Below are 57,671 nucleotides of genomic sequence, written 5' to 3' on the forward strand. Positions count from 1 at the left end.
ACCAGACGATCGGCAGAAAGATTTGTTAAAAGACTTACTGAAGGAGGCTGTCTAACCAGAGTTGGAGAGGAACATCCATATGGGCAAGGAAGACCCCGCAATTTATATGTACCTGAGGAAAAATTCAAGAAAATTACTGAAAATTAAAATTTTCAGACTTTACAGAAAAAGGAGGTTGGTATATATTATTTTTATTAACGACATATAGCGACAATGGAAGGGGAGGTTAATTTTGTTTATTGAACGTATCGAAATTCATGCCGTTCATTTGCCATTAAAAGAGCCATTTGTCATTTCCTATGAAACATACAAGCATATGCCATCTATTATCGTAAAATTAATAGCAGATAACGGGCTGGTGGGGTATGGTGAGGCAGTGCCTGATGAACATGTAACCGGGGAAACGTTTTTTGCGACATTCGAAGTACTAAAGCATGTCCTTTTACCTGCAGTAAAGCAGGAAAACCCATTTAATTTAGAAAAGATTCACGATATCATGAATTCCGCCATCATTGGAAACCCCTCAGCAAAAGCGGCTATTGATATAGCTTGCCATGACCTGATGGGGAAAAGCGCCAAATTACCGATTTATGATTTATTGGGCGGGAAATTCCATGAATCCCTCTCTTTCGCCAAGGTATTAAGTATAGACGAACCGGGGATCATGGCTGAAAAAGCGCAGGAAGCTCTCAAGCTAGGATATAGTTCTTTAAAACTTAAAGTTGGCTGGGATATTGAGTCAGATATAGAACGGATTGCTGCTGTCCGACAAAAGGTCGGGAAGAAGGTTCCAATTCGGGTCGACGCAAATCAAGGGTGGGGGACATTTGCCAACGCACTTCCGGCAGTGGAGGCTCTGGAACCATTAAACCTTTCATGGTTGGAACAGCCGATTAGAATGGGGGATATAGACGGTCTTGCTGAACTTAAGGGAAAAACGACCATTCCACTTATGGCTGATGAAAGCATCCATAACGGAACCCATCTACTCGAAATCATTAAAAAGAATGCAGTGGATAAAATCAATATTAAACTAATGAAATGCGGCGGAATCTATCAGGCTATTCAATTGGCAAAGACAGCAGAGGCTGCAGGAATCAGCTGCCAAATCGGTTCCATGGTGGAGTCTTCCATCGGATCTGCAGCTGGGTACCATACGGCCATTTCACGAAAGAATATTACCAGTACTGAATTGACGGGCCCGCTTCTATTCAGTCTCGATATTGGGAATCTTGATTACGAAATTCCATATGTCCATCTTACAAAAGAACCTGGGCTTGGAATCGTAATTAACGAGGAAGTTCTTGAGCAATTAACGATAAAAAAAGAGCTGGTTTAACCATAAGCCGTACAGGATGGGGTGAACGGATGGAAACGGAAAAAAATAGTGTGACGGTCAAGAAAAAGGCAAGGTTGAAAGTACCGCATACATACACACTTATCTTTATCATAATCATTTTGGCAGGACTTGCTTCATATGTGATTCCAGCCGGCGAATTCGACAGGGTTGAAGATAAAGAATCAGGAAGAATGCTTGTAGTCGACGGAAGCTATCATTCTATTGAACAAGACCCAGTGAGCTTCTTTGACCTTTTCACCTCCATTCCATTGGGATTGGAAAAAGGAGCCCAAATCATTTTTTATATCTTTCTTGTAAGTGGTGTATTCGGGATAATACGCACTACCGGGGCCATTGAAGCAGGAGTCTACAAAGGGGTCCGATCACTTGAGGGCCGGGAAAAGCTTTTGATTCCATTGAGTATGCTGCTTTTTTCGATTGGCGGTTTTAGCATGGGGATGGCAGAAGAGACCATCATCTTTGTACCGATTGGTATCGCTATAGCTAGGGCGATGGGCTTTGACGCAGTTACTGGAACGGCCATGATTACACTGGGTGCAGCGAGCGGATTTTTTGGGGGCATGCTCAATCCCTTTACGGTAGGGGTGGCGCAATCACTTGCTGAAGTACCTTTATTCTCAGGAATCGGTTTTCGCTTTGTGATTTATATTTTTGTACTAGCATTTGCCATTTGGTATGTTAGCCGTTATGCGAATAAGGTAAAGCGGAATCCTGAAAATAGTGTAATCTATGATATTGAACAAAAAGAAAAACGAACGGTTGGTCTAGTCGACTTTCCTGAACTGACGGGGCGTCACAAGCTAGTCTTCATCGCGATGATTTTGGGTCTGGCTTTTAACATTTATGGTGTGTTTAAATGGGGTTGGTTTTTAACCGAGCTTACCGCTTCATTTTTGATTATGGGTATTGTAAGCGGGATTGTAGGCGGTTTACAGCTTGGGAGAATTTTCGATTCATTTATCGATGGGGCCAAAGCGGTAACATTTGGCGCCTTGATCGTCGGCTTTGCAAGAGCAATAACAGTAGTGTTGGAAGAAGGGAAAATCATAGATTCTTTGGTCTTCATGGCGGCGTCCGGGATCGGCCACCTACCGCAGGCATTGAATGTCGTAGGCATGTTCTTCACCCAAGCAATCCTGAATTTATTCATCTCTTCGGGTAGCGGGCAGGCTGCGGCAACAATGCCGATCATGGTTCCCATTACGGATATATTGGGTTTGGAAAGGCAGCTTGCCGTTCTTGCCTTCCAATATGGAGATTCGGTTACGAATTCCATCATTCCAACGTCATCAGCGTTAATGGGATATCTGGCCATCGCTGGGATTCCCTATGAGAGATGGGTGAAGTTCATTTGGAAATTAATTCTCGGGTGGGCTTTGATTGCTTGCATTGCATTAATGGCTGCAGTGGCCCTCGGTATCTCCTAAGAAAATAAGGAGGGGTTTAGATGAAGGAATTATTGAATGAAATTAAACCTCAAATACTGGAGATTTTCCACCATCTTCATGAGAATCCTGAAGTGAGCTGGAAAGAATATCAGACTACGTCTTATATTTCAAAGATCCTCCATCAAAATGATATTGAGGTGACCAGTTTCGAGGATATGCCTGGGATTGTGGGGAATTGGCATCCAGATGAATGGCGAAAAAACTTAACGGTCGGATTGCGTGCCGATATGGATGCTCTCCTTCAGGAGGTGGATGGGACAATCCGTGCCAACCACTCCTGTGGGCATGATGCTCATATGACGATTGTTTTGGGCGTCTTGCTGGTATTAAAAAAAATGAAGATCAATCTTCCAGGTACGTTAAAATTTATCTTTCAGCCTGCCGAAGAAGTTGGTGAAGGTGCTTTAAAGATGATTGAAAAACAGGTATTGGAAGATGTTGATTTTCTATATGGTCTTCATTTGCGCCCCATTCAGGAAATGAAACTTGGACAAGCCTCCTCAGGCATCATTCACGGGTCAGCCGATACAGTGTATGGGGAAATTCACGGATTTGACGGACATGGTGCCAGACCCCATTTGACTTTAAATGCCATTGAAGTGATCACATCCATTGTTGACCAGCTTAAAGGGATACGGCTAAACCCGCAAATATCATATTCAGTCAAAATGACACAGGTTTCTGCAGGAGGGGAAAATGCGAATATTATACCTGGGTCCTCCAGGTTCAGTCTTGACTTACGCGCCCAGACGAATGAAGCGATGGATGAATTGATCGAAAAGGTGGAGGGTGTCTTGAAGAAAATGTCCGTCTTCCATCAATGCGAAATTAGCTTTCAGCATAAAGAAAGAGTATATGCCGCATCCATTGATCAAGAAGCGGAACGATTTATGGAGAAGGCAATTGAAAAAACCTTAGGGGCCAAAGGGGTAGTCAGGCCCATCATCACTCCTGGAGGTGAGGATTTTCATTTCTATACAAAAGAAAGACCTGCTATCAAGGCAACGATGTTGGGGCTGGGCTGCGATTTAGAGCCAGGTTTACACCATCCCAATATGGTGTTTAATCATGATGCCATTTTCACGGGTATTGAAATACTAACCAGGGCAGTCATTGAAACTTTTTCTAAAGATGACAAGTAAAAAAGGCACCATTTAATTTCTATAGTGCTAAGTTCTCCGAAAATGATTAAATTGCTAGGAATTAGACTTATTTTCATTATTCAAGTTAATGGTAAACAAGCGAGGCCACTAATTATTTAGTGGCCTTTGCTAATTAAAGATTGGCCTTGGCAGGGAATTTTTTTTATTTTCCCAAAAAAATCTTCATTCCAACAATGAAGCCTGGAGTCGAACAGCGGGACATATGTCCTTTCCGGAATCTTTAATCCGTTATTTAATAATGGAAGGCTCTTTTCGTAAAGATTGTTGTTTTTAGAACGAAACAATTTAAGGTTGATTGGAGCGCAAGTGCGAGACTCCTGCGGGAGCAGCGGGACAGGTGAGACCCCACAGGCGTTTACGCCGAGGAGGCTCACCGCCCGCCCCGCGGAAAGCGAGCATCTGGAGGGGAAATCAACCACACCGCTTTATTTGGAAAATAGCAACAAAGTAACGAAAACAGCCTAATGGAAACAAAGAAGGGGAGGAGACACAGTGAAAGGGATTTTCTTTTCGTTTTTTGGAGGAGCCTTTCTAACGTTGCAAGGTGTAGCCAATTTTCAGATTAGCCGGGACCTTAGCACGTGGCAGGTCGCAACGATCACACAGTTCACTGGTTTCATCATCGCCGGGATGATATTAATGATGATACGTAAAGGGGATTCTCTTGAATTAAAAAAAGTAAAACCAATGTATTTGTCAGGTGGCGCATTTGCTGCGGTGATAATTTTCAGTAATATTACGGCATATAAACAAATCGGAGTGACGTTTTCGGTATCAGCTCTATTGCTTGCTCAGCTAAGTCTTAGCTTTGTCATCGATAGCAAAGGGTGGTTTGGGGTAACGAAACAGAAGATGCAATTACCACAGTTCATTGGGCTTGGCTTGATGATGGCAGGAATCATTTTATTAGCGGTATAATTGTAAGGATATAAGTAATAGGCAGGAAGTGAATCTTAATCAGATGAAAGAAATAATGGATTTGGAAAAAATCAATCACTATTTGAAGGTCCATCAGTTGGAAAACATTTTTAATGGAGCCTTGATGCCCTATTTATCTCTCTACCATGTTGAGTCAGGTGAATGTGTTTGCTCCCAAGGCGATCGAGTGAATTATTTGTACGTGCTGGTTAAGGGAAAAGTTAAAGTGTATACGACATCAGTTGAAGGCAAGAATCTGATTCTGTCATTCAAGACCCCTCTTGAAGTAATTGGGGATATTGAATACATACAGGGAATCGATATCATCAATACTGTTGAAGCGGTATCGGATGTCTATGTTATCGGCATCCATCATCAATGGTTAAAAAAGTATGCCGAAGGTCAAACGGCCTTCCTCCAATTTTTACTAAGGGTCATCACCCAGAAGTTTTATGTTAAATCCAAGTCACTTAGTTTCAATTTAATGCATCCAGTTGAAGTAAGGCTTGCAAGTTACCTCCTATCTGTTTCGTTCGATGAAACAAATGCCCAAATCACTGGACGGTTGAATACTGAGAGCCTGAAGGATACCGCAAACTTTATTGGGACAAGTTACAGGCACCTTAATCGGGTCATCCTGCAGCTTTGCAGGGATGGTTTGATTGATCGGTCCGATGGATTCATCCAAGTTAAAGATTGGGAAGGTGTAAAGGCACTGTCAGGCCACAATATTTATGAGTAGTTTATATGATTTGGAGGAGGCGTTACGATGTTACTTGGATTAAGTTGGGCAATCCTCGCGGGTTCAATGGTCAGTTTACAAAACGTTTTCAATAGTAAAGTAAATGAACATGTCAATCCATGGTCAACGGCTACACTTGTATTAGGGTTGGGCTTTCTTGCCTCGTTTTTATGTGGGTTCGCATTTGAGGGAATGGAGTTTTTTCAACTGCATAATATGAAGCCCTGGTATTGGCTCAGCGGGTTGGTTGGCATAGGCGTGGTCATTTGTGTGACACAGGGAGTTAAGCTTCTAGGACCAACCTTCGCCATTTCAATCGTGATGGCGGCACAGCTTTCATTTGCTCTCGCTTGGGATTCTACAGGTTTGTTGGGACTGGAGAAGGTTCCCTTTACCTACAATCAGTTGGCGAGTATCCTGATTATTATTGCTGGGATGATACTATTCAAAATAGGAGGGAAAAGGAAAACGGTCTCTTGAAATGACATAGAAAGACCATTGTATGGTCACGAGTTATTCAAAGTATGATGAAACATTGAATGGAGCGATACACTTGAACAGATACAAAGCTTTATTTTTTGATATAGATGATACACTTTTAGACTTTCGGAAGGCTGAAAGTGATGCACTGCGCTTACTTCTCAAGGAGCAACGAATTTTGTATACACCGCAAGCGGAGGCGCATTATAAAACAATCAACCAAAACCTGTGGAAGTCATTTGAAATGGGGGAAATATCGCGGGATGAGGTAATCAATACACGATTTTTAATTTTTTTTAAAGAATATGGCCGGACAGTGGACGGGGTTGCACTGGAGAAAACCTATCGTGGTCACTTGGAACAAGGGCACAAAGAAGTTAATGGGGCACAAGAATTGGTAGCGAATTTAGAACTGCACCATGATTTATATATTGTGTCAAATGGGGTCTCCAGGACCCAAGATAAACGCTTGCGGGATTCAGGCTTGCATGCATATTTTAAACGAATTTTCATTTCAGAGTATACTGGATATCAAAAGCCGATGAAAGAGTTTTTTGATTACGTATTTGCCTGTATTCCTGATTTAAAACCGGAACAAGGATTGATAATCGGGGATTCATTAAGTGCGGACATAAGAGGAGGACAAATTGCCGGCATGGATACCTGCTGGTTTAATCCTGAACAGAAGCAGAATGAAGCGGGGATAGAGCCAACCTACGAAATCAAGCAGCTTAGTGATCTATATTCCATAATCAACAAAGCATGACTTGAGTAGCAAAAGCTAGTTGCAATATCATTGTATTTGCGATCAGTACATGGACGATAAAGAATGGCTAAATAAGCAAGTATAACCTGAAGAAAAGAAGTGAATTGAATGGCTGAACCCTTAAAGGATTTATATAATGAAATGTTCATTCGTGAATTCGGCGAAAAAGTAAAGGGTGTCCATCCGTCCTTCTCTACTGAATTGTTTGTAGAGGAAGTGATTGATGAACATTGGGACGAGAGGAAGTTAAAAGAACGAATTAGACATATTTCCATTACTCTTGGAAAGCACCTTCCAAGTGATTATCAAGAGGCTTTGAATATTTTGTATCGACTTGATAAGGATTGTGAAGGTTTTAGATATTTATTTTTCCCGGATTTTGTAGAGGTACATGGATTGAATAAGAAAGATTGGCCGTTATCGCTTGATGCCTTGGAGCGGTTTACTTCAAAGTCATCTTCCGAATTTGCAGTGCGTGCTTTTATCTTACTTGACCCCGTTCAAATGATCGAAAAAATGAAGAACTGGACAAAACATGCGGATGAGCATGTCCGCAGGCTGGCAAGTGAGGGATGCAGGCCCAGGTTACCTTGGGGGCAATCTTTACCGATGTTCAAATCCGATCCGGCACCTGTCTTGGAATTACTTGAGAACCTGAAAAACGATTCATCCCTATATGTTCGCAAAAGTGTGGCCAATAATTTGAATGATATTGCCAAAGATCATCCTAAAACCGTAATAGAAACTGCAAAGTGCTGGTATGAAAGCGGAGAGCCCAACACGATTTGGATTGTCCGACGGGGATGCAGGACCCTAGTTCGTCAAGGAGATCCAGAAGTCCTTTCATTATTTGGATACACGGATGTATTGAATGATCCGAATATCATTACAAAGGCATTTATAAGAAATGAACCTGACTCGATTTATATTGGGGAAACCAATGAACTTCATTTCGGCTTTCAGGTGCATGCGGAGAAAACAGCGAAACTTCGCATTGAGTATGCCATCGATTTCGTAAAAGCCAATCAGAAAACGTCCCGTAAAATTTTCCTTTTGGCGGATAGGGATTTCTCTGATGGTGAAAGAGTTGAAAGAGTGAGGATTCACAGTTGGAAAGACCTGACGACCCGTCGACATTATATGGGAATCCATCGAATAACACTCCTTGTGAACGGAGTGGAGGTTGCAGAAACGCATATCAAACTAAACGCTGAAGGATAACTTGAAAAGTATGGGAGTTCTTGATTAATTAACAGGATTACCGGCACTTATAACTGACAAACGAGGAGCTAAAAGTTCCTCGTCATTAATTATTTAATGATAGTGAAAGAATTGCAATAACACATTAAAAAGCAATCAAATCCAAAAAGTTGGATAACTCCGATTGCTGCGCAAATTATTAATGAGCAATGCCAGTAGAACGATTATCACAGCACCAGTTAAAACAGGCGTAAATAAATAACTCCAGCTATACTGGCCAAGCATGACTACAAGCGGATCTGCCCCAGCTGGCGGGTGCGTCGTTTTTGTCAACATCATCACCGCAATTGCTAATCCGACAGCCAGGCCGATCGCCCAAGGCTCATCGCCAAAAAAATGGTAGGAAGCTAAACCTATGAATGTTGAAATGAAATGGCCGCCAATTATATTCCTTGGCTGTGATAACGGCGCGTTCCACAGACCGAACGCCAGTACACAGCTGGCACCAAAAGGAGCCATTAACCACGCTGCTGAAGTTATTTTTGTTAAAAGAATTAAAGCGAATATTGTTAAAAATCCTCCAATCAGTCCCGTTATTGCGTCCTTTACATTTATCTGTAAAGGGCTTCTTCCTTTTCCCTTCATCTTCGAAAAATAACGAAGATGAAAAAAGTGTTTTTCTTTAGGCCTCGCTATTGATATACGGTCCAATATTACCCCTCCCTTCTTATATAATTAGACATTACTCGAAATAAACTAACCTGTCAAAAACAATTTTATAGGTTAGTTTAAAAATTCATAAAAAAACCAACTTTTATAATTAAGTTGGCTCTTCATTGATCATCAGATTTCCGGTGTTGAAATCGGGCAACCTTTTTCCTATTCCCGCATATTTTCATTGAACACCACTTGCGTCTTCCGCTTTCATCGATAAATAACAGTACACAATCATCATTCGAGCACCGCTTTAGTGATGACAGCTTATTTTCTTCGATTAATGTCAATGTGTCAAAAGCAATATAAGATAGGAGGATATCTTCGGCTTCTCCAACTGGTATGGGAACAAGTTTTTGAGTCATTAATTTATAAGTGAAAGGTGATTTTTCGATTTTATTTTCTAAAAAAGCGATAAACTCATCGGAAACCATATTTCCAGCTGCTATTGACTCAAATTGTTTTCTTAAAATAGTACGCATTTCCAGTATGTCTACAAATACCTGTTGATTTCTCTCTTTAATTTTCAAGGATAGCTGATTATCCCAATATGCGTTTTTCCCTTTTATTACAGCAAGCCATTCCAGCACATCCGATTCTGAGAGTAATAAGTCTTGCCGCTGACCACGACTGACTAGTTCCGTGTTCACTAAATCCAGAGAAAGATTACCTGATATTAATGGAAATTTATTAGTTTCGGACATAGATTCATCTCCCATTTTTCAACGAAATTCTAACCATTAAAATGCTAATAAAGAGGTTATGTTATCATTATACCCTATTTCGGAATCTTTCAGCTACTCGTCTTTCTTGAGAAATGACGGCGATAACATGAAGCGTAATATCAAAAATGATATTGTCAATTAACAGTATAGTAAATGAAATCACATGATTATCAATCCTATTAAAGTGAGGGAAAAAGTTCTTGACAGAACCTGTACGTACAGGATAATATGAAAGCGTATACAGAACCTATACGTACAGGTTATAAAAACAACTATATTTTGCTTTCTAGGGAAAGGAAGTAGTGAAATGGGTAAATACACAGAACCAGCAACGGATTTGCTTCAACATGTCGGAGGGAAAGAAAATATTGCAACGGTTACGCATTGTGCGACAAGAATGCGATTTGCTTTGAAGGACCCCTCCAAGGCGGATGTGACGAATATCGAATCAATTAAGCTTGTGAAAGGAACGTTTACACAAGCGGGCCAGTTCCAGGTCATAATCGGGAACGAAGTATCATCGTTTTATAATGAATTCGTTTCCATAGCTGGACTTCAGGAAGCGTCAAAAGAAGATGTGAAAAATGCTGCTAAACAGAATATGAGCTGGCTGCAGCGTATGATTGCCCATCTTGCGGATATTTTCACCCCGCTGATTCCTGCCATTGTCGTTGGCGGACTCATTCTTGGATTCCGCAATATCATTGGCGATATTAAAATGTTCGATGATAGCACAAAAACCCTTGTGGATATTTCCCAATTTTGGGCAGGGGTCCATGCTTTCCTTTGGTTGATAGGTGAAGCTATTTTTCATTTTCTTCCTGTTGGGATTACATGGTCGATCTCGAAGAAAATGGGCACGACTCAAATTCTCGGCATCGTCCTTGGTTTGACCCTGGTTTCCCCACAACTTCTTAATGCATATGCAGTGGCAAACACAAAGGCAAGCGACATACCTTTTTGGGATTTCGGTTTTGCCCAGGTCGATATGATCGGCTACCAGGCTCAAGTCATCCCAGCTATACTTGCAGGGTTCGTCTTGGCGTATTTAGAACGGTTCTTGAGAGATAAAGTGCACAATTCCATTTCCATGATCGTCGTTCCATTTTTCGCTTTACTTCCAACTGTAATCATTGCCCATACCATTCTGGGGCCTTTAGGCTGGAAAATCGGTTCTGTCATCTCTACAGTTGTATATTCGGGATTGACTTCATCAGTTGGCTGGTTATTTGCTGCCGTTTTCGGCTTTGCCTATGCACCGCTTGTCATCACGGGACTGCATCACATGACAAATGCAATCGATCTTCAGCTTATGAGTGAACTTGGCGGTACGAACCTATGGCCGATGATCGCATTATCCAATATTGCACAAGGAACGGCCGTGCTTGCGATGATTTACATCAACAGAAAGGACCAGGAGGAAAGGCAAGTTTCCATACCCGCTACGATTTCATGTTATCTCGGGGTAACCGAGCCAGCCATGTTCGGGATTAACCTGAAATACGGCTTTCCGTTCTTAGCCGGTATGATCGGTTCACTTTTCGCAGGGATCGTTTCAGTCGGATCTGGAGTAATGGCAAATTCCATCGGTGTTGGAGGGATCCCAGGTATCCTATCCATCCAGCCACAGCACATGGGAATGTTTGCGCTTGCGATGTTGGTAGCTTTCGTTGTGCCATTCATTTTGACTATTGCATTCTCCAAACGTCCTAAAATGAATTTGAAAACAAGAACGAAAACAACGAAATTAAATGCTTAATAACGCGGAGGGAGAGCATTCTCCCTCTTTTTTTACCATACTGGCAATAGATACATCAGGGATAGCAGAGGAGGATCACAATGAAGGATTTTAAAAAAAGCACCATCTATCAAATTTATCCGAAGTCATTTATGGATTCGAACGGTGACGGCATCGGGGACATAAATGGTGTTATTGAAAAACTTGATTATCTGAATGAACTGGGAGTGGATTATATTTGGCTGACCCCTTTTTATCGTTCACCTCAGAATGATAATGGTTATGATGTAGCGGATTATACATCCATTGATCCTGTTTTCGGGACGATGGATGATTTCGAAAGATTGGTGAAGGAAGCCAATTCGCGAGATATCCAAATCATGCTGGATATGGTATTCAACCATACATCAACAGAGCATGAATGGTTCCAAAAAGCATTGGCTGGAGATAAAGAATATAAGGACTATTATATTTTCAAGAAATCGAAAAATGGAGAGCCCCCTACCAATTGGATTTCGAAATTCGGAGGCCCTGCATGGGAATATGTAGCGGAACATGATGAATACTACCTTCACTTGTTCGATCGGACCCAAGCTGATCTTAACTGGGAAAATCCCAGAGTAAGGCAGGAAATCTTCAATGTAGTAAACTTCTGGATGGATAAAGGTGTCAAAGGATTCCGTTTGGATGTGATCAATCTTATTTCGAAACCTGACTCCTATGAAAATGACGATGATGGAGATGGACGCTGCTTTTATACAGATGGTCCCAAAATTCATCAATTCCTTAAAGAGATGAATGAAGAAACATTTGGGAAGGATGTAGAGGTGATGACTGTAGGGGAAATGTCATCGACGACCATTGACCATTGCATCAAATATTCATCTCCAGTTGAAAAGGAGCTGTCCATGGTATTCAGTTTCCATCATCTAAAGGTGGATTATAAAGAGGGGGAAAAGTGGTCACTTGCAGATTTTGACTTCAGGCAGTTAAAGGAGATCCTAAGCAGCTGGCAGTATGGGATGCAAGAAGGAAATGGATGGAATGCCCTGTTCTGGTGCAACCATGACCAGCCGAGGATCGTGTCCAGGTTTGGGAATGATCAAGAGTATCATAAGGAATCTGCCAAGATGCTGGCAACAGCCATTCATATGCTTAGGGGAACCCCTTATATTTATCAAGGGGAGGAAATAGGAATGACCAACCCGAAATTCAATGATATTGGACAATATCGGGATGTGGAATCGATTAATTATTATAATATTTTAAAAGAGGCAGGCAAGGATGAAAACGAAATAATCGAAATTCTTCAGGCTAAATCCCGTGATAATTCTCGAACTCCCATGCAGTGGGAAGATACGGAGCACGCAGGCTTTACAAAAGTGACGCCATGGATTTCAGTGCCTGATAATGCTAAGGTAATCAACGCTGAACACGCACTGAAGGATCGGGATTCCATTTTTCATCATTACCAAAAACTTATATTCTTACGCAAGAAACATGATATCATTGCATATGGGGACTACCAGGAAATTCTTGGCGACCACGACCAATTGTTCGCATATGTTCGTAGTCATAAAGATGAGAAACTTTTGGTCATCAATAACTTTTATGCAAAAGAAGCGTCCTTCAAGATTCCAAATGATATGGACCTATTCGGATACAACTCAGAGCTCTTGCTCTCAAACTATATCGATTCGAAAGAACTTTCAGGTGATTTTATCCTTCGTCCCTATGAATCGGTTGCCTATTTGTTGAAAAAGGACAAGTAGCAGACAAGAAAAATATATTGTGGTGATGAAATGAACAGCAAATATCTATCGCTATATGGTGATATCGTTTCAAAAATTGAAGAAGGAACCTTTCCGACAAATTCAAAGCTTCCTTCCGAAAGCAGCTTCATGGAAGAGTATGACATATCCAGGGATACTGTGAGAAAGTCCTTACAGTTGCTTGAACAAAATGGATATATCCATAAAATCAAAGGCAAGGGTTCATTTGTCTTGGATTTCAGCAAATTTAATTTTCCTGTAGCAGGATTGATTTCCTATAAAGAAATGGTGGAAAAGTTGAATTTGCATTCCAAAACGATCATCCATAAGTTGGAGCTTGAGACCCCCGACGCAAATATGTCCAAGCTTTTAGACTTAACTGATGATGGTGAGGTATGGAAAGTGTTCCGGGTACGGCAAATCAATGGCAAGAAAATCATACTGGACAAAGACTATTTCAAAAGCGAGTTCGTAACTAACTTGACGAAGGAAATTTGTGAGGATTCGATTTATGGATATATCGAAAAGGAACTCGGGCTCCAGATCGGTTTTTCCAATAAGGAAATTACCGTGGAACCATGCAGTGAAGAAGATAAACAATTATTGGACATTGAAGACTTCGATATGGTGGCAGTCGTGAAAAGTACGGTCCATTTAATCGATGGAAGCTTGTTTCAGTATAGCGAATCCAGGCATAGACCCGATAAATTCAAGTTCACGGACTTTGCACGCAGGACTTGGTGAAGGCTATAGGTATTTGATGACTGGCAGTCTACGGATGAAATGTAAAAACAATTAGCTTGCCAAGGAAATGCTGTAGAATCAGGGATGGACTGATTCATGAAAGTTCAGTTCCATTCAAAAGGGGAAGGTCGCCGTGGCGGCCTTTTTTAATGCTGTTCAATGTATCGTGTTATTCTTATAGACATCGAATTGGACTCTTTTTATTTTTAAACGACCGGGGGGAGAGGAGGAGAGTCGTCAAATCATTAGTTTGACGATCCCTCTGCTTGTTTTGGAGAATGGGAAGCATTTAGTAAAACCACTCCACCAATGATTAATACTAAGCCACCAAATGTAGTGATACTAAATGGCTCACTCCATAATAGTACGCCAATTAATGCCGTTAAGGCTGTGCCTATTCCTGACCAAATGGCATATGCTAAGCTTAACGGAATTGTTTTAAGACATATAGATAAGCTATAAAATGCAATTCCAAATCCTATTATAACTCCAAATGATGCGAATAAATGTGAGAATCCTTCAGACAACTTAAGCATGGTTGTACCAAATACTTCGCTTATGATGGATATCCCTAAAGCTATGTATCCTTTCATACTATTACCTCCGATTACTTATGTTAATTGCCCCCGCTTGAGAGCTTCAAAACCACCACTCCTCCAATGATCAGGACTAAACCTAAAAATTTCTTCAGGCTAAAGCTTTCTTTATAAACGATAACTCCCACTAAAGCAGTTAAAGCTGTGCCTATTCCCGACCAAATGGCATAAGCGGTTCCAAGCGGAATGGTTATTAGTGATAATGACAGGCAATAAAAAGCCAAACCCATTCCAATTACCACGCCAATGGAAGGGAATAACTTTTTAAACCCGTTTGATACTTTTAACATCGAGCTGCCAAACACTTCACTTAGGATGGCTATTGCCAAAAACGCATAAGGATTCAAGATGAACTCCTCCTAAATATTCATTCTAATTTCGTCACTTCCCCAAGAATCTTATCATCTAAAGGACTCATATTAAACTAATACCACCTATAGTTAGTTTCATTTTTTTGTCATTGCTGTTCACGCTCAATATTAGGCTGAAAGTGATGCAATAAGCGCTTCTTCGAACCTGATAGCAACATATAAGAAGGATGAACTGATTTAAACAAAGAATGCTTCAATAAGGCGATTACAGATGTCAGCCATGCCGTTTCCATAAAAACATCTATACCCATTTTATCAGGAAAAAAGATAGTGGCTAATGACGTTTGCTTAACCCTTCTTGGCAGTAATTCCGATATTGTCATTATTTTGGCTTGCTTGAGCACTGGCGGAAGAATCTCTTCAAAGAGGTTTATTTTAAGATAAACCTCGATAGAATATGTGGTATGAATATGACCCGACAATAGCTAAATACTCACGATTCGTTTTTCAGTAGGATTTATTCCCCTGTCCAGTGAGGAACGCGCCAAGTACAATACCGGAGCATTTAAGCCAATGGGTCTTTACAGAAGGTTCATTTTATAACATGGAAACATAAAAAGATGGGGATATGCAGCAAATCCATACTAGCCTTTGGAATAAAATAAGAAAGGGGGAGAAAAAGTCAACCATATGACCTGTTCTCCTTTTTGTTCTTAGGAATCCGCCACTTCAATCAGACAGTTAGGGCGAAACTGCTAAAACTACATACTTTAATATAACCTAATTGTTCATTCTTTCCTTTTTCTCACCTCTGATAATCCTTTATTACAGGCATATAGGCAATTAACATAGTAATTTTAAACTTACTATTACATCTTAAAATCAAACTATTAAACTATTACACTTTTATATTTCTTTCATATACTACTATATCTTTTAATAGAAAGGGGGAAGAAAGAGTGCAATCTCCTTGTATCTTAGAAGTTGATGGTCAATTCTTTTTAGTCACTGAAATTGATGATGTAGCTACACTTAGAATCCGTATTTCATCTCTATTAGCATCAACTTTGATTGGATTAGGATTTCCAGTCTGCGGAGAATAGATCACGTTCCCAATAATTTAGGTATTCCATTTTAGTGCATACACTTCAAAACTAGTTAATATAATCAGATGTTATCGGCATGTAAAAAGGGATCTTCCAATTGAAAATCCCTTTTTACTACTTCTTCTACTAACGACCAGTAAATCATAAGCTAAACAAAAAGTCTTTGGTAATACTGGCACGATTGTTACTAATATCCAAATGATATTTTCCACTTATTTATTAGTATGTTGCAACTGTTGAGTCGCGTCTTTTTTTTACTCAGAATGAAAAAAGAACTTTGCCTGTGTCTTTAGGAATGGGATTCTTTTTTACGGCTATTGACTGGCTTTATAAATGATTGTACTTTTGAATGAAGACATTGCTGGTATATGGAAATTCAAAGGATATGATAGGGGGATAATCATGTATGTTTGTCAAACCAGGGATCATGAAGTAATTGCAAAACTAAATCGAAATGTTCACAATTTGCATGCAAAACTATATCCTAAGTATTTTAAGGAATATGATTATAGTGCCATGAAAGAAACTTTCAAAAATCTGGTTGAAAATAACAGTTTTGTTTTTCTCGTTTTAAAAGAACTAGAAGAACCGATCGGTTACGCATGGATTGAAATTAAAACCTATCCAGAAAGCGCTTTTAAAAATGAGTATAAATCAGTATATGTACATCAGCTTAGTATCAATGAAAATCAAACCCAAAAAGGTTACGGTAAAAAACTAATGAATGAGGTCTATGAAATTGCCAAAAAGAATGATATAGATTTAATTGAACTGGATTATTGGTTTGAAAACATAGCGGCAAAAGAGTTTTATAAGAAACAAAACTTTAAAAAGTATAGGGAGTTCGCGTTTAGACAGTTGTAATCCTTTGAATGTCCATTTTCAAAGGTTGAAGGAATGAATAAAAACCCCTAATTGGGGTTTTTTAATTAATATCTTAACATTCTCCTCGAATAACTGGGGGGTTGAGGAACTCCACAAACAAAGCTTTGGCTATAACACTCTTTTACAATACTTCGGGTATGGGGTATAAATGTGTTGAAGTGTTTATTCACGGTAGTTGTATGTGTCGGGTGAAAAACTGGAATCACAGTGTTAATGACATTAGTTTTAACATTTTGCTTTGTTGGGGAGATTTGAGGTGGATTATACTGAGTAGGCATTCTGTGATGCGGGCAATATTGTGGTGGACATTGACCGCCTTTCCTATGCCTCCAGGGCTTATTATACATTTAAACACCTCCTGGATTTTTTTGAGAGTCATTGTTAGTTTATGAAAAAAATTGATAAAGGGACTGGTATAAATGCCTTTATCAAAAGTTCATGGGCATATCAGATCTTTCACTCATTTTTAAAAAATTGAATGATCATTAATTTAAACGAATTTGGTTAATTGCTTGACGAACAAATGACTTGTGTCTTTTCCTCCAGCTATTTTCCTTGCGTTTTTCCAAACCCCATTCAGGAAATGTAGATAACCGTAACGCGGCAAATAATTGCCAGAAGGGTAAGTTTGTAAAATTCACCTCCGGCATCATGGATTTATATTGATTTGTGAAGTGATCCATCGCTTGCATTCCAAAATGATATGAAATTTCGAGTTGACTATTGGCGAGGTCAGCCAAAGGGTCCCCTAAGCCTGAGTCTTCCCAATCAATTATTGAAACTAGTTTATCGTCTTTCCATAATATATTTCCTGGCCAATAATCACCATGAAGGATCACTTCTCTATTCATGGAGGGTAATGGCAAGGAAGATTTTAACAAATCTCTAATCAAGCTCAGATTTAATGTTTCATCCAGGATTACCTTATTTTTATTATTTAACATCTCTACATATGTATTTTCTAGTTTAGGAAGGAATGATAAAGAAAAATTTGCACAATCAACACGATGGATTTTTGCCAGATTGATTGCCAATTGTAAGATATGATCATTAAGATTTGAAGGGGTGAATTCCGACTTACCCCCAATAAACTCGATAAGTATGCTTGGCTTGGAAAATATCTCGCAGGATTGCTCGAAGTAATAAGGCATCGGTACAGGCAAACCGGCAGCTTTCAATATCCCTAAGAGCTTGTGTTCATCTGCTGCAATATTTGGATTCCGTTTCAAGTCATTATCACCATGCTGACGAACGATCATTTTTATGATTCGCCCTGACGGTTGCAATATTTCAAGTCCTGTCACCTGTGCAGAAATTCCGCCTTTTAATTTCCATGCACGAATTAGCTTGTTTCCTTGATCTAACTTTTGAACCAATCGTTCAAACTTATCATATTCGTTCATCATATGACATCTCCTTAATCCCGTTCAATTTAAGGAATTTAACTTCACATTTTCCTATAACATTCATGAAAAATTCAAAAGCCCCATATTTGACTGCAATCTCAATAAATGAAACCAATAACTTGTTACACACGTAAAGTAATTTAAACAAGTGAGGTGTGCTGGCATTGAAAATTGAAAAATATAAAGTGGATACACCAAAAGGGACGTTACAATATAATATTAGTGGAAACGGCAAACCAAATATAGTTTTAATTAACGGTGGCTCTGGGCCGATAGAGGGTTGGATGAAAATCCTGCCGGCTATTTCGGAAACTTCATCAGTATTTTCCTATAATCGTTTTGGTGTTGCTGGCAGCGATAAACCGAAGGAAATCCAAGACGGGATAAATATTGTTAACACTTTACGAGAAGCATTAACAATCGTGGGATTTGAACCTCCATATTTATTGGTGGGACATTCCCTAGGCGGCTTATATGCTAATTTATATTCCCGACTTTACCCAAAAGAAGTAGCGGGAATTGTTTTTTTAGAATCCAGTACCACGAAAGATATTAGCCTTAATGAATATCAAGGCAAGGCAGTAAAAACCATTAATAAGATGTTCAAGATGTTTGATTCCTTGTCTTCACATAAACGATTCAATGAAGTTGATTTTGTGGAAAAAACTGTAAATAAAATCCAACAAACTGATACATTTCCCGAAATACCTGTATTTGTAATTACCGGTGGACAAGAAAATCGAATGATGCCAGAGGAAGTTCGAAAAAAAAGACTTGAGAACCAATTGGAATTACTATCACTGTCAAGAAACAGCAAACACATTGTCGCTGAAGAAAGTGGGCATTTTCCACAATTATCAGAACCCACCATAGTGATTGACTCAATCAAAGATTGTGCAGAAGCAATTAATAAAATAAACCATCACCAATAAATGCTAAGCTTTTTTTTATAGCATTAATGTTAATGTTGACTTTTTTAAAATCTCTCTATCTCCTTCCATCACTTTGTTTATAGAGGGCTTATTCTCCAATGATTCCTGATACCAAAGTGAAAAAATAGAAGAAAGCTTTTTCAAAAAATTCTCGTCGTTGGGCGAATGTCATAATATAATATGCCATAAACACCTTTTGGGGTGTATTTTTTTTGGAACGGCAGCAGAGATGAAGAATTCTATATTATTTTGAAATTTCTTTAATCCGATAGTTATGTGTACAAGCATTTGTTAATACATAGCATAAGATTAATAGAGGTGATAGAAATGGTAAAAGTATTTATTGATCCCGGCCATGGAGGTACGGATCCAGGCTCGGTGGGGAATGGATTGATAGAAAAGGATTTAACTTTATCCATTGCAACTCGAATCAAAGACATCTTATTACTAGAATATAAAAACGTTTATGTGAAAATGAGCAGGACCCAAGATTCGTACCCCTCCTTAAACGATCGTACGAATGCAGCGAACGCGTGGGGAGCTGACTTTTATCTCTCCATCCACATTAATGCCGGCGGCGGAACTGGGTACGAGGATTACATCTATACGTCCACTAACCAGATCACGAAAACGTATCAAGATTATATTCATTCAGAAATCATGAAGCTTATCAACATCCAGGACAGAGGACAAAAAACAGGAGATTTACATGTACTCCGTGAAACGGACATGCCTGCACTCCTCACTGAAAATGGATTTATCGATAATGTCAATGACGCAGCCAAATTGAAAACGGCATCCTTTATCGAATCACTGGCTCGCGGACATGTTAACGGATTAGTTAAATGCTTCAATCTTACAAAGAAAAGTACAGCTGTATACCACACTGTCGTTAGTGGGGATACCGTATACTCCTTAAGCATCGCTTATGGCAGTACGGTTCAGCAAATTAAAGATTGGAACGGTCTTGACAGTCAGTACACAATTACAGTAAACCAGAAGTTGCGGGTGAAATGAATAATTAATAATTGACTGGTTAAATTATTATTAACTTCCAGAAGCACTCCACGCAGGAAGCCCTTCTCAAAAAGAGAGGGGCTTTTCCTGATTCAGGAAGTTGCATGCGGTGGCTACAATGTTTTCCGGCGCTCTTCCCTTCTAGAGCTACAGAGTCAAATGCTAATTCTCCAATTATAAGATTCTTACATGAGGTTGTGAATCGAATAATAAAAATTCGGCCTGCGACGCATATATTTTCCTAATAAAATTAAGCAATGAAATAAATAATCTAGGTAAAACGGATATGATTTTAAATCGCTGATTGATAAGTGCAGGTGATTCAATATTACGATAGTTTTCGTTTTTTTAATTCATCAGTAAATGGTCTAAAAAACTGGTTCTGCGGGAGTTGTATAAGCTGGTTATTCCACTTCTTAACTAAAGTAAGTTATGCTTTTTCATAAAAGCTGGCACAAATTTAAATGGATTCTTTTTAATGGCATATAAAAAGAACAAAAGCTAAAAAGCACAAACCATAATGGCTTGTACCTGAAATGTATCATCAAATAACTGAATTGAAACTATGTATTGTTGCTCATTACTCATTTATTTTCTTTTCTGTAAAGAAACCCTCGAGTTGGATATTAATCGTATATTTTAATGGCTTGAACCACTTTTCCTAAAATACGGACTCTATCATTTTTGATGTTATAGGTTTTTTCTTCATAAAAAGGATCCGTGCTGCAGGGAGTGAGTGTGATGTTCCCTTCATTGATATTCACTTTTTTGACTGTAGCATCCTGACCATTTACTAAAACCACACCAATCTTTCCGTTTTCGACGTAGGTTGTTTTTTCAACGAGAATCAGTGATCCGTCTCTGAATTCTTTGTTCATGCTATTGCCATTCACTCTAAGGAAAAAATATTCTTTATTCGATTTTAGCATCGAATTTAATGTCGGCATATAGGCTTCAATATATTCATTGGTGAAATTAGGATCTCCAGCAGGGATATTTCCGTAAATACCAATTAATCTTACATTCTTTTCATTTAGGAATTCCATTCCAGGATTATTGCTGACGACAGGTGCTCCTTCAATGAGGTGGGATAGCGGTATTTCAAAGCATGTGGACATCATGCTCAATTTATCCATTAAAGGTTTATTCCGCCCGGATTCCCAGGCCGATACTGCCGTTGGGGCCACTTTTAATATATTTGCCAAATCTTCTTGTGTCATTTTTCTTTCTTTTCTTAACATTTTAATCCGTTCACCAATGTGCATATTTCTTCACCTCTTACTTGAATATACACTATGAGTGAAAGTGAGTAAACTTAAAGTGCGTGAATTTTGCGAAAAATTGTTGAAAACTATACTTCAAGTGTGATATTATTTTTTTAGACAGGTGGTGACAAGATATGACAAACGTTAAGTTCACTCTTAAACAAGCGAGGAAGTATAAAGGATTAACTCAAGATGAAATGGCTAAAGTGCTGAAGATGGCCAAGAGGACTTACATTGACTATGAGAAATATAAGATTCCTTTGCGAATCGATAAGGCTTATTTATTTGCTGAATGTGTAGGATTCTCAATCGACGAGATCATTTTTTTTGATCCTCACCTACACTTCAAATGTAGTTGAAAGTCCAAGTGTACCAGCGTTTATTCAACAGAGTGGCCATTCGGTATGTAAAGTCTAATCAAGGCAATCCTAACTTCCATGGGACAAGATTCAAGGAATGATGGAAAGAAGGTGAACAAAGTGGAAATGGAAATTGATTCTTTAGAAGTTGCAGTAGGAGCGGCTGCGGTTAGCACATTCGTGGAGAGGAGGAAAAGGAGGAATTACTTAAAGGAGTAAAAATCCAAACTTCTTGGGTGTTCCTTAATAAAAGGGCTGTATGCTGATATATTATATAAAATGGACGATTGATACTGAGATCACAATGAATGACAGCCAATTGTTGTGAAACATTTTTATTTAATTAATGTATAGAACGGATTTTCAAACACCATGAATAGGAGCAATTGGACAATGGCAAATTCGAAGGAAAAGTTAATATGGATGAACAAGCCCTTATCCTTTGCAGGATAAGGGCTTGTTCTCATTTTTGTGAACTTGAAGCAATCCGATTTCCTCCGTAATTACGACTCCATGAAATGAAAAAGACTGCATACCTAAATGACTGAAAACGAATCTTCATACTTTATCTCCATTTTTAATGAACTTCTTCTAGTTTTTTTCTCCCATCTTTATGAACATGGCAGGTAATGGTATGCAAAAGTACAATTATATAATAATGAAGGCTATGGAAGTCCTGGGAAGGGGGCATTGATAATAGGATGAGTTCGAAAAAATACCACAGGATATTGGAGGAGATAACATTTGAAAAGAAATGTATTCAATTATGTCGTTTTTCTTGTCCTCATTCTAACCATATTAATTATGGCTAAGCCGGATATTTCCTCAGCAGGGAAATTGAAGCCGCCCTCCGAAACTTTCAGCCCAGGGGATTGGTTTCTTGGAAGCATTCCCCCCAATCTTGATAAAGAGAAACCACCGATCGTGTTTGTTCAAGGGAGAAACAGCAGTTCGACCAGCTGGTACGGTGAAACGGAATATCATGGGATCAATGATATGTATACCAAAGCGTATGAAGCAGGCTACCAAACGGTTTTTGTTCAGCTTCATGATTCAGCTGGAAATGGATCTGTGAGCCAATATGCTAATGGAAGGCTTTTAGCCCAAATGCTTTCAGAAATCAGTAACCATTTCGGGGGCGCAAAAGTAAATATTATAGCTCACAGCAAAGGGGGGGCAGACACTCAAGCGGCTCTAGTACACTATGGAGCCCACCAATATGTTGGAAGGGTCATCACTTTAGCTTCCCCTCATCATGGTTCTTACCTTGCTGATTTGGCTTATAGCTGGTATGCGGGCTGGCTTGGTTCCCTATTAGGTCAAAAAGATGATGGAACTTATTCTTTACAAGTTGGTAAAATGGCGGAATTTCGTTCTGTCACCGATAACCATGTTAATTCTCGTAAAAACATGTATTTCACAGTGGCGGGTATGAACAGAGGCCCGGTTCTTTCTGCTTTATCAATGGGTGGACAATATTTATCTTCCTATGGCGAAAATGATGGTCTAGTAAATGTATGGAGTACAAAAATACCGTACGCAACACATTTATTTACGGATCCCAACTTTGACCACGACAATATTCGAATCGGTTCAGCTGTATTTTCAAGAATTGAACCCTATTTAAGGAGTACTTCCACCACTGGTATTCCAGGATTAAATGTCAGCTATAAAGAACGAGTTGAAGATGATGTCATTACAACCGCACTCGCTCAAACCGTTCTGGGTGATGTCCTGAAACAAAATGTTTGGACTGAACAAAGTTTTCATGTAAATGAAACAGCCCCGGGTAATATTACCATATATACAGCCTCGGATGATGTCGAGGTTGAATTGATCTCTCCATCCAATAAAAAGTATTCACCTTCCTTAAAGGTTGATTCAGCCAAAAATGAAACTTCCTTTTTTAATGGTGCGACCATCCAATCATTCAATAGGAACAAGCTCGAAATCGGTGACTGGATAGTACGAATGAAGACTAAATCACCAAAAGACGCTTACCTGTTCACAGCACAATTTAACGAAAAGAATCCCATTACATTAAGCATGGCCGGAAAAGTTAAGCAAAAAGATGCAAAATTTTTAATAAAGAATCCAATGAATGGTAAAAAAACGCCCATCAGCACAACATTTTTGGTTCATTTAGTAGATGAAACCGGTAATGAAATTAATGGGAAAAGCTCAATTAAGGTACTGGAGACCGAAAATTATACTGGTACCCTTCCAGAAGTACCTAAGTCAGGTGTTTATAATGTAACAATTGATGTCAAGGAAAAAAATGTGGATGGCACTGAAAGAACCCGGACGCTGATACGTTCGGTCTATATCGAGAAATAGTGAAATGCCTTCTCTTGTTGAGCAGGTATCAAATTCAAAGAAAAGTCAGTTTGACTATAGTTTTTTCTGAAGGCTCTTTTCATAAAGATTGTTGTTTTTAAAACGAAACGATTTAAGGTTGATTGGAGAGGAAGTGCGAGACTCCTGCGGGAGAAGCGGGACAGGTGAGACCCCACAGGCGTTCACGCCGAGGAGGCTCACCGCCCGCCCCGTGGAAAGCGAGCATCTGGAGGGGAAATCAACCACACCGCATTATTTGGTAAATAGCAACAAAGTATGCGAAAACAGCCTTTCTAACAAAGCATTCAGTTTGAAAAATCGCCTCCATTTTCACTGACTTTCTGCCAAGCCTCATCAAAGCATGCATCTAATGGATCTCGGTTAGTCAGTCTTTCGGCAAGAACGTCGTAAATCTCTTAAATCAGGTGAGGGTTTCATCCATATAAACAAATAAAAAAATGAAGCATAACCTAGTTTTCTTTTAAAAATCATGGTTCGGGATAAGGGCATTCCGAACCTCCTTTTTCACCAAATTGATCCTTATCTTTTGAAAGGTATTTTGTGGGTAATGTTTAATAATATCGTTAACATGGTAGTTGGTGATATAGACAAAGGAAACATTCAGGTAGTAATTGTTAATATAGATATTAATTTAACGGATGTTCCATGGGGATAGAAGCAAGCCGTGCTCCTGGCAATACAAGATGAATGGCAACGAGAGACAAGGGGTTTATTCTGTTTTTTGATCAGTTTCTCTATAAGACAAAATACCCGTTTTAAGTGCAGCATAATTGCCAATGCTTGCATATCCATAAAACCAGCCCATGAAAATCCCTGCAACCAAATGATGACGATGACTGATGAAAATGGAAATGAATAAGCCAAGACCCAAAGCGATCGAAGGGATGAATTTTGGATGAATATGAAACATGATCTTAATAAGTTGAGTAAGAATCATGATGATAGGAATGGCTATTACTGCATCCCAAAAGTTTGTATGGATGGTTGGGAAGTCCATGATTTCACCACCTTAAATTATAGTTTTCAAAATTAATTTTCACTTTTTATCAAGGCTTTATACAATAATAAATAAATTCATATTTAAAACTAATAAATAAAAGGTCATGCAACCTGGTTTTGAAGATTTTCAAAGTTCGGTTTAAAGCCGTCAATCCATATAATTATATGGTTTGACGGCTTTTTCCGGTTGGGAGAGGGAATGGTTTAATAAAACTCGGAAAAAATAATATACGAAATATCGGAATCATTTTTGTTGGACAAGCTGTAACTTTTTTCATGGTTAAGAATACGATATGAATGAAGATAAACAGTAAAAAATAAGATAATACCTACTAATGGGAGGTTCTAATGAGCAAGGAAACATTTATTAAGGAAATTGCTCCTTATGCCCAGAAAATTCAAAAGGAATTTAATATTTTACCTTCTGTTGTCATTGCACAAGCTTGCTTATACGCAAAGGGGACCTCATGGAATAGAAGTCTATATACAGCTGTCATTGGAGAAAAAGATTATAAAAAAGCACTCAAAGCAATATTCGATGCAGGGTATGCCTCGGATCCGAAATATACCGAAAAACTGGTGAACCTTATCGAAGCAAGCGCTTTAACTAAATATGATGCAAGCAACGAGGAGGTTTATCATATTGTCAAAAAAGGGGACTCCGTCTCTGCGCTTGCAAAAGCATATGGTTCAACACAAGTGCAGATTCAACAGTGGAATGGCTTGGTCGATCCTAACCTTATTAAAGTGAACCAAAGATTAAGAGTGAAATGAATTTTAACTGGGAGCGGTATTTTAACGCTCTCATTTTTATTTGAATGAGCTTCTTCCAAAGTATTTATATCAAGAGGGATAGTGACCAATAGGTCCGAGATAAAAGATGTAATATTCCCATGAAAATAAATTCTATTAAAAAAATACCAAAATCTACTCTACCATATGCATATTGAGAGAATTAGGGACATAAATTAAACAAACAAAAAAAGCGCGGTTAGCGCTTTTAGTGTATTTGTCTATATAAGCCTATTACTTTTCCAAGTATCGAAACATCTCGTAAAATAATCGGTTCCATATTTGAGTTCTCAGGCTGAAGCCTTATGTAATCCGGTTCCTTAAAGAATCGTTTTACAGTGGCTTCATCATCTTCCGTCATGGCCACGACGATATCCCCATTATTGGCATTGCTTTGTTGTTTCACGATGACATAGTCTCCATCATGAATTCCAGCTTCGATCATACTTTCACCCATGATTTCCAGCATGAATACATGGTCATCATGCGGAACCATGCTTTCGGGAAGCGGAAAGTATTCTTCTATGTTCTCGATTGCCGTTATGGGCATGCCCGCTGTTACTTTTCCAAGTAACGGCACGTTCACGACACTGGCTTTGGGAATATTGCTCGCTTCCTCCGAATTCATTATTTCAATGGCCCTTGGCTTGGTTGGGTCACGTCTAATCAGGCCTTTACTTTCCAGGCGGGATAAATGTCCGTGAACTGTTGAACTTGATGCAAGTCCCACTGCTTCGCCAATTTCCCGTACGGAAGGTGGATACCCTTTTTGGCGAACCTCTTCTTTAATGAAATCAAGAATATCTTGCTGCCGTTTTGATAGTTTAGTCATTTGTGCACCTCTTCCCCAATGTTCTTTGCTATATTATAGCATGGCCCCCAACTCTATACAAACATAAGTTCGAATTTTGTTGTTGACTGAAACAAACGTTCGTATTATAATTTGATTATAACATACGAACGAACATTCGCTTTGGAGGGATATTTATGAAAAAATTATACAAAAATTATATTTATACGATTCTATTAGCGGGATCAGTATTCATCTTTTCAATTTTATTCTCTTGTACATTGAACAATGATCAAAAAAATGATTTCCTTTCTATAGAAGTAAGTGAAGGTGACACCCTATGGGGAATTGCCGAAGAATATGAAGAAGCAAATTTGACAAAAAAAGAATTCATTGGTTGGATAGAAGAGCATAATGGAGTAAGGGCGGATTCGATTAAACCTGGTCAAGTCATCGTCATACCGGTTAAAGGGGAAGAACTTGTCCAGAATTTGGCCAGTGAGCAGTAAGCAGTGAAGGTAGGGTATTATGAAAGCGGTAATCTATTGTAGGGTCAGCACAGAAAAAGAGTCACAGGAAACATCATTGGCAAGGCAGGAAGATGAATTAGTCAAATTGGCAGAAAAGATGGATGTCGAAGTCATTTCCATAATAAAAGAACAGGCAAGTGGTTATGAGTTGAATAGGGATGGCATTTTTGACATGCTCGAATTATTTAAAACCAAGGAAGCTGAAGCACTATTAATCCAGGACGAAACAAGATTGGGAAGAGGAAATGCCAAAATAGCCCTTTTCCATGTCATCCTTAAAGAAGATGTGAAAATTTATACACTCTCACACGATGGGGAACTTGAGCTATCGGATTCGGATGCGATGGTCATCCAGATAGTCGGAATTGTAGAAGAATATCAAAGGAAACTACATAATCTTAAAATAAAACGCGGGATGATAAGGGCCGTTGAAAAAGGGTATCGTCCTCAAGAAAATCTTCAGAATCAAAGGAATTCCACTGGAAGGGACCGTAAGGAGATTCCTATAGAAGAAATTATTAAACTCCGGGCCAATGGATTGACATTTGCAGAGATCGCAGCAACTTTAAGGGGCTTTGGATACAATGTATCTAAGGCTACTGTGAACAGGCGTTTTCTCGAACATCAACTGAATACACTGGAAAGTCAATCATAGAACTTGTAATTTCGCTATTTTTTTAATACCATGACAATATCCGCAGATTAAGAAGGAGCGAAATTATGTTATCAAAAGAAAAATTAGCCCGTATTAATGAACTTTCTAAAAAGGCAAAGGCTGAAGGTTTGACGGAAGTTGAGGCGAAAGAGCAAACCCAATTGAGAAGTGAGTATTTGGAAACATTCAGAAAGTCCATGACCAATACGTTGGAGCATGTGAAAGTCGTGGATCCAGAAGGTAATGACGTCACTCCTCAAAAGATTAAAAATATAAAAGAAAAAAGAAACTTACATTAATAATGCTTGGATTCTTATGATGGAACATGCCATTTGAGGATTCTATTAGCGTTTAGGAGTAAAAAGAGAGTGCATTCATGTATGTATTCTCCTATTTAGTTTAATCTAAATAGGGGACTTCTCTTATTTCTGGAAAATTACAATATTGGTGTAGTAAATAGTGATTTTAGTTGTGATATTAGCCTTGTCACTATAATATAAAGAGGTACATTACAGGAAGGGATGTTTTTACGATATGTTAGATAAATTAGATGCACTTTCTATTAATACGATTCGTACATTATCGATTGATGCAATTGAAAAGGCTAATTCTGGCCATCCAGGTATGCCGATGGGTGCAGCGCCTATGGCGTATAAACTATGGACCGAATATATGAACCATAACCCGAAAAATCCAGATTGGTTTAATAGAGACCGCTTTGTTCTTTCAGCTGGTCATGGGTCTATGCTGTTATACAGCCTTCTTCATTTATCGGGCTATGGCTTATCTATCGATGATTTGAAAAGCTTCCGCCAATGGGGCAGTAAAACTCCAGGACATCCTGAATTCGGTCATACGGCTGGTGTAGATGCTACTACTGGGCCGCTTGGACAAGGGATCGCAATGGCAGTAGGAATGGCAATGGCAGAACGCCACTTGGCAGAAAGCTATAACCGCGATTCTTATAATGTTGTCGATCATTATACATATAGCATTTGTGGAGATGGGGATTTAATGGAGGGTGTTTCTGCAGAAGCCGCTTCATTAGCTGGACATCTACAACTAGGAAGACTTGTTGTTTTATATGATTCTAATGATATTTCCCTTGATGGAGACTTAAGTCAATCATTTAGTGAAAGCGTGGCAGACCGGTTCAAATCTTATGGATGGCAATATATCCGCGTTGAGGATGGGAACGATCTTCAGGAAATTGCTAAAGCGATTGAAGAAGCGAAAACCGACGATGCACGCCCAACATTAATCGAAGTGAAGACGGTTATTGGTTACGGTTCACCAAACCGTTCAGGTAAATCCGCTGTTCACGGCGCTCCGCTTGGTGCAGATGAGCTGAAATTGACAAAAGAAGCATATAAATGGACATTCGAAGAGGACTTCCATGTTCCGGAAGAAGTGTATTCACATTTCAATGAAGCTGTTGTTGATGCAGGCTCTCAAAAAGAAGAAGCTTGGAATGAATTGTTTAAAAATTACAAAGAAGCACATCCTGAGTTAGCAGAGCAATTGGAGCTTGCCATCAAAGGTGAACTGCCTGCTGAATGGGATCAGGAAATTCCAGTCTATGAAGAAGGTAAGACATTAGCTTCCCGTGCTTCAAGTGGGGAAGTACTAAATGCGATTGCCAAAAAGGTACCTAGCTTCATCGGGGGTTCTGCGGATTTAGCCGGATCTAATAATACCGCCATCAAAGGTGAGACAGATCTATTACCTGGTAATTACAGTGGCCGTAATATATGGTTCGGTGTACGTGAATTCGCTATGGGTGCGGCTTTAAATGGAATGGCGCTTCATGGTGGATTAAAAGTATACGGAGGAACATTCTTTGTATTCTCTGATTATCTACGTCCTGCGATAAGAATGGCAGCACTAATGGGACTGCCTGTAAACTATGTCTTCACTCATGACAGCATTGCTGTAGGGGAAGACGGACCGACTCATGAGCCAATCGAACAATTAGCATCATTGCGCGCAATGCCTAACCTAGGGGTAATTCGTCCAGCTGATGGCAATGAAACGGCAGCAGCCTGGAAAGTGGCAATGGAGTCTACAAATAAACCAACTGCTCTTGTACTGACTCGTCAAGGATTGCCAACAATAAAAGACACTTCCGAAACTGCGTATGAAGGTGTTTCAAAAGGTGCTTACATCATCTCTGCTTCTAAGAAAGAAGTAGCCGATGCATTACTTCTTGCGACAGGATCCGAAGTGAACTTGGCTGTGGAAGCACAGAAAGCTTTAGCGAACGAAGGAATTGATGTTTCGGTAATCAGCATGCCATCATGGGATCGTTTTGAAACTCAATCTAAAGAATATAAACAAAGCGTAATCAATCCGGCAGTGAAAAAACGTCTAGCTATCGAAGTGGCTTCACCATTTGGCTGGGATCGTTATGCAGGTGATGAGGGTGAAATATTGGCCATCAATCATTTTGGAGCTTCTGCACCAGGCGGTAAAATCATGAAGGAATTCGGTTTCACTGTAGAAAATGTAGTTGCTCGAGTTAAGGATATGCTTAAATAATAGTAATGGGGAACTGACACCAACTGGATTGGTGTCAGTTTTTTTACCAAAAACAATCTTATTTTATATTGAATGTATTCCTATTCGAAAGGAAAACTTCCATTCGACAAAAAAAGAAGAAAATTTCTCCAGCAAACAACATATCTTTTTAGTTTGTCAATATATAATGAGAATAAATAAATTTCGTTTAAATGTGTCAGTTAAAGGGGAAAGTCATCAATAGTGGAAAATAGTGGAGAGGGTCCTGGTGGTTAGATGTTTTGTGACCAAAATAGGAGAGCTAGGAGGCATTGGCTGATGAGAACCTATCAAATTTATTTAATCGAAGATGAATTTGCCCATCATTATTATGGAAGAGAAAAGCTATTTTTCAATTTGTTTTTGGAGTATATTCAAGCAAGGGGCAGACTGAAGAGTATTTTGCAAAAACAAATCGAATACGTCACCAAAACAGTCCCGATTAATCAGTTGCAGGTAGCTATTGAACAACGTTTGCAAAAAAAGATGAATTATTGGACTCAAAATGGAAAATACTATTTAGAAAAAACAAACGGAACAAGTAAAGCCGTATTAATCATTCAAAATGAGTCCATTACGCTTAAAGCTGAAGGAGATTATGAAGCGGAGACCGCTTTCTTTGAAAGTATTCGAAAATATGAAGCGAGTTTCCTGGCCATTGATTTTGAACATGAAAAATACGGTTGGTTAAAACCGATAAAAGAAAGAAAATTTGTCTAAATGGGGGACTTTTCGGCAGCGGGTATTGTATAATAACCTTTGGTCTAGTACACTGATGTTAGACAACATGAAGGAGGAAATAGTATGTGGGTTTACATTCTAGTTGGCGTACTGGCATTGATTGCTGGAGTAGTGCTGGGATTTTTCATCGCTCGTAAATACATGATGGATTACTTAAAGAAAAATCCGCCAATTAACGAACAGATGTTGAAAATGATGATGATGCAAATGGGTATGAAACCATCCCAAAAGAAAATTAATCAAATGTTGAGCGCCATGAATAAACAACAAACAAAATAAGATAGCAACCTTGATATATCAATGTTCTTGGAAGATTGGATGCAAAATTTTATATAATATCGAAATGGTTGATTCTTTTAGATTGAATTCTTCCACCGATTTTATATAAAATTTTGGTTTATCTTTCATTTTTGTTTCTTAAGCCACTTTTTCTGAATGAATGATTCAGTAATGGTGGTTTTTGTTTTGGAATTGTAAGGTAAGTCCTCGTTCTATGGGAGGGCTTTCTTATTTTGAAAAATAAACACGCAAACTAAAAAAATACTTGTCCACACCTTCTATCAAAAGATGCATATAAAGTATTAAGGAGGGTGTTAGAATGATAAATGATTTTGTGAAAAAATGCTTTGAGGATACTTGTAAAGTGTGGTTTCCTATATGTGAACATAAATTTGAACACAAAAGTAAATTTAAAGACAACAAATGGGAATCTAAATTCAAATGGAAATCTAAATGTAAATGTAAAAAATAATCTCTTTTCTATTAATCTTTTTATTTAAGCACTAACCAATAAAGAGTTGTTAATATATAAAATTGATTAGAGGTAAACAACAAAGTAATAGGTGTTTTCGATTTGAATGAACTTTATAAATAGAAAAGCAATTAACCTGAATTTGGTCGGGTGCTTATTTTTTATATAGGATTTTTTACACCACAGCCCCCATTGGCTTGTGGCAAATAACATAATCCGTTGGTTTATTTGGAAACTTTGATGAAACAAGCTCAAATCGCTGAAGTTGTAACTTTTACGATCATATCATCTGAAATGTTGGTATAAGGTTATTTAACTTCTTTTGGGTTATATGGTTTCAAAAGGTTATTATCATCCTCATAAAAGTGAGCCATATAGGTTAATCTAATATCGGCATATACAGCATGGAATTTTACTCAAACAATGAGATATCCCTCTGAAAATCATTCCTTCTATCCTGTGTGTAGGGGGATTTCATTACAATAATAAATTAATCAACACAGTTGTGGAAGCTGTTGAGTTTTTGGCTTGACTTCATCAACTGTAAATATTATTATTACAGTAATCTTCTTGAGGAGGATGCGAAAGTGAATAGTGATTTTACCATAGCTGTGCATAGTTTGGTCTATTTAGCTTATCTACCAGATCATATGGCAAGCAGTGAGTCTATCGCAGAAAATGTTTGTACAAATTCGGCAAGGATTCGGAAAATGATGAGCTGCTTAAGAAAAAAAGGATTTGTTAAAACTAAAGAAGGTGTTGGCGGAGGCTATATTCTAGACTGTAACCCCGAAGAGGTAAGTTTGGCAGATATTTATATAACCGTTTCACATGGGACCTTGAAACCGAAGTGGTGTACAGGTGATCCGGAGAAAAAATGTGTCATATCTTCCAATACCCAGATAGTCATGAATCAAATATTCGATGAAGCTGAATTATATTTTGAAAAATATTTAGAAGATATAACTCTCAGCACTTTTTTGGAAAAAATTAAACAATGTCCGTGATATTGATTTAGTTTTTTCTTTGCACTAAATGTATATTTTATTATTACAGTTAATAACTATAGTTTAAATATCAAATGAACATAAAAGGGGTGTAAAGGAAATGGTCGAAAACATTCAGTTCAAAAATGGGGATTGGGTACAGGGAAAATCAAGAGATGGGGAACTTATCCATGGTTTCATTGAAACGGTAAGTGATAATCGAGAAATCGTTAAAGTGAATGTGGTGGAAAGTGACAATGAAAAAGCGGTTGGGAAATCGATTTGGATTCCGAGTAAATGGACTGAAAAACTGCCGGATCTAGAAATCAGTAACGAAAATCATCTTTTGGCCTTAATTGATTTAGCGTTACTTTCTAAAGATGAAACATGGTTTATGGAGTTATCCGGTAAATTGGAATCCATCAAAATCCATCCGAAAATAAATTCGAGGAAATCAGAGTTTCTTATCCCGGGAAATAGAATCGCTAAACATGATTTAAATAGATGATGAGTAAAGACCATAAATATTTCGGATAATACAAGGAGGAAATGATCATGACGATAAAACATGTAACAGATGAAAATTTTGCTAGTGAAATCAAGGAAGGTTTAGTATTGGTTGATTTTTGGGCACCGTGGTGCGGTCCGTGTAAAATGATTGCTCCAGTGCTTAATGAAATTGCTATGGAAATGGGTGATCGGGTTAAGATCGTAAAACTTAATGTGGACGAAAATTCAGATACGACAAGCGAATATGGAGTGATGGGAATTCCAGCTCTAATTCTATTCAAAGATGGAGAAAAGGTAGATCAAGCTATTGGCTTCCAGCCAAAAGAAGCCATTTCGGCATTGATCACAAAACATGCATGATCATAATGATTATCATAATATGCGGATGTGTATTGTGAATTAAGGACTTATACCAACCAACATGGCAGTAACTAAATGGAGGATTACTAAATGAATTCTATATATACACCATTATTTGAATCGTTCAATTTAGGAAAGAAATTAGAAGTGAAAAATCGATTGGTGATGGCGCCAATGACAAATTTCTCTTCTAATCCTGATGGGACTGTAACCGACGCCGAAGTTAACTATTATGAACGTAGGTCAAGCGGGGTCGGCATGGTTATAACGGCATGTACTTACGTGACGGCTAATGGGAAAGGTTTTCATGGGGAATTTGGCGGGGATCAGGATGAATTGATACCAAGTCTAAGTCGTTTGGCATCAGCGATTAAAGCGAAAGGTGCAAAGGCAATTCTTCAGATTTTTCATGGCGGACGTGAGGTACCACCGGAATTAGTAAATGGTGATGTTGTCAGTGCAAGCAATATCCCATCGGAAGGCGAAGGGAAAGCAGTTCCGCGTCCACTATCTGAAAAGGAAATTGAGTCGATCATTCTCGACTTTGGTGAAACCACCCGACGTGCCATTGAAGCGGGATTTGACGGTGTCGAGATTCACGGTGCAAATGGTTACTTGCTACAGCAATTCTTTTCGCCTCATTCAAACCGGCGTGAAGACAAGTGGGGCGGTTCCCTTGAAAAGCGTCTGACTTTTCCATTAGCAGTTGTAGATGAAGTGAAAAAGGCTGTTGCTGAACATGCCAAGGATCCGTTCATCGTTGGATATCGTTTTTCACCGGAGGAGCCTGAAACACCAGGAATCACCATGGATGATACCCTTACATTAATTGATGGACTTGTAACAAAGAATCTTGATTATCTTCATGTTTCATTAATGGATTTCTGGTCGAAAGCAAGAAGGGGAGCCGAGGTTGACAGACCTCGGATAGAAATTATAAAAGAACGTATCGGAGACCAAGTGCCTGTCATTGGTGTTGGTTCCATCTATACAGCGGATGATGCGATCAAAGCACTGCAATCGGGTGTTCCGTTAATCGCATTAGGCCGTGAAATCATTATCGATCCTGAATGGGTACAAAAAGTGGAACAAGGCAGGGAAGCAGAGATCGTGACAAAAATAAACAAGGATAATCAGCAGCAACTTGATATTCCAGACCCACTATGGCAAGCGATCATCCACTCTCCAGGATGGTTTCCAGGGATTGAATAAATAGACGTTCATATATTAGTGAAATAAAAAATGCATAGTGGTTTTTTAAAACCATTATGGAATGAATATACTTGGAATAATAACCCCCGACAACGGACACACATTATAAAAGTGTTCCTTAGTCCGGGGGTTTTTATGTTTATGGAAGGCTCTTTTCGTAAAGATTGTTGTTTTTAAAAGGAAACGGTTTAAGGTTGATTGGAGCGTAAGTGCGAGACTCTTGCGGGAGCACCGCCCGCCCCGCGGAAAGCGAGCATCTGGAGGGGAAATCAACCACACCGCTTTACTTGGAAAATAGCAACAAAGTATGCGAAAACAGCCTTATGGAAAGATCAATTATATTCTTCTACTAGTAAAACCAAGCATAAAGGGTATATTGGACAATAAAATATGTTCCCACATCCAAAAATGGTAAAATAAACATATATTAATGTTTTTTATCTAAGGAGTATCCTCTCTGAATCAAAAGAATCAGGGTTATGATCCTTCTCATTATTACTGTACTCTATTTTTCCTGTTTTGAGTTTCAGGTTTTAGAAATGTTATTTCAAAATGAACTTTTGTTTTCAATCCAAAATTTCATTTGTACACGTAGTTGGCATTTCAATATTGAAACCATTTAATTTAAATATGGGACAACCTATGTTTCTATTTCCTCAACACTATAATCGGAGTATCCATTACTCGAGTTATAAGCTTTGATAACCAATAGAAAAATTTTTGAGCAATAGAGAGAAAAACACGGAGTGGTTTTATCCAACTCCGTGTTTTTCATAATGTAGGGATTATAAAACTCAAGCTTTCCTTAAAATAGAAAAGAATCAAGTGAGTATGGGCCAGCTCCGGTTAACGCAACGCCAATCGCCACTGCAAGAACGGCAAGATTATACTCATAACCATTTTGAGTCGCCCAGTAGCCATTTGCTCCATGGACTTTAACGATCGCAACGAGCATCGTAAGTGCAATTAATATACCTGCAAAGGGTGTAAGGAGACCTAAAGCAAATAAAGCTCCGCCAATAAGCTCGGATAGACCTGCAAATAGGGCCATGGTAACTCCTGGCTTCATGCCAATCGAATCAAACCAGCCTCCTGTACCTTTCAAGCCATGTCCGCCAAACCATCCAAATAATTTTTGGGCTCCATGTCCAACAAACGATAATCCGATTACTACACGTATAACTAATAAACCTATACCAATCATTTATGATTCCTCCTGGAATTTTATTTTTAATTTAGATATCTTTAATTCGAGATTTGCATTAAAAAAAAGTAAGGGTTTATCTCGAATTAATTTATCTTTAATTAAAGATAATATTTTTCGAGCGATTTGTCAAATATAATTTTTCTCATTTTAATTTGAATGATTGCCGTGGATAAAAAGGATGAGACCGATTCAGAAAAAGAGGAGGAATGTTCACTTTCAGCCATCACAATTACAGCGAACTGCATGCAAATCTGGATGGGAGGAAGTTTTGCTTTTTGAGATGGTACTGCTTTCAGAAACCGTAACACATTATTTTATCGTTCTGTAGGAGACTTCATCATGAATATTTTGGGAGTAACAGTCACAATTAGGGTCTTCAGACGAATGATCTCCTGTTTACATCTATCTTACTCGTCACAATTTAGAAGGTGCCATTATTCAACAAAAGGCCCAATTAACTAAATGGGAAAAAAAGTTATTATACTTTCAAAATAAACACCTCACATTTTTATTTCTTTTTTCCTAGGATATTTTTTAATGGCTTTTGAAGTACATCCACAATGGCAGCGATGATAGCTGTTGCTAAAATCCCTATTAGACCTAGTGCTCTCGGACCTGCTGAGTCATCACCTGTGAAATAAGAATGCACCCTTAAGTATACTATTCCTAACAAAATGAAGAAAATGATTGTAAAAGCACATTTTTTTATAACCTTCAAGGATTTAAGGGATAACTCGTAAAAAGCGTTATTTTTATCGATATAGCTCAATAGTTTAAATGCTTGATACAAAGCAACGGAAAACGTAATGCATATTCCATACGCACATACTAACAATGGATATATCGAGTAATCTCCTGGACGCACTTTCGCATCTCTTATAGCCGCTTGAGGTAACCAATATATACACACAGCAAGTACCGCAATTCCAATAAGAAAAGCAACGACTCTTAAGAAAAAAGTTGAACCTAGTTTAACAGGCATTTAAAGCACCTCACTGATTAATGATAATATGATTTTAGTATATTTATTATCGTTTATCAATAAATTTATTTTGTTTTTCATTATATTATTATTGTTATTTAAATATTAATTTAATTATATGTGGGAATCATACTTCAGTTATTGTAAGTGTTATTATAAAGTAACATAACAATAGGGGCATTTTGTTTAAAATCAAAAATTATAAAAAGCAGGAAATATGCGCGACTTTATTCATTTCTTCAATAAACATACTGCCACAAATGATATCTATTGAATGTCGAATTCAACGACAAATTTGATTCCTAAGCTTTTTAAAATTTTATTTTCTTTTGATTATTGTACATATAGAGCAATTTAAAAATTGGGAGATATCATTAAAGTTATGATTCAAGAGAGTTGTTTTATTAAATAATCAGAGTTGATCTATCAAGAATAAACTCAGTTTTTATTTTTAACCTCTAATAGCAACAAACTTTGAGAAAACAGCCATTTTAAATGAAAAAACAGGAAAACAGGCAGCGCATATAGCGCTTGCCTGTTTTTTTATATAGCAAAGGTCATGCCTAAGTATTCAAATTGAGAATGAATGTAAAAAGGGGAGATTGACAGCAAAATAATTCATATAATAATATATGTGGTTATCAATGGAGATGAACTGAGTTAAAAATCTGTACCGGTTTTATAAAAAAGTTCATTATATTTATTTAATAATTGATCGAGTTGCTGGCTATATTCAACGGCAACATGCGAGTTTAAACCATCTTTAGCGACAATCTTGATAAGTTCATTTCTCTTTAATTCAATCTGTTCGAGAAATTCATTCTTTTTAGCCATTATCTTTCCTTTCTGGCCCCAACATTTTTTCAAGGTACCCTTAATTTATGTGTTCGTTGTAAAATATGTATGAATATAACAATTATATCGGCTTGGACTAATGAATTCAAATAAGTTAACTTGATCCGTCGCCCCATCCAGTTATAAGCAATTTGTTGTCATGAAATATTCATAGTTCCATAAATGTATTTTTTTATCTTATTTGTTACAATGTTTATAGGTTGACATACATAGGAGTGAGCTTATTTGGATGATATTAATATTTTTTTAGCTTTTGGGGCGGGATTTCTGAGTTTTATTTCGCCATGCTGCTTACCGCTATATCCGGCCTTTTTATCTTATATCACTGGTATGAGTGTTGGTGAAATCAAATCCGAGAACGCCATGCTCCAAAGAAGAAGCATGCTGCATACTTTATTCTTCCTTCTTGGGTTTTCTCTGGTTTTTATTGCAATAGGGTTTAGCACATCATACCTTGGTTCTTTTTTCTCGAATTATAAAGAATTAATTCGTCAGATTGGAGCCATCCTGATTATCATTTTTGGTTTATTCATTGTAGGAATCTTTCAGCCGAAATCTTTGATGAAAGACAGTCGTTTTGAATTTAAGAACCGACCTAGCGGATATATAGGCTCCATTCTAATCGGACTTGCCTTTGCGGCTGGATGGACCCCTTGTGCTGGTCCGCTATTAGGTGCTGTCATTTCACTGGGTGCAACTAATCCCAGTGCGGCCATGAGCTATATGACTGCCTATATTTTAGGATTTGCCATACCGTTTTTCATATTATCCTTCTTTGTCGGAAAATTGACATGGATCAAAAAGTACAGCCAATACATCATGAAGATTGGCGGATATTTAATGATTGTAATGGGTGTGATTTTGTTTTTTGATTGGATGACCAAAATAATCGCAGTCCTGTCTAGACTATTCGGTGGCTTTACCGGGTTTTAGTCCATAATAAGCTATTTTTTCAATAAAATTCAAAATTGAAAATCTTTAATTAGGTTTTATGATGTGATTTTTTAATTTTTCCTTTCTGTTTAAAAGATAGGATTTATCATGCTGTTTGTGAGGAAGAACGGCTATGGCCCGATTATTAATCATTGAAGATGCTAAGTTTATGAGAATGACACTTTCCACTAAAGCGGGACATGAGGTGATCAGTGAGGGAGGGAATGGACGAGAAGCCATGGAATGATATCGAATTCGAATCCTGATCTTATAATGATGGGTATTCACATGCCATCTTGAGCGGGCTGGATGCCGTTAAAGAAATCAAGAAGGAATTTCAGGCTAATGTGCTCTGCCATGGTTCAGCAAAAAATGGTTGTCGAGGATATAGAAGCTGGGGCGCAAGATTTTAACGTCAAGCATTTTGGTGAGGGCATGGTATTGGATGACATAAAAACTGCGCTTGATTAATAACACTCTCCTTGTTTATCTCAAATAGGTAATATATACTTTGTTTATAAATTGAAGTCATATATAATTTTTAATGGTACTTACCTATTTTTAGTTTAAAGGGATGGTTAAGAGATGATATATATATCAACAGGTATAGCGATTGTGATGGCTATAGGTGTTTTCATGTTACGGATGAAGGAAACGAAAAAACCAGTGAATGAAAAGAAAATCATTTTACCGCCGCTTTTTATGAGTACGGGTGCTTTGATGTTCATTTTCCCGATGTTCCGGGTGACTCGATACGAATTGTTGGAGGCTCTTGTTGCGGGGATGTTATTTTCCATCTTATTGATTAAAACATCTAAATTTGAAGTTAGAGATGAAAAAATTTATATCCTGCGCTCTAAAGCGTTCATATTCATATTGATTGGTCTCATGGTGATTCGACTGGTGGCAAAACTGATGCTGGGAAGCACGATTGAAATCGGTGTATTGAGCGGAATGTTTTTCTTACTTGCTTTTGCGATGATCGTTCCGTGGAGAATTGCCATGCTTTATCAATATAAAAAAGTTAAAGCAGCCAGTTTCGGCAAAAGTAGCATGGTGTAATACATGTACTGTAGGATGTAATCAAAGGAACATTCAATAAACCTGAGTCGATAAATGACTCAGGTTTTTTATTTGCCTGGAAACATTTCATGAGGGTAAAAAAATTCATCCAAAAAACCTAGTAATTTTATCCGAATTATATTATATTAGTATTATAATATTTTACTTAAGGAGGAAACGGTTCATGTTACAAATGATTCTGTTCGGTATTATTTGTGGTTTACTGCTGGGATTTGTGCTTCAAAGAGGCCGTTTCTGTGTTGTTGGTGCATATCGTGATTTGATTTTAGCTAAAGATGGACGGATGTTCTTAGCTACATTTATTGTAATAGCAATACAAAGTATTGGTGTTTATGCATTGAATGATACAGGGGTCATTCAGTTTGGAAATGATGGTTTTCCATGGTTGGGAACAATCGTGGGTGGCTTTATTTTTGGTATTGGCATGGTTCTGGCAGGAGGTTGCGCCACTGGAACATGGTATCGTGCCGGAGAGGGCATGATCGGAAGTTGGGTTGCTCTTTTTGGATATATGCTAGGGGCAGCTATGACGAAATATGGTGTATGGAAAGTGGCTGGAGATAATCTGTTATCTTATCGTACAAGTGATACGTATATTCATGAAACATTAAATGTTTCGCCATGGGTGCTTGTTATTATTGTGACTATTTTGGTTGGCCTATTGGTGATTCGTGAATTGAAAAAACCGAAACTTCCAATCTTTAAAATGAAACCGAAAAAAACGGGATTGGCCCACATCTTATTCGAGAAACGGTGGCATCCCTTTGTTACGGCATTATTGGTCGGCCTTATTGCGATCGTGGCATGGCCGCTAAGCGCAATGACAGGCAGGATGTTCGGACTGGGAATTACAGCTCCTTCCGCGAACATTCTAACTTTCCTTATAACAGGAGATGATGCGTTAATCGATTGGGGTACGTTTTTAGTATTGGGTATTTTCCTCGGTGCATTCATTGCTGCCAAAGGAAGCGGGGAATTCCGTTGGCGTTTGCCTGATATGAAAACGTTACGTAACAATGCAATTGGCGGTGTAATCATGGGGTTCGGTGCAAGTGTTGCCGGGGGATGCACAATCGGAAATGGTCTAGTGAACTCGGCGCTATTTGCTTGGCAGGGTTGGATCGCGATTGTCTTTTTCCTGCTGGGTACATGGGTAGCAACTTATTTCACGATTATCCGTAAGCAAAAGCAGACAGCCGCTGCATCCAAAGCTGCATAAGATACGAGTCGAAAATTTTTAAATCGAGGAGTGGAATATAAATGGCAAAAGTATTGGAAACGACTGGAATGGTATGTCCATTCCCTTTAGTGGAAGCAAAAGAAGCGATAGTGGACATGGCAATAGGAGAGGAATTGATCATTAATTTCGATTGCACACAAGCAACCGAGAGCATACCGCGTTGGGCTGCTACCGAAGGTCATGAAATCACGGAGTTTGAGCAAATCGATGACGCTAAATGGCGTATAATCGTGAAAAAGGGAAAGTAAACTGATTTGAAGAAAACGTGTTCGGGTTTCCTGTGCACGTTTTTTTGTTTTTTCGAGGTTAAATAATTGGAAGCTGAAAGTTTCTAGTGATAACATGTCTTTAACCAATTTATTAAGGAGATGTTGATAATGGTAGACAAGGTCATTTTAAACGATGTTCCACTTCATGTCACTGACTTTCTTTCTGAAACTGTAAAGGATTCTGAAGGAAAGGAAATCAGAAAAGTCAGTTTCAATCTTGAGGTTACACATATTGAATATCATGATATTACAACATTGCTTTATCAAATGGTATTTGATTTAAAGATTCCACAGTCAAACGAGGAGTTTCGAGCAGAGATCTTTAACTACGCAACTTCGGTCACGAATCTATATGAAGAAAATGCCGTGGGGGAATTTTCACTTGTCTTGCTGGAAGTGAACGGTCAGGAATGATTGCTTTGCCAGTCTTGTAAAGATATGGGTTACTGTCTATAATAATAGTGACGATCATTCTATACATATGAGGTGGTACTTTTGCTTAGTGGATGGTTTTTATGGTTTATTCTATTTTGGGTAGCCCTTTTAATTATATTGATGAGCATAGGTGGCTTTTTCATGTTTCGGAAGTTCCTGAAAAGATTTCCGAAAGAAGATGGGAAATCCGATATGGATTGGGAAGAATACTATTTGGAACAAACAAGGCACTTATGGTCAATTCAGCAAAAGGAATTACTGGAAGATTTAGTGAGCCCTGTGCCTGAACTTTTTCGTGATGTTGCACGTCATAAAATCGCTGGGAAAATCGGAGAGTTGGCGTTAAAGGAAAAAGCGGGCGATATTACGGAAGATTTAGTGATACGCGGCTATATCATTGCCACACCAAAACGTGACCATAAATTTTTACAAAAAAAGCTGGCTGAAAGAAAGGTGAATATGGGTCCATATGAACACTTATTCAGCTAATGTTGAAAAAAGCAGACTCTTTTCGAGTTTGCTTTTTTTATTCTGAAACTTTCAAAAGAATGTGGCAGTGTGGTAAAAATTAGAACGTTTGTACCCAAACCATGCTATTCGTTAAATTTTTGATATAATAATAGTAAGTAAAAATTAGGACGGAGTGAAACTATGAAATTTATCCATACGGCTGATTGGCATTTAGGGAAAATCGTTCACGGTGTACATATGACAGATGACCAAAGGCATGCACTCTTGCAATTCATAGAAATTGTCGAAGAGGAAAAACCGGATGCGGTCGTGATTGCCGGTGATCTATATGATCGCTCGGTTCCGCCGACTGAAGCGGTGGAGCTTCTAGATGAAATCCTCTATACGATAAATGTGAAAATGAATACTCCGATCGTTGCGATATCGGGAAACCATGATTCTGCGGAAAGACTCGCATTCGGTTCATCATGGTATCGTCATAGTCAGTTATACATTCATGGGAAATTGACAAAATCATGTGAGCCGGTCCGTATCAAAGGAGTGAACTTTTATTGTGTTCCATATGCAGAACCTGGGACGGTCCGCCATCTTTTTGAAGATGATAGTATCCATTCCCATCAGGAAGCGATGAAGCGGATAACCGGAACGATTGCCGAGAATTTCAATAAGGATGAGCCGAATGTCTTCGTGGGACATGCTTTTGTATTAGGCGGAAAAACGAGCGATTCGGAAAGGGTCTTGTCTGTAGGTGGCTCCGGCTGTGTTTCAGCCGACTTATTCGATGCGTTCGATTATACGGCACTTGGGCATTTACATAGTCCAGACGCAATACGTCATCCTAAGGTGTTTTACTCTGGATCACTATTAAAATATTCTTTTTCCGAGGCCAAGCAAAATAAATCGCTTTCCATCGTCGATATGCATGAAGATGGGAGCTTTGATATACGCTATCGTTCTTTGGCACCCAAGTTCGATATGAGGGAAATATCCGGATCGATGGAAGAGTTGCTTGATTCCGCTTTTTATCAATCGCAAAAAAGGGATGACTATTTGAAAATAACATTAAATGATGAGGGGGCACTCATCGATCCTATTAACCGCTTGCGCCAGATTTATCCGAACGTACTACATCTGGAGCGTAAATGGGATTTGACCGACCTTAGAAGAAAAAAATCTTTCTCCTCTGTAAAAGATGAACGGAAATCAGAATTGGACCTGTTTGAAACGTTTTATCAAGAAATGACAGATCGGGACTTTGATTCTCAAAAGCAGGATTTGATGGTATCGGTAATTGAGGCTGTTAAGAAAGAGGAGGCTTTGAAATGAGACCGGATATATTAACGATGCAGGCATTCGGACCATATGCAGGAAGGGAAACCATTGACTTTAATTCCCTTGGAGAACGGACGATGTTTGTCATTTCTGGAAAGACAGGCGCAGGGAAAACAACGATATTTGATGGCATTAGTTTTGCAATATATGGAAAAGCCAGTGGTGAAGATCGAAGCGGGCAAGATTTACGAAGTCAGTTTGCCGAAGATGATATTTTGACGGAAGTCTCGTTACAATTTACCTTGCGTGGAAAAACGTATTTGGTGACCCGGTCCCCGCAGCAGGAACGCAGGAAAAAATCAGGTGAAGGAACAACAACGGTTGGAGCAAAGGCTGAATTATATGAGATATTGGCCGAAGGAAAAAAATTGCTGGGAGCAAATGTACGGGAAGTTGAAGAAAAAATCAAAGTACTCATTGGACTTGACGCTAATCAATTCCGGCAAATCCTGATGATTCCTCAGAATGAATTTCGAAAACTGTTAACATCCGACAGCAAGGATAAAGAACAGATTCTCCAGAAATTATTTCATACTGAACTTTATAAACGAATAGAAGAAAAATTAAAAGAAGAGGCTTCCATCCTAAAAAAGGAAAGTGAAAAAAGTGCTCAGCGGCGAATTGAATTAATGAAAGGCATCCAGCCTGGCAATAATGAAGAATTACAGGCACAAATACAAGGGGAAGAGCCTAATGAACAACAGGTTCTACCGCTGTTACAGGAAGTTCTTTTGAAAGCGGCAGAAAAAAATGAGTATATAAATAAACAAATACAGGAAAAGCAGAAAGCTCGTGACCAAGTAAATCAAGAACTTTCAAAAGCTGTCGATTTATTAAACCGATTTTCGGAAAAAGAAAAACTGCGAAATGAAAAGGAGGCCCTTGAAGCAAAGCTGCCAGAAATGGAATTAGTGAAAGTCCAAATAAAAATGGCACACAAAGCGGCTTCGCTTGAAAAGCAGGAACAATACTATTTGCGAATTGGCAAACAAGTACAAGATGCGAATGCCGAACTTCAAAAGTTAAGTGAGCAGTCCGAGAAGTTACGGATTGAGCGCATCGAGAAGCAGGATTCCTATGATAAGGAAAAGTTGAAGGATAATCAAAGAGAGCAGGCAGTCCGAACTGTTCATCAGCTTGAGCAGGTAAAAGAGGCTGTCATGACTTTTGCAAGCTTAAAAGCACAGGTTACTTTAGATGAAAAAGAGTGGCAAACCAGTAAACGACTTCGTGAAAAAACTGTTTCGGAACAGCTGTCGATCGAGGCGGAAGCGGAGAAAGTCGCTCAAGAAAAAATAGAAGCGGAAAAAGCGGCTGTTCTTTATCGTGATCAGGAAATTGAAGCAGAAAGAAATAATCAATCGTTAACGAAGATTAAAAAGCTTCAAGAAGTTCTTTATGAAATCCAGAATACGAAACGAGTTCTGGATGATAAGGATAATCGGTTCCAAGAGTTACAAAGAATACAAATTCAGGAGAAGGAAAGACTGGAAACCCTGAACCGAAACTGGAGATCTGGCCAAGCGGGTATGCTTGCTTCCATGCTGCACTCTGGGGAAAATTGTCCTGTGTGCGGTTCGCAAAGTCATCCAAAACCAGCGCAATTGCATGAGCATATGCCGACGGATTTGGAACTGAAAGAGCAAGAAAACAAGCTGAAAACGGCAGAACAACAAAAAAGCCAAGCCGAAAGTGAATATTATCAAGCGAAATCCAAATATGGTGCACTGGTAGAGTCTTCACAAGAAAAGTTAAGTGACTTACAAAATGACATGCCGGAGTTTAGGTGTGAAAATATTGATGGGCATTTGCAACAGTTTGTACAAAAAGGAAAAGTGCTGCAAGAGCAGCTAAAAGAATTGATGAGGAAAAAGTCTGTTTTAAATGATCTGGAAAAAAGGTTGCAGGATTTAAAAGAGAAAGCATCCCAGCTTAAGGATAATATGATCTCTTTAGAGAGAAAAGAGGACCAAGGGAAAACGAGGTATATTGAAAACTCTACAAAACTAACAGGGTTAACCGATTCCCTGCCAGACGGAATACGGACGGAAGAAGAATATAATGAAGCTTATCAAATGGCTGTAAATACACAGAAACGCTTACAATCGGCCTTGGAAGATGCACAAAAAAACCTCCAACTTGTGAAGGAAAGAGAATCGGCCATCATTGCAAAAAAAGAATCCCTAAGTGGAAATATAGAGGCCTTGAATACAGAATTGAAAGAGGAGCGGGAAAAGTTAATTACGGATATGACCAATCAAGGCTTTTCCAATTATAAAGAATATACGGCAGCAAAAAAATCGGAAGCGGCTCTAGGAAATTTGGAGGACCAAGTACAACAATATAATCAAAATTGGCAAAGTGTTTTAAGTCTGTTTCATGATATGGAAATGAAATTAAAAGATGTGAGCAAACCAGATCTTGAAGGATTGAAAAAGACTTTCGATTTCATAGATGGAGAATTGGAGTCGTTACGCCAAAATCAGAATGAATTACAGGCTGAAATTCGGACTAACGAAGAAATCGAAAGGAAATTGGCGCAAATCAGGGAAGATCAGAAAAGTTTAGATGAAAGGTACAGTATCGTCGGTCATCTGTCTGAAATCTCCAAAGGTCAAAACTCCTTCAAAATAACGTTTGAACGATATGTACTGGCAGCCTTTTTAGATGATATTTTAAAAGAAGCCAATTCAAGGCTGCTGAAAATGACAAGCGGCAGATATCAGCTGTTGCGAAAGCTTGATCCTACACGCAGGAATATCCAGAGCGGTCTGGAGTTATCTGTGTATGACCAATATACAGGACATGAGAGGCATGTCAAAACCCTTTCGGGAGGGGAGAGCTTCAAGGCATCCCTTGCACTTGCTTTGGGTCTTGCGGATGTTGTCCAGCAGAACGCTGGCGGTATTTCACTCGAAACGATGTTCATCGATGAAGGTTTCGGTACGCTCGACCCTGAATCTCTTGATCATGCGATTGAAGCATTAATGGATATACAAAGTACCGGGAGATTGGTCGGGATAATTTCCCATGTGCCGGAATTGAAAGAAAGAATCGATGCACAGTTGCAAGTCATTTCGACACAAAATGGAAGTCGAACGTCCTTTTACTTTGCTGGATAATCAAGAAAAAAGAATGGCTAAGGGAGATGTGGTTCCCTAGGCCATTCTTTTTATTTTTATGAATGAACTATTCAATGTTAATATCTTCAGCCGTTTTTCCGGGGGAAAACTTATGGATGCGAATCACCAATATTGGATTCGAGAATTCAGCGGTAATTCTTCGAGAGCAAATCGAAAAGGGGAAAGGGATCTTTCTCTGTGTTGGCAGTGTATCTTCTTTTTTTTCAAGAATTGGTTTATCAGTATCGTCAACGATGATCGATAGCTCATTATCACATAGGCATACTTTTATATCTTTCACATCATGATTTTCCAAAACCGCTTCCACCATATACTCATCGTCACTTTCGTATATATCAATTGAAAAAAGTTGATGATCCAACGCACAAGTTTCCGGATCCAGAAAAAAACTTTTTACCCATTCATCAAACTTTTCAACCTCATTCATTTGCGATCCATGTTGATTGTCTTGCATGTTGATACCCCCGGTTTTCCTTTGATGTATTATATGTAGGACCATGAAGAATGGTGATTGAAAAAGTGAAATGGGTGATGATAAAAAGATTCCAATAAAGTGGTTCAAAAAATGTACTGGCAACCAAGGATTTTAGAAAGGAATCAATGCAAAGAAACGATGTGTGTGTGGGTATTAAAGGGAATTAAAAATTAGCAGGAAGTTAATGAAAGTGATGACCAATTCTATATGAGTTGGTCATTTCTTTATGCTGTTTTCGCATACTTTGTACTATTTACCAAGTAATGCGGTGTGGTTGATTTCCCCTCCAGATGCTCGCTTTCCGCGGGGCGGGCGGTGAGCCTCCTCGGCGTGAACGCCTGTGGGGTCTCACCTGTCCCGCTGCTCCCGCAGGAGTCTCGCACTTCCGCTCCAATCAACCTTGAATCGTTTCGTTTTAAAAACAACAATCTTTACGAAAAGAGCCTTTCTTTATTATCGATCTTGTTTTCTATTAAGCTCGTACCTCTATATCTTAATATTTAAAGTTAGGTTTTTACTGCCGTCAAAATGAACAATCCATATCATTGTTAATACAGTCACAAATAACATATTAAATGTAAATTTAAATAATTTACCAAAAATAATTGCAATTCTGAAAATTAAGTAGTATATTATGTAATATAAACGGAAGGAAATAAAACATAATATAAAATTCAGAGGAGTGTTGAAGAATGAGTACAGCAGTCGAAGCAAAGCAAACGCTTACAATCCAAAAAAACAAAGAAACTGGGGTAGCGGAGGTACATCTTCATATTAATAAGACTAATGCCTATACGCTTGATTTTTACAAAGAATTAAATGCAGCAATTGATGATATTCGTTTTGATCCAGATATGAAAGTAGCTGTATTAATGAGTGATATGCCTAAATTTTTCTCGGTCGGAGCGGATATTAACTTCCTTAAAGCTGCTGATCCGGTTTTTAAAACACAATTCTGCTTATTCTGTAATGAAACTCTTGATAAAATTGCCCGTTCACCGCAAATCTGGATTGCATGCCTCGAAGGTCACACAGTAGGTGGGGGACTGGAAATGGCGATGGGTTGTGATCTTCGTTTTATGGGTGATAAAGCAGGGAAAATCGGTTTACCGGAAGTTAACCTTGGGGTCCTTGCAGGTACTGGAGGGACACAACGTATGGCTAGATTAGTTGGTCATTCCAAGGCAATCGACCTGAATATCACAGGAGAGTCCATCTCACCTCAGGAAGCTAAGGAAATACGATTAGTAGATCGGGTTTTCCCACAAGATGAAATACGTGAAAAAACATTGGAATATGCCAAAAATGTCGCAAGTAAGGCTAGTTACGCAGTAACTAATATAAAACTATCGATAATGAACGGCAAAGAAATGCCTTTAAACGCGGCGATTCGTTATGAAGGGGAAATACAGAATCTTTTATTTCGCTCTGAAGATGCTAAAGAAGGATTAGCTTCCTTCCTTGAAAAGCGTGAACCACAGTGGAAAGGTAAATGATTGATTTGTCCTTTTAAAAGTGAAAAAAGCAATATCGGTTCCTGCCGATATTGCTTTTTTACTACGAATGTTATTGGGAGGATGGTGTGTGTATATAATGGAAGAAACTCATTTGAAAAGGCGAGTGAACGAAACGAAATTTCAAATTCAATGGGGTGATACAGACCGAGCAGGAATTGTCTATTATCCGAATTATTATAAATGGTTCGATTTAGCGGGTCATAATTTTTTTCGTTCCATGGATATGAGCCCTAAATATTTAGAAGAAGAGAAGAGAATCATCATTCCATTACTCGAAGCTAAGTGTACTTTTGAAAAACCGCTGTACTATGACGATGAAGTGACAGTTTACACTCATGTGAATGAGGTGAAAACGAAGACCATTCGTTTTCATCATGAGGTTTATTGTGGGGAAAAAAGGACTGGGTATGGTTATGAAATTCGCGCATGGACTTCCATCGGGGATGATGGGTTCAAGGCTGTACCGATTCCGGAAAATGTAAAAAGGCTATTAAAAGTCCTATAGCGGGATATGAAGGGATGATTAACTCCAACAAGTTTGAAAATTGAACCAATTTAGATTACATTAAGAAGAAAAGGCTTTATGAGAACAGGAGAATCAACATGAAACCAAGGTCATTATTGTATACTCTTTTTGGTGATTTCGTTCAATTCTACGGTGGGGAAGTATGGATTGGGACACTTATTAAAATGATGGGGCATTTTGGTGTTTCTGAATCCTCTGTGCGTGGAGCCATTCTCCGTCTTGTTCAACAGGATTTAATTACTGGGCGAAAAATAGGCAATAAAAGCTATTATTCATTAACTCAAAAAGGGAAACGCAATATGGATGATGGTGTCAAACGTGTTTATACGATCCGGAATAATCATTGGGATGGTTTGTGGCGAGTTGTTACCTACTCCATCCCTGAGGAGAAGCGAGTGCTGAGGAATCAAGTGCGTAAGGAATTGAGCTGGACAGGTTTCGGGCTTTTGTCCAATAGTATTTGGGTCAGTCCCAATCCTTTGGAAAAACAAGTTCTGACCTTGATGGATACATATGATTTAAAGGACTACCTGATTATTTTCAGTTCAAGTCAAGTCATCACCCACTCGAATGAAGAGATTTTACGTGCTTGTTGGGATTTAAATGAAATAAACAAAAACTATTTAACTTTCATACAGCAATATGAAACGAAGCTTCAGGACATGCAGCAGGCTGTATGGGAAGATAGCATTTCAAATGAAGAATGTTTTTATGAACGAACCCGGCTTGTTCACGAATATAGGAAGTTCCTTTTCCTGGACCCTGGTTTCCCGCTAGATTTATTACCTGAAGACTGGCATGGAATCAAGGCTAGGGAGCTATTTTGGAATATTCATCAGCTTACCTCGGTCAAAGCAGTGAAATATTTTGAATCAATCATGGAATACCCTCCTGATAAGGCAGGATTTGTAAATCGTGAGAAAGCAATTAACCCTTTTTCAGAAATCTATCATGATTAAGAGGGGAGGTTTTACGCAGTAAAAAATCCATGTTACAGAAAAAGGTTTGGAAAAGCTGGATGGCCTTGATTATGAGATATGTGCGATTAATAAGGGGAATACTACTGATTTACCACAGGCATTGCTATTGGATCAAAGGCGTATGAGTTAACAGTCGTAACAGGGGATAGAAAGGAAGCTTTGCTTGCCTTTCAACACAACTGGAAACCAGTTTTAGGGAGTGATGATCATTACTGAGCCATCAGGGAACTATCAACAATTAACGGAGTATTTAATTCGCATAGGCATACCTGTTCCATTCCCCATGAAGCATGTTTATTGTTATTTATTTCGAATGAAAGAAGAAATCGTACTGGTGGATGTTGGGTTTCCAACAGAAGTCGCCAAAAAGTATTGGGAAGAAGTCCTTGAAGAGTTGTGCATTAAACCAACAGATATATCAAAGATTATCCTGACCCATTTTCATCCTGATCATACTGGTTTAATCAGCTGGATGCAGCAAAAAACCGGTGCTCGCGTTTATATGAGTGATGCGGAAGCCCAAATGATTAAAACTGTCTTTGGCGGGAATACAAAACAGGCTGAAGCAATATACGAATTATTTGGTAAACATTCCGTACCTGAGCCTTTGTTGACTAAAGTGAGAGAAAACGTATTGTTTTTCTCGAATAAAGTGAGTCCGCTTCCTGAGATTGAGGGTTTTCAAGAAACCTATATAGATAGTCCTGGAGGAAGATGGAGCGTCAAAACATATGGCGGTCATGCGGAGGGACATTTATGTTTTTATCAAGAGACCCAAAAAATCATGTTAATAGGCGATGTAGTCTTGAATAAGATCACTCCGAATATTAGTCTTTGGCCAAATTCCGATCAAAACCCTCTAAAAAGTTACTTTTCTACTTTGTATCAACTTGTTGATCAGGATGTGAACATTGCATATCCTGCCCATGGAACACCAATAGTGAATCTTGCCCAGCGGGCTAAGGAAATCATTGAACATCATCATGAACGTTTAGCGACCATTTTAACCATTCTGGAATCAAAAAAAGACGCGTATAAGATTACGGAAAAGCTTTTTCAACATAAGAAGCTCACTGATCATCAATGGCGATTCGCCATTGCGGAAACGTTAGCACATCTGGAATATTTAGTTGAAGAAAAAAGAATACAAAAAATTTCAAATGGCGGAATGTTTCGCTACGAATTATAACAAATAAAGCGAGTTGCACTTTTGTGCATCTCGTTTTATTTGTTTTCTGAAAAATCTGATAAAGTGTTGACTAACCAGATAAAGTAAATTATTATATTACTTATATAAGACGATAGTTCAAAAAACATAATATGATGGGAGAGAGGCAGATGACAGGGTTTACAAATGATTTGATGGGCAAGATCCAAGCCGGGTTTGTGGTCGAGAGACTGGAAGATATGGATGAAAACTATAAAAAGGCATTGAAACAAACTTTGATGATAGTTGCGGATACAGAATTATTAAGTGTTCCGCCACTTCTGACTGTTTATAAAGATGCCCCCAATTTAAATTACAAAATCACGGCACTTGCTGTGATGCAGGATGAAATCGGCCATGCGCATATTGCGTACAGATTATTAAAGGATTTAGGAGAAAACGTACAATTCATGTTATATGAGCGATCGCCAAATAGATGGAAGAATCCATATGCTTTTGATTTTAAATTAGATAACTGGGTTGAACTGGGAGTATTCAACGGATTATTTGATCGAGCAGGTTACACCTTATTGGGAGATGCGCACCAACATACTTCATACGGACCTTGGAAACGGGCATTGGTCAAGGTTGATAAGGAGGAACTATTCCATTTAAGAAACGGAGAAATCATAATGAAGGCAGCCATGAAAGATCCTGAAACGGCTAAGCAGGTTCAAGACGCGATTGATTGGATGTTCATCATGTCCCTTGAATTCTTCGGTGTAGCAGATAACTTGAAAAGCAGGTCAGCCCAACTGGATTATAAATTGAAAGGAAAGACTAATGATGAATTAAGGCAGAAATGGATGTCCACTGCCGTTCCTTTCTGTGAATCCCTCGGACTTAATGTACCTGCTCATTACGATGAAGGGACTGGAAGGTATGAATTGAAAGTTCCTTTTCCATGTAAATTCGATGTGGAAAACAAGCGGTGGAAATATGATGAACCCGATACGTGGGATAATGTCATCAACCGTTTTAAGCAGCGTGGTCCACAAAATCAGGAGTTCGTTAACCGGATTCAAAAAGGATATCAGCTACTTGATGCATATCGAAATGAGGCGATTTAGATGGGTGGGGTGTTATATAAGGATCCGGTATTAATCCATGCGTTACAAGAAGTTTCTGATCCTGAATTTCCTATAAGCATCGTGGATATGGGCTTGATTTATGGTGTAGAAAAGCAAGGGGATACAGCGTATGTAACGATGACCTATACTTCAACGGGATGCGGGTGCATGCAGTGGATTGAGAGTGATATTAAAAAAAGGCTTCTTCAAGAAGAAAGTGTTCATGCAGTGGAAATAGAGGTGGTTTGGAGTCCAGCTTGGACGGTCGACCAAATGAGTGAAGCAGGCAGGCAGATATTAAAGTCCTGGGGGGTCAGTTCAAAATGAGTGATAATAAGGTCCAAAACTTTGAATATGATGTGTTTTCAAGAATCAATCGTGGTGATGACTTAATGCATATTGGAACAGTTGAAGCAGATAATGATGAGTTGGCACGTGTTTATGCCCGTTATGTTTATGATGAAGAAAAATGGGTGGAAATGTTTATAGTCAAGCGGGAAAACATGATTTGCATTAGAGAAGCAGAACCATTTTTTAAGAAAAGGGTGATTTAATATGGTGAATTCAACAAATGGCAACACTGAATTGATTACCTTGATAGAAACGATTGCTGATAATAAATTCATTTTAGGAGATCGTCTTGTTGAGGTCGGTGTCAGTGGTCCAGACTTAGAAGGGACCCTTGCCGCTATTGCAATGGCCCAATCGGAACTAGGTCATGCCCGCCTTCTCTATAATTGGGGAACGAATTTGAAGAGCGGAAAAGGCAGCAAAAAGGAAGTGAAGGAACAAACGGGTAAAGCGTTTGACAGCATTGTTCAAATCGGGGAGTGGATACAACTGATTGCAGGGCTCTATTCTATGAATACGGCACTCCATACTTTGATAACCGCTTTGACGAGCCACCAAAAAGGCAGTGAAATCGAACTGCAATTCAATAAATTGGCAAGAGAACAGTTAGAGCATATATTGTACTCGAAAAACTGGGCACTCAAGTTACTGAATGATGGAGGCTCAATTCCTGCCCGTTTTGGGAGAGCATTTAAACTTTGTGAACAAGAAGTAATTACTTGGTTGAAACAAGTGGAAAACAATAGTGTGCTTATTGAAAACGAAATCCTTCCTGTAAATAGTAATTTAGTAATCTCCTATAAGGAAGCTTTGATCCCGCGTTTAAGAGACGAGGAGATAATAAATGCCCGCTGAAAAGGAGAATCCGGCATGTCCATTTTGTGATGGCAAAAATGTTGAATTATATTCATCCTTCGGTACTGCACAGCTCGTTAGGCAATACTATTGCCTGAACTGTAAAACGGTTTTTGAGAGTATACGATGGAAAGGTTCTTCTGATCGGCCTCATGAGCCAACTGATCCTAATGGGTAGTCATTACTTGCTAAAAGCCTTTCCAGTGCATTTTGCACTTATGAATGTGTAAAATATCGGGGTGGATATCAGACTATAAGTTTCATAGCCTGTGGAATTACTTTACCCTTGATTGGAGGTTTGAATGATTTGAAAGCGGTTACTGAATGAAAAAGAGCATTGGCGGGAAGGGACTTGCTCAAATTAGTTCGTATAGCGTTTCCAAATGAATGGCCTTTTTCCACAAAGGAGATTTTTAAAATGGAAGGTTGTTAGTGAATTTATCCGGCTTGTATGGCAGCCGTCCTTCTTTATGGAATAAAGGAGACAGTGGGATGACGTGTCTAAAACCAGTAGCTTTTTTAGGAGGGTAAATGTGTGATAAAAACCGAATGTAAAATTAGAGGATTGGGCGCGATGTACAATGCCTCCTATAATTTCTTCCAGAAAAACATTGAGGCAGGCAAAGGGGATAAAACCGCTATTTATTATGAAAATCAATCTTATACCTATCAAGATATCGATACCCTTGGTAATCAATTTGGTGCGGCATTAAAAGAATTGGGGATGGAGATGGAACAGCGCGTCCTGCTTTTATTACATGATTCTCCGGAATTCATCATCAGTTTCTTCGGTGCAATAAAGGTTGGGGCAATCCCGATTCCAACCAATACGCTTTTGCCCATAAAGGATTATGAGTATCTTTTGAATAATAGCCGTTCTAAAGTGTTGGTTACTACTTGTGAACAATGGGAGAAGTTAAAGCTTGTTAAAAATAGATTACTTTTCTTGAGGCATGTCGTCTTGGTTGATGGGGTTGATCTGAACCTGAAGGAAGAAAACGAACATTCTTTCCAGACTATTACTCGCAGGCAAAATAAAGACCTGCCTCCTTGTTTTAGCAACATTAATGATCAAGCGTTCTGGCTCTATACTTCAGGAAGTACAGGTGAGCCAAAAGGGGTTATTCACCTTCAAACCGATATGGAAGAAGCCTTCAAAAACTACGCCAAGAACATTTTACAAATCACCGAAAATGATATTACTTTTTCGGCTTCGAAGCTTTTCTTTGCTTATGGTTTGGGAAACGCGATGTATTTTCCTTTTGGAGCTGGGGCAACCACTGTTTTAATGCCGGACCGGCCGACTGCAGAAAAGGTATTCGAGACGATAGAGAAGTATCGTCCAACCATTTTTTTTGGTGTCCCGACTCTGTATGGATCGATGCTCAATTACCTTGAGAAGACGAAGGAAACCTATGATCTTTCTTCAATTAGACTTTGCGTATCAGCAGGAGAGGCACTGCCGGCTTCTTATATCGAACAATGGAAGAGAGTTTTCGGATTGGATATTATAGACGGAATTGGTTCGACCGAATCACTTCATATATACCTTTCCAATCAAGCAGATGATATTCGTCAAGGAAGCACAGGAAAAATCGTTCCCGGTTACGAAGCTAAAATAGTGGATGAACAAGGTCATGAAACTCAGGTGAATGAAGTGGGAGATCTATTAATTAAGGGAGAAAGCATTGCAGCCTCTTATTGGAATCTCAATGAAGAAAACAAAAAGAAGTTTATTGGTAATTGGCTGGTGACTGGAGATAAATACTTCAAGGATGAAGATGGCTTCTATTGGTATGCGGGCCGCAATGATGACATGATGAAGGTAAATGGAATTTGGGTATCGCCAATAGAAATAGAAAATGCACTCTTATCACATCCCGATATACTGGAAACGGCTGTTGTTGCTGTAAAGGATGAAAATGGTTTAGTAAAGCCAAAAGCCTTTATCGTATTAAAAGCTGATGCGGAATCAGGTGAAGGAGTAAAAGCGGAATTAAAAGGGTTTGTCAAAAAAGTGTTAGCACCGTATAAATATCCTCGTGACATTGAATTCGTGAACGAGTTACCAAAGACTTCGACAGGAAAGATACAAAGATTTAAATTAAGAGAGTCAGAGATCAAATCACAATCGTAAACAAGAAGGAGGATTCAATTCCTTGAATGTGGACTCAAAATGAATGTCTACAATAAGGGGGATTCATCCAGCATGAAAAAATATTAAATTGTCATTTGAATGGTGGGGGCGAGAATAGTGAATGCAAGAGCATACCGGCATGAATTGATCGAAGTGGCACAAGGACAACGACCCGCTGATATGTTCATTAAAGGCGGAACTGTTATTAATGTATATTCTGGTGAATTTCTTCAGCAAAATATTGCGCTGTATAAGGACTGCATTGCATATGTAGGGGAAAATGAAGTGAAGATAGATGAAAACACCACTGTAATAGATGCAAATGGTATTTTTGTATCTCCAGGATTCATTGAAACTCATGCACATCCTTGGGTTATATACAATCCTATAAGTATCACCGCAAAAGTATTGCCATTGGGTACTACCACTACAGTGAATGATAATCTATTTTTTTATTTGCACTTAGGTCACTCGGGCTTCAAAAAGCTTCTATGCGAGTTGAAGAAACTGCCAGGAAACTTTTTTTGGTTAATAAGATTAGTTTCACAGGCTGGATATCCAGGTGAAAGGGATTGGTTCAATAAAGAGGATATAATGGACCTTCTTTCGATTGAAGAAGTACTTGGAACGGCAGAAGTGACTCGTTGGCCTTTACTATACAAAGGGGATTCGGTTTTACTCGATATTATAGATGCGGCTAAAAAAATGGGGAAAGTGGCAGATGGGCATAATGCGGGGTGCTCTTTTGAAAAATTAAATTCGATTGCAGCTTCAGGTATAAGTGCCTGTCATGAAGCGATAACCGCGGAAGAGGCCCTGGATCGTTTGCGGTTGGGTTTATGGACAGTCCTAAGAAACAGTTCGCTTCGTCCGGACTTGTCAAAAATAATCAAGCTGATTACTGCTGGACAGGTAAGTACCGGCAGGATCTTGATGACTACGGATGGTCCGCATCCATCTTTTATTGAAAAAGAAGGATTCGTAGATGGACTTGTAAGGCAGGCTGTGGAACATGGAGTCCCGGTTATGGAAGCCATTCAGATGGTCACCATCAATGCGGCTACATACCTTAAACAGGACGATTATATTGGCGGATTGGCTCCGGGTAAAAAAGCGGATATATTATTGTTGCCTGATTTGGAGCAGTTTCGTCCGGACTTAGTGATCTCAAACGGGAGAATTGTTGCAAAAAATGGAGAGTTGACGATCAAGATGCCAGATTTGGATTGGGATATGCATTTACCTGAAAGTACATTCTCCTTTTCAAGAGGAATTCTGGCAAATCATGATTTGTATCTATATCCACACACCTCTTCAAATGATTCAGTCCCGGTTATTCATTTTGTTAGCAATGTAATAACCGAACGGAAAAATTTGGTTCTCCCAGCCAAGAATGGTTATGTCGATCTTTCAGCCAAAGAGGGACTTATGTATGCAGCTCTTATCGATAGAAAGGGGAAGTGGGTTACAAAAGGTATTTTAGAAAAGTTTGCGTTGAATTTAGACGGTATGGCCTCGACCTTTAATACAACGACTGACTTGCTCACAATCGGAAGAAATCCAGAGGCGATGGCAAAAGCTGCTTCAAGAGTTCATGAACTGGGAGGAGGAGTCGTAATTGTCGATGGCCATGAAATAATACTTGAAATTCCTTTACAGGTTACGGGAATGATGACTTCTGATCCTTCATTTGATAAGGCAGTTGAATTTAATGAT

62 protein-coding genes and 1 pseudogene (2 of these 63 only partly in view) are annotated in these 57,671 nt (G+C 38.7%); 50 read left to right on the forward strand and 13 right to left on the reverse strand.

Translation table 11 applies throughout. The features are described 5' to 3' along the window. The 9 genes from QNH43_RS10800 to QNH43_RS10840 all read left to right on the forward strand — a co-directional run. Positions 1-147: the final stretch of a MarR family transcriptional regulator gene (locus QNH43_RS10800; RefSeq protein ID WP_283917826.1), read on the forward strand. 1,170 nt of this gene lie to the left of the window's left edge; 147 of the gene's 1,317 nt are visible here — the last part of the coding sequence; its start codon lies beyond the left edge, outside the window; it ends in the stop codon at positions 145-147. Between the two features lie 85 nt (positions 148-232). Beyond that, positions 233-1,339, forward strand: coding sequence for a mandelate racemase/muconate lactonizing enzyme family protein (locus QNH43_RS10805; RefSeq protein WP_283917827.1), 1,107 nt, complete (start codon positions 233-235; stop codon positions 1,337-1,339). Positions 1,340-1,368: 29 nt separating this feature from the next. Beyond that, complete coding sequence (locus QNH43_RS10810) at positions 1,369-2,787, forward strand: YfcC family protein (protein ID WP_076368814.1); 1,419 nt, start codon at positions 1,369-1,371, stop codon at positions 2,785-2,787. Positions 2,788-2,807: 20 nt separating this feature from the next. Beyond that, entirely contained in the window at positions 2,808-3,950 is a 1,143-nt protein-coding gene (locus QNH43_RS10815) for a M20 peptidase aminoacylase family protein (RefSeq protein ID WP_283917828.1), read from the forward strand. A gap of 513 nt (positions 3,951-4,463) precedes the next feature. Then, the gene (locus QNH43_RS10820; RefSeq protein ID WP_283917829.1) at positions 4,464-4,889 is read left to right on the forward strand and encodes a DMT family transporter; all 426 of its coding nucleotides are present in this window, start codon (positions 4,464-4,466) and stop codon (positions 4,887-4,889) included. 43 nt (positions 4,890-4,932) lie between these two features. After that, the gene (locus QNH43_RS10825; protein ID WP_283917830.1) at positions 4,933-5,631 is read left to right on the forward strand and encodes a Crp/Fnr family transcriptional regulator; all 699 of its coding nucleotides are present in this window, start codon (positions 4,933-4,935) and stop codon (positions 5,629-5,631) included. Between the two features lie 27 nt (positions 5,632-5,658). Beyond that, the gene (locus QNH43_RS10830; protein WP_283917831.1) at positions 5,659-6,111 is read left to right on the forward strand and encodes a DMT family transporter; all 453 of its coding nucleotides are present in this window, start codon (positions 5,659-5,661) and stop codon (positions 6,109-6,111) included. Positions 6,112-6,184: 73 nt separating this feature from the next. Next, a complete protein-coding gene (locus tag QNH43_RS10835; protein ID WP_283917832.1) occupies positions 6,185-6,877 on the forward strand; it encodes a YjjG family noncanonical pyrimidine nucleotidase in 693 nt (230 codons plus the stop codon). A 108-nt stretch (positions 6,878-6,985) separates the two neighbouring features. Next, entirely contained in the window at positions 6,986-8,098 is a 1,113-nt protein-coding gene (locus QNH43_RS10840) for a DNA alkylation repair protein (protein WP_283917833.1), read from the forward strand. A gap of 135 nt (positions 8,099-8,233) precedes the next feature. Here the strand turns inward: QNH43_RS10840 and QNH43_RS10845 are convergent, their stop codons facing one another. Both QNH43_RS10845 and QNH43_RS10850 read right to left on the reverse strand, forming a co-directional pair. Continuing rightward, a complete protein-coding gene (locus QNH43_RS10845; protein WP_283917834.1) occupies positions 8,234-8,788 on the reverse strand; it encodes an HPP family protein in 555 nt (184 codons plus the stop codon). A gap of 122 nt (positions 8,789-8,910) precedes the next feature. Next, positions 8,911-9,495 carry a CGNR zinc finger domain-containing protein gene (locus tag QNH43_RS10850; RefSeq protein WP_283917835.1) on the reverse strand — a complete coding sequence of 195 codons (585 nt, stop codon included), beginning with the start codon at positions 9,493-9,495 and terminating at the stop codon, positions 8,911-8,913. A 328-nt stretch (positions 9,496-9,823) separates the two neighbouring features. Between QNH43_RS10850 and treP the strand changes: the two genes are divergently transcribed. From treP to treR, 3 genes are all read left to right on the forward strand, one after another. Next, positions 9,824-11,275: a PTS system trehalose-specific EIIBC component gene (gene treP, locus QNH43_RS10855; RefSeq protein ID WP_076368823.1), complete on the forward strand. Its 1,452-nt coding sequence runs from the start codon at positions 9,824-9,826 to the stop codon at positions 11,273-11,275. Between the two features lie 80 nt (positions 11,276-11,355). Then, a complete protein-coding gene (treC, locus tag QNH43_RS10860) occupies positions 11,356-13,026 on the forward strand; it encodes an alpha,alpha-phosphotrehalase (RefSeq protein ID WP_283917836.1) in 1,671 nt (556 codons plus the stop codon). 30 nt (positions 13,027-13,056) lie between these two features. Further along, the gene (gene treR / locus QNH43_RS10865; RefSeq protein ID WP_283917837.1) at positions 13,057-13,770 is read left to right on the forward strand and encodes a trehalose operon repressor; all 714 of its coding nucleotides are present in this window, start codon (positions 13,057-13,059) and stop codon (positions 13,768-13,770) included. Between the two features lie 245 nt (positions 13,771-14,015). Here treR and QNH43_RS10870 read toward each other — a convergent pair whose 3' ends face one another. Together QNH43_RS10870 and QNH43_RS10875 are read right to left on the reverse strand one after the other, a co-directional pair. Further along, the gene (locus tag QNH43_RS10870; RefSeq protein WP_283917838.1) at positions 14,016-14,363 is read right to left on the reverse strand and encodes a DMT family transporter; all 348 of its coding nucleotides are present in this window, start codon (positions 14,361-14,363) and stop codon (positions 14,016-14,018) included. Between the two features lie 23 nt (positions 14,364-14,386). Next, positions 14,387-14,713: a DMT family transporter gene (locus tag QNH43_RS10875; protein ID WP_283917839.1), complete on the reverse strand. Its 327-nt coding sequence runs from the start codon at positions 14,711-14,713 to the stop codon at positions 14,387-14,389. 255 nt (positions 14,714-14,968) lie between these two features. Here QNH43_RS10875 and QNH43_RS10880 point away from each other — a divergent pair, with 255 nt between their 5' ends. The 3 genes from QNH43_RS10880 to QNH43_RS10890 all read left to right on the forward strand — a co-directional run bounded on the left by QNH43_RS10880 (position 14,969) and on the right by QNH43_RS10890 (position 16,647). Beyond that, positions 14,969-15,121, forward strand: coding sequence for a hypothetical protein (locus QNH43_RS10880; RefSeq protein ID WP_260320878.1), 153 nt, complete (start codon positions 14,969-14,971; stop codon positions 15,119-15,121). A gap of 515 nt (positions 15,122-15,636) precedes the next feature. Next, a complete protein-coding gene (locus QNH43_RS10885) occupies positions 15,637-15,780 on the forward strand; it encodes a DUF3956 family protein (protein WP_142244635.1) in 144 nt (47 codons plus the stop codon). A gap of 405 nt (positions 15,781-16,185) precedes the next feature. Further along, entirely contained in the window at positions 16,186-16,647 is a 462-nt protein-coding gene (locus tag QNH43_RS10890; protein WP_283917840.1) for a GNAT family N-acetyltransferase, read from the forward strand. Positions 16,648-16,712: 65 nt separating this feature from the next. Here QNH43_RS10890 and QNH43_RS10895 read toward each other — a convergent pair whose 3' ends face one another. Then, positions 16,713-17,015, reverse strand: coding sequence for a CotD family spore coat protein (locus tag QNH43_RS10895; RefSeq protein WP_349654810.1), 303 nt, complete (start codon positions 17,013-17,015; stop codon positions 16,713-16,715). A 138-nt stretch (positions 17,016-17,153) separates the two neighbouring features. Next, positions 17,154-18,071: an aminoglycoside phosphotransferase family protein gene (locus tag QNH43_RS10900; RefSeq protein WP_283917841.1), complete on the reverse strand. Its 918-nt coding sequence runs from the start codon at positions 18,069-18,071 to the stop codon at positions 17,154-17,156. A 158-nt stretch (positions 18,072-18,229) separates the two neighbouring features. Here QNH43_RS10900 and QNH43_RS10905 point away from each other — a divergent pair, with 158 nt between their 5' ends. Beyond that, positions 18,230-19,006 carry an alpha/beta fold hydrolase gene (locus QNH43_RS10905; protein ID WP_283917842.1) on the forward strand — a complete coding sequence of 259 codons (777 nt, stop codon included), beginning with the start codon at positions 18,230-18,232 and terminating at the stop codon, positions 19,004-19,006. A gap of 327 nt (positions 19,007-19,333) precedes the next feature. Further along, complete coding sequence (locus QNH43_RS10910; RefSeq protein ID WP_283917843.1) at positions 19,334-20,023, forward strand: N-acetylmuramoyl-L-alanine amidase family protein; 690 nt, start codon at positions 19,334-19,336, stop codon at positions 20,021-20,023. A 626-nt stretch (positions 20,024-20,649) separates the two neighbouring features. Here the strand turns inward: QNH43_RS10910 and QNH43_RS10915 are convergent. Next, positions 20,650-21,288 carry a LexA family protein gene (locus QNH43_RS10915; RefSeq protein WP_283917844.1) on the reverse strand — a complete coding sequence of 213 codons (639 nt, stop codon included), beginning with the start codon at positions 21,286-21,288 and terminating at the stop codon, positions 20,650-20,652. 134 nt (positions 21,289-21,422) lie between these two features. Between QNH43_RS10915 and QNH43_RS10920 the strand changes: the two genes are divergently transcribed. Both QNH43_RS10920 and QNH43_RS10925 read left to right on the forward strand, forming a co-directional pair. Next, positions 21,423-21,647: a helix-turn-helix transcriptional regulator gene (locus QNH43_RS10920; protein WP_283917845.1), complete on the forward strand. Its 225-nt coding sequence runs from the start codon at positions 21,423-21,425 to the stop codon at positions 21,645-21,647. Positions 21,648-22,451: 804 nt separating this feature from the next. Continuing rightward, the gene (locus QNH43_RS10925; protein ID WP_283918333.1) at positions 22,452-23,984 is read left to right on the forward strand and encodes an esterase/lipase family protein; all 1,533 of its coding nucleotides are present in this window, start codon (positions 22,452-22,454) and stop codon (positions 23,982-23,984) included. 730 nt (positions 23,985-24,714) lie between these two features. Here the strand turns inward: QNH43_RS10925 and QNH43_RS10930 are convergent. Further along, positions 24,715-25,002 (reverse strand): hypothetical protein, encoded by a 288-nt coding sequence (locus QNH43_RS10930; RefSeq protein ID WP_283917846.1) that lies wholly within the window; start codon positions 25,000-25,002, stop codon positions 24,715-24,717. A gap of 350 nt (positions 25,003-25,352) precedes the next feature. Between QNH43_RS10930 and QNH43_RS10935 the strand changes: the two genes are divergently transcribed. Continuing rightward, a complete protein-coding gene (locus tag QNH43_RS10935; protein WP_283917847.1) occupies positions 25,353-25,778 on the forward strand; it encodes a LysM peptidoglycan-binding domain-containing protein in 426 nt (141 codons plus the stop codon). A gap of 226 nt (positions 25,779-26,004) precedes the next feature. Here the strand turns inward: QNH43_RS10935 and lexA are convergent, their stop codons facing one another. Further along, the gene (lexA, locus tag QNH43_RS10940; RefSeq protein ID WP_283917848.1) at positions 26,005-26,628 is read right to left on the reverse strand and encodes a transcriptional repressor LexA; all 624 of its coding nucleotides are present in this window, start codon (positions 26,626-26,628) and stop codon (positions 26,005-26,007) included. A 155-nt stretch (positions 26,629-26,783) separates the two neighbouring features. Between lexA and yneA the strand changes: the two genes are divergently transcribed. From yneA to QNH43_RS10990, 10 genes are all read left to right on the forward strand, one after another. Continuing rightward, positions 26,784-27,095, forward strand: coding sequence for a cell division suppressor protein YneA (gene yneA / locus QNH43_RS10945; RefSeq protein ID WP_076368838.1), 312 nt, complete (start codon positions 26,784-26,786; stop codon positions 27,093-27,095). 19 nt (positions 27,096-27,114) lie between these two features. Further along, positions 27,115-27,771 (forward strand): YneB family resolvase-like protein, encoded by a 657-nt coding sequence (locus QNH43_RS10950; RefSeq protein ID WP_283917849.1) that lies wholly within the window; start codon positions 27,115-27,117, stop codon positions 27,769-27,771. A 65-nt stretch (positions 27,772-27,836) separates the two neighbouring features. Continuing rightward, the gene (locus tag QNH43_RS10955) at positions 27,837-28,070 is read left to right on the forward strand and encodes a DUF896 domain-containing protein (protein WP_076368840.1); all 234 of its coding nucleotides are present in this window, start codon (positions 27,837-27,839) and stop codon (positions 28,068-28,070) included. 235 nt (positions 28,071-28,305) lie between these two features. Further along, entirely contained in the window at positions 28,306-30,309 is a 2,004-nt protein-coding gene (tkt, locus tag QNH43_RS10960) for a transketolase (RefSeq protein WP_283917850.1), read from the forward strand. A gap of 297 nt (positions 30,310-30,606) precedes the next feature. Beyond that, a complete protein-coding gene (sirA, locus tag QNH43_RS10965; RefSeq protein WP_076368842.1) occupies positions 30,607-31,047 on the forward strand; it encodes a sporulation inhibitor of replication protein SirA in 441 nt (146 codons plus the stop codon). An 84-nt stretch (positions 31,048-31,131) separates the two neighbouring features. Next, the gene (locus tag QNH43_RS10970) at positions 31,132-31,347 is read left to right on the forward strand and encodes a YneF family protein (protein WP_076368843.1); all 216 of its coding nucleotides are present in this window, start codon (positions 31,132-31,134) and stop codon (positions 31,345-31,347) included. Between the two features lie 1,059 nt (positions 31,348-32,406). Then, positions 32,407-32,826, forward strand: a complete 420-nt coding sequence (locus tag QNH43_RS10975) for an RrF2 family transcriptional regulator (RefSeq protein WP_076368844.1) — start codon at positions 32,407-32,409, stop codon at positions 32,824-32,826. A 100-nt stretch (positions 32,827-32,926) separates the two neighbouring features. Beyond that, the gene (locus QNH43_RS10980; RefSeq protein ID WP_283917851.1) at positions 32,927-33,313 is read left to right on the forward strand and encodes an IDEAL domain-containing protein; all 387 of its coding nucleotides are present in this window, start codon (positions 32,927-32,929) and stop codon (positions 33,311-33,313) included. A 47-nt stretch (positions 33,314-33,360) separates the two neighbouring features. Then, positions 33,361-33,675 carry a thioredoxin gene (trxA, locus tag QNH43_RS10985; protein ID WP_283917852.1) on the forward strand — a complete coding sequence of 105 codons (315 nt, stop codon included), beginning with the start codon at positions 33,361-33,363 and terminating at the stop codon, positions 33,673-33,675. Positions 33,676-33,765: 90 nt separating this feature from the next. After that, entirely contained in the window at positions 33,766-34,887 is a 1,122-nt protein-coding gene (locus QNH43_RS10990; protein WP_283917853.1) for an NADH-dependent flavin oxidoreductase, read from the forward strand. 805 nt (positions 34,888-35,692) lie between these two features. On the opposite strand, the gene QNH43_RS10995 is transcribed toward QNH43_RS10990, so the two are convergent. The 3 genes from QNH43_RS10995 to QNH43_RS11005 all read right to left on the reverse strand — a co-directional run bounded on the left by QNH43_RS10995 (position 35,693) and on the right by QNH43_RS11005 (position 37,910). Then, positions 35,693-36,091, reverse strand: coding sequence for a DoxX family protein (locus tag QNH43_RS10995; protein WP_260287488.1), 399 nt, complete (start codon positions 36,089-36,091; stop codon positions 35,693-35,695). A gap of 511 nt (positions 36,092-36,602) precedes the next feature. Continuing rightward, a complete protein-coding gene (locus QNH43_RS11000) occupies positions 36,603-37,076 on the reverse strand; it encodes a DUF2975 domain-containing protein (RefSeq protein ID WP_283917854.1) in 474 nt (157 codons plus the stop codon). A gap of 660 nt (positions 37,077-37,736) precedes the next feature. Beyond that, the gene (locus tag QNH43_RS11005; RefSeq protein ID WP_192204353.1) at positions 37,737-37,910 is read right to left on the reverse strand and encodes an aspartyl-phosphate phosphatase Spo0E family protein; all 174 of its coding nucleotides are present in this window, start codon (positions 37,908-37,910) and stop codon (positions 37,737-37,739) included. Positions 37,911-38,156: 246 nt separating this feature from the next. On the opposite strand from QNH43_RS11005, the gene QNH43_RS11010 reads away from it, so the two are divergent. From QNH43_RS11010 to QNH43_RS11050, 9 genes and pseudogenes are all read left to right on the forward strand, one after another. Continuing rightward, the gene (locus QNH43_RS11010) at positions 38,157-38,864 is read left to right on the forward strand and encodes a cytochrome c biogenesis protein CcdA (protein ID WP_283917855.1); all 708 of its coding nucleotides are present in this window, start codon (positions 38,157-38,159) and stop codon (positions 38,862-38,864) included. Positions 38,865-38,997: 133 nt separating this feature from the next. Continuing rightward, positions 38,998-39,335 (forward strand): annotated as a pseudogene (locus tag QNH43_RS27785) (response regulator). Between the two features lie 114 nt (positions 39,336-39,449). Then, positions 39,450-39,926: a CcdC family protein gene (locus QNH43_RS11020; protein WP_283917856.1), complete on the forward strand. Its 477-nt coding sequence runs from the start codon at positions 39,450-39,452 to the stop codon at positions 39,924-39,926. A gap of 184 nt (positions 39,927-40,110) precedes the next feature. Beyond that, the gene (locus QNH43_RS11025; RefSeq protein ID WP_283917857.1) at positions 40,111-41,166 is read left to right on the forward strand and encodes a YeeE/YedE family protein; all 1,056 of its coding nucleotides are present in this window, start codon (positions 40,111-40,113) and stop codon (positions 41,164-41,166) included. A 41-nt stretch (positions 41,167-41,207) separates the two neighbouring features. Further along, complete coding sequence (locus tag QNH43_RS11030; protein ID WP_260287485.1) at positions 41,208-41,435, forward strand: sulfurtransferase TusA family protein; 228 nt, start codon at positions 41,208-41,210, stop codon at positions 41,433-41,435. 129 nt (positions 41,436-41,564) lie between these two features. Continuing rightward, positions 41,565-41,870, forward strand: coding sequence for a DUF3219 family protein (locus tag QNH43_RS11035; RefSeq protein WP_283917858.1), 306 nt, complete (start codon positions 41,565-41,567; stop codon positions 41,868-41,870). A gap of 81 nt (positions 41,871-41,951) precedes the next feature. After that, the gene (locus QNH43_RS11040; RefSeq protein ID WP_283917859.1) at positions 41,952-42,380 is read left to right on the forward strand and encodes a DUF2621 domain-containing protein; all 429 of its coding nucleotides are present in this window, start codon (positions 41,952-41,954) and stop codon (positions 42,378-42,380) included. A 162-nt stretch (positions 42,381-42,542) separates the two neighbouring features. After that, the gene (locus QNH43_RS11045; protein WP_283917860.1) at positions 42,543-43,688 is read left to right on the forward strand and encodes an exonuclease SbcCD subunit D; all 1,146 of its coding nucleotides are present in this window, start codon (positions 42,543-42,545) and stop codon (positions 43,686-43,688) included. After that, positions 43,685-46,816, forward strand: a complete 3,132-nt coding sequence (locus tag QNH43_RS11050; RefSeq protein WP_283917861.1) for an AAA family ATPase — start codon at positions 43,685-43,687, stop codon at positions 46,814-46,816. The genes QNH43_RS11045 and QNH43_RS11050 overlap by 4 nt, the downstream gene beginning before the upstream one ends. A gap of 67 nt (positions 46,817-46,883) precedes the next feature. Here QNH43_RS11050 and QNH43_RS11055 read toward each other — a convergent pair whose 3' ends face one another. Further along, positions 46,884-47,291 (reverse strand): Hsp20/alpha crystallin family protein, encoded by a 408-nt coding sequence (locus QNH43_RS11055; protein ID WP_192204361.1) that lies wholly within the window; start codon positions 47,289-47,291, stop codon positions 46,884-46,886. A 713-nt stretch (positions 47,292-48,004) separates the two neighbouring features. On the opposite strand from QNH43_RS11055, the gene QNH43_RS11060 reads away from it, so the two are divergent. The 11 genes from QNH43_RS11060 to QNH43_RS11105 all read left to right on the forward strand — a co-directional run. Further along, the gene (locus QNH43_RS11060) at positions 48,005-48,808 is read left to right on the forward strand and encodes an enoyl-CoA hydratase/isomerase family protein (RefSeq protein WP_076368860.1); all 804 of its coding nucleotides are present in this window, start codon (positions 48,005-48,007) and stop codon (positions 48,806-48,808) included. Positions 48,809-48,905: 97 nt separating this feature from the next. Beyond that, on the forward strand, positions 48,906-49,334 hold the full coding sequence (locus QNH43_RS11065; protein WP_179086090.1) for an acyl-CoA thioesterase: 429 nt from the start codon (positions 48,906-48,908) through the stop codon (positions 49,332-49,334). Positions 49,335-49,432: 98 nt separating this feature from the next. Beyond that, complete coding sequence (locus QNH43_RS11070) at positions 49,433-50,314, forward strand: PaaX family transcriptional regulator (protein ID WP_283917862.1); 882 nt, start codon at positions 49,433-49,435, stop codon at positions 50,312-50,314. 223 nt (positions 50,315-50,537) lie between these two features. Then, positions 50,538-51,524, forward strand: a complete 987-nt coding sequence (locus tag QNH43_RS11075) for an MBL fold metallo-hydrolase (protein WP_283917863.1) — start codon at positions 50,538-50,540, stop codon at positions 51,522-51,524. A 149-nt stretch (positions 51,525-51,673) separates the two neighbouring features. Next, entirely contained in the window at positions 51,674-52,612 is a 939-nt protein-coding gene (locus QNH43_RS11080) for a Phenylacetic acid catabolic protein (RefSeq protein WP_179086091.1), read from the forward strand. Beyond that, the gene (locus QNH43_RS11085) at positions 52,613-52,939 is read left to right on the forward strand and encodes a metal-sulfur cluster assembly factor (RefSeq protein WP_076368863.1); all 327 of its coding nucleotides are present in this window, start codon (positions 52,613-52,615) and stop codon (positions 52,937-52,939) included. Further along, positions 52,936-53,166, forward strand: coding sequence for a hypothetical protein (locus QNH43_RS11090; RefSeq protein ID WP_076368864.1), 231 nt, complete (start codon positions 52,936-52,938; stop codon positions 53,164-53,166). Before QNH43_RS11085 ends, QNH43_RS11090 begins: the two co-directional genes overlap by 4 nt. Position 53,167: 1 nt before the next feature. Then, positions 53,168-53,818 carry a Phenylacetic acid catabolic protein gene (locus QNH43_RS11095; RefSeq protein ID WP_283917864.1) on the forward strand — a complete coding sequence of 217 codons (651 nt, stop codon included), beginning with the start codon at positions 53,168-53,170 and terminating at the stop codon, positions 53,816-53,818. After that, positions 53,808-53,996 (forward strand): PaaD-like zinc ribbon domain-containing protein, encoded by a 189-nt coding sequence (locus QNH43_RS27790; protein ID WP_434060168.1) that lies wholly within the window; start codon positions 53,808-53,810, stop codon positions 53,994-53,996. The genes QNH43_RS11095 and QNH43_RS27790 overlap by 11 nt, the downstream gene beginning before the upstream one ends. Positions 53,997-54,392: 396 nt before the next feature. Further along, a complete protein-coding gene (locus tag QNH43_RS11100; RefSeq protein ID WP_283918334.1) occupies positions 54,393-55,955 on the forward strand; it encodes a benzoate-CoA ligase family protein in 1,563 nt (520 codons plus the stop codon). 117 nt (positions 55,956-56,072) lie between these two features. Further along, a protein-coding gene (locus QNH43_RS11105; protein WP_434060169.1) for an adenine deaminase C-terminal domain-containing protein crosses the window boundary here: on the forward strand, positions 56,073-57,671 show its 5' portion. Its footprint extends 189 nt past the window's final position; only the first 1,599 of its 1,788 coding nucleotides appear in the window; it begins with the start codon at positions 56,073-56,075; its stop codon lies off the right edge, out of view.

The organism is Peribacillus simplex, assembly GCF_030123325.1.
Lineage (GTDB): Bacteria > Bacillota > Bacilli > Bacillales > DSM-1321 > Peribacillus > Peribacillus simplex_D.

What these genes read in the sequence shown, in the direction of transcription:
- QNH43_RS10810 (WP_076368814.1), top strand. Translation starts at nt 1,369, where the DNA reads ATGGAAACGGAAAAAAATAGTGTGACGGTCAAGAAAAAGGCAAGGTTG.
- QNH43_RS10815 (WP_283917828.1), top strand. Translation starts at nt 2,808, where the DNA reads ATGAAGGAATTATTGAATGAAATTAAACCTCAAATACTGGAGATTTTC.
- QNH43_RS10825 (WP_283917830.1), top strand. Translation starts at nt 4,933, where the DNA reads ATGAAAGAAATAATGGATTTGGAAAAAATCAATCACTATTTGAAGGTC.
- QNH43_RS10830 (WP_283917831.1), top strand. Translation starts at nt 5,659, where the DNA reads ATGTTACTTGGATTAAGTTGGGCAATCCTCGCGGGTTCAATGGTCAGT.
- QNH43_RS10840 (WP_283917833.1), top strand. Translation starts at nt 6,986, where the DNA reads ATGGCTGAACCCTTAAAGGATTTATATAATGAAATGTTCATTCGTGAA.
- QNH43_RS10850 (WP_283917835.1), bottom strand. Translation starts at nt 9,495, where the DNA reads ATGTCCGAAACTAATAAATTTCCATTAATATCAGGTAATCTTTCTCTG.
- treP (WP_076368823.1), top strand. Translation starts at nt 9,824, where the DNA reads ATGGGTAAATACACAGAACCAGCAACGGATTTGCTTCAACATGTCGGA.
- treC (WP_283917836.1), top strand. Translation starts at nt 11,356, where the DNA reads ATGAAGGATTTTAAAAAAAGCACCATCTATCAAATTTATCCGAAGTCA.
- treR (WP_283917837.1), top strand. Translation starts at nt 13,057, where the DNA reads ATGAACAGCAAATATCTATCGCTATATGGTGATATCGTTTCAAAAATT.
- QNH43_RS10870 (WP_283917838.1), bottom strand. Translation starts at nt 14,363, where the DNA reads ATGAAAGGATACATAGCTTTAGGGATATCCATCATAAGCGAAGTATTT.
- QNH43_RS10890 (WP_283917840.1), top strand. Translation starts at nt 16,186, where the DNA reads ATGTATGTTTGTCAAACCAGGGATCATGAAGTAATTGCAAAACTAAAT.
- QNH43_RS10895 (WP_349654810.1), bottom strand. Translation starts at nt 17,015, where the DNA reads ATGTATAATAAGCCCTGGAGGCATAGGAAAGGCGGTCAATGTCCACCA.
- QNH43_RS10900 (WP_283917841.1), bottom strand. Translation starts at nt 18,071, where the DNA reads ATGAACGAATATGATAAGTTTGAACGATTGGTTCAAAAGTTAGATCAA.
- QNH43_RS10910 (WP_283917843.1), top strand. Translation starts at nt 19,334, where the DNA reads ATGGTAAAAGTATTTATTGATCCCGGCCATGGAGGTACGGATCCAGGC.
- QNH43_RS10915 (WP_283917844.1), bottom strand. Translation starts at nt 21,288, where the DNA reads ATGCACATTGGTGAACGGATTAAAATGTTAAGAAAAGAAAGAAAAATG.
- QNH43_RS10920 (WP_283917845.1), top strand. Translation starts at nt 21,423, where the DNA reads ATGACAAACGTTAAGTTCACTCTTAAACAAGCGAGGAAGTATAAAGGA.
- QNH43_RS10925 (WP_283918333.1), top strand. Translation starts at nt 22,452, where the DNA reads ATGGCTAAGCCGGATATTTCCTCAGCAGGGAAATTGAAGCCGCCCTCC.
- QNH43_RS10930 (WP_283917846.1), bottom strand. Translation starts at nt 25,002, where the DNA reads ATGGACTTCCCAACCATCCATACAAACTTTTGGGATGCAGTAATAGCC.
- QNH43_RS10935 (WP_283917847.1), top strand. Translation starts at nt 25,353, where the DNA reads ATGAGCAAGGAAACATTTATTAAGGAAATTGCTCCTTATGCCCAGAAA.
- lexA (WP_283917848.1), bottom strand. Translation starts at nt 26,628, where the DNA reads ATGACTAAACTATCAAAACGGCAGCAAGATATTCTTGATTTCATTAAA.
- yneA (WP_076368838.1), top strand. Translation starts at nt 26,784, where the DNA reads ATGAAAAAATTATACAAAAATTATATTTATACGATTCTATTAGCGGGA.
- QNH43_RS10950 (WP_283917849.1), top strand. Translation starts at nt 27,115, where the DNA reads ATGAAAGCGGTAATCTATTGTAGGGTCAGCACAGAAAAAGAGTCACAG.
- QNH43_RS10955 (WP_076368840.1), top strand. Translation starts at nt 27,837, where the DNA reads ATGTTATCAAAAGAAAAATTAGCCCGTATTAATGAACTTTCTAAAAAG.
- tkt (WP_283917850.1), top strand. Translation starts at nt 28,306, where the DNA reads ATGTTAGATAAATTAGATGCACTTTCTATTAATACGATTCGTACATTA.
- sirA (WP_076368842.1), top strand. Translation starts at nt 30,607, where the DNA reads ATGAGAACCTATCAAATTTATTTAATCGAAGATGAATTTGCCCATCAT.
- QNH43_RS10970 (WP_076368843.1), top strand. Translation starts at nt 31,132, where the DNA reads ATGTGGGTTTACATTCTAGTTGGCGTACTGGCATTGATTGCTGGAGTA.
- QNH43_RS10980 (WP_283917851.1), top strand. Translation starts at nt 32,927, where the DNA reads ATGGTCGAAAACATTCAGTTCAAAAATGGGGATTGGGTACAGGGAAAA.
- trxA (WP_283917852.1), top strand. Translation starts at nt 33,361, where the DNA reads ATGACGATAAAACATGTAACAGATGAAAATTTTGCTAGTGAAATCAAG.
- QNH43_RS10990 (WP_283917853.1), top strand. Translation starts at nt 33,766, where the DNA reads ATGAATTCTATATATACACCATTATTTGAATCGTTCAATTTAGGAAAG.
- QNH43_RS10995 (WP_260287488.1), bottom strand. Translation starts at nt 36,091, where the DNA reads ATGATTGGTATAGGTTTATTAGTTATACGTGTAGTAATCGGATTATCG.
- QNH43_RS11000 (WP_283917854.1), bottom strand. Translation starts at nt 37,076, where the DNA reads ATGCCTGTTAAACTAGGTTCAACTTTTTTCTTAAGAGTCGTTGCTTTT.
- QNH43_RS11005 (WP_192204353.1), bottom strand. Translation starts at nt 37,910, where the DNA reads ATGGCTAAAAAGAATGAATTTCTCGAACAGATTGAATTAAAGAGAAAT.
- QNH43_RS11020 (WP_283917856.1), top strand. Translation starts at nt 39,450, where the DNA reads ATGATATATATATCAACAGGTATAGCGATTGTGATGGCTATAGGTGTT.
- QNH43_RS11025 (WP_283917857.1), top strand. Translation starts at nt 40,111, where the DNA reads ATGTTACAAATGATTCTGTTCGGTATTATTTGTGGTTTACTGCTGGGA.
- QNH43_RS11030 (WP_260287485.1), top strand. Translation starts at nt 41,208, where the DNA reads ATGGCAAAAGTATTGGAAACGACTGGAATGGTATGTCCATTCCCTTTA.
- QNH43_RS11035 (WP_283917858.1), top strand. Translation starts at nt 41,565, where the DNA reads ATGGTAGACAAGGTCATTTTAAACGATGTTCCACTTCATGTCACTGAC.
- QNH43_RS11045 (WP_283917860.1), top strand. Translation starts at nt 42,543, where the DNA reads ATGAAATTTATCCATACGGCTGATTGGCATTTAGGGAAAATCGTTCAC.
- QNH43_RS11050 (WP_283917861.1), top strand. Translation starts at nt 43,685, where the DNA reads ATGAGACCGGATATATTAACGATGCAGGCATTCGGACCATATGCAGGA.
- QNH43_RS11055 (WP_192204361.1), bottom strand. Translation starts at nt 47,291, where the DNA reads ATGCAAGACAATCAACATGGATCGCAAATGAATGAGGTTGAAAAGTTT.
- QNH43_RS11060 (WP_076368860.1), top strand. Translation starts at nt 48,005, where the DNA reads ATGAGTACAGCAGTCGAAGCAAAGCAAACGCTTACAATCCAAAAAAAC.
- QNH43_RS11065 (WP_179086090.1), top strand. Translation starts at nt 48,906, where the DNA reads ATGGAAGAAACTCATTTGAAAAGGCGAGTGAACGAAACGAAATTTCAA.
- QNH43_RS11070 (WP_283917862.1), top strand. Translation starts at nt 49,433, where the DNA reads ATGAAACCAAGGTCATTATTGTATACTCTTTTTGGTGATTTCGTTCAA.
- QNH43_RS11075 (WP_283917863.1), top strand. Translation starts at nt 50,538, where the DNA reads ATGATCATTACTGAGCCATCAGGGAACTATCAACAATTAACGGAGTAT.
- QNH43_RS11080 (WP_179086091.1), top strand. Translation starts at nt 51,674, where the DNA reads ATGACAGGGTTTACAAATGATTTGATGGGCAAGATCCAAGCCGGGTTT.
- QNH43_RS11085 (WP_076368863.1), top strand. Translation starts at nt 52,613, where the DNA reads ATGGGTGGGGTGTTATATAAGGATCCGGTATTAATCCATGCGTTACAA.
- QNH43_RS11090 (WP_076368864.1), top strand. Translation starts at nt 52,936, where the DNA reads ATGAGTGATAATAAGGTCCAAAACTTTGAATATGATGTGTTTTCAAGA.
- QNH43_RS11095 (WP_283917864.1), top strand. Translation starts at nt 53,168, where the DNA reads ATGGTGAATTCAACAAATGGCAACACTGAATTGATTACCTTGATAGAA.
- QNH43_RS27790 (WP_434060168.1), top strand. Translation starts at nt 53,808, where the DNA reads ATGCCCGCTGAAAAGGAGAATCCGGCATGTCCATTTTGTGATGGCAAA.
- QNH43_RS11100 (WP_283918334.1), top strand. Translation starts at nt 54,393, where the DNA reads ATGTACAATGCCTCCTATAATTTCTTCCAGAAAAACATTGAGGCAGGC.